This window comes from Cutibacterium nasicola, from assembly GCF_052654715.2.
On record NZ_CP199745.2, the window covers coordinates 460,004 to 517,674 of the forward strand.

47 protein-coding genes and 1 riboswitch (2 of these 48 running past the window's edge) are annotated in these 57,671 nt (G+C 63.5%); of the genes, 34 read left to right on the forward strand and 13 right to left on the reverse strand.

Annotation, left to right across the window (positions count from 1 at the left end; translation table 11 throughout):
• Positions 1–592: the 3' portion of a sugar phosphate isomerase/epimerase family protein gene (locus tag ACUCCZ_RS02140; RefSeq protein ID WP_435917823.1), read on the forward strand. Its footprint begins 278 nt before the window's first position; the window shows 592 of its 870 coding nt (coding positions 279–870); its start codon lies off the left edge, out of view; the stop codon is at positions 590–592.
• Positions 593–775: 183 nt separating this feature from the next.
• Here the strand turns inward: ACUCCZ_RS02140 and ACUCCZ_RS02145 are convergent, their stop codons facing one another.
• From ACUCCZ_RS02145 to ACUCCZ_RS02155, 3 genes are all read right to left on the reverse strand, one after another.
• Positions 776–1,504: a sulfite exporter TauE/SafE family protein gene (locus ACUCCZ_RS02145; RefSeq protein ID WP_435917822.1), complete on the reverse strand. Its 729-nt coding sequence runs from the start codon at positions 1,502–1,504 to the stop codon at positions 776–778.
• A 140-nt stretch (positions 1,505–1,644) separates the two neighbouring features.
• Complete coding sequence (locus ACUCCZ_RS02150; RefSeq protein WP_016665998.1) at positions 1,645–2,721, reverse strand: transaldolase family protein; 1,077 nt, start codon at positions 2,719–2,721, stop codon at positions 1,645–1,647.
• 102 nt (positions 2,722–2,823) lie between these two features.
• Positions 2,824–3,567 (reverse strand): GntR family transcriptional regulator, encoded by a 744-nt coding sequence (locus tag ACUCCZ_RS02155; RefSeq protein ID WP_016665997.1) that lies wholly within the window; start codon positions 3,565–3,567, stop codon positions 2,824–2,826.
• A gap of 220 nt (positions 3,568–3,787) precedes the next feature.
• On the opposite strand from ACUCCZ_RS02155, the gene iolC reads away from it, so the two are divergent.
• The 4 genes from iolC to iolD are packed head-to-tail and all read left to right on the forward strand — an operon-like array spanning position 3,788 to position 8,428.
• On the forward strand, positions 3,788–4,774 hold the full coding sequence (gene iolC / locus ACUCCZ_RS02160; RefSeq protein ID WP_435917821.1) for a 5-dehydro-2-deoxygluconokinase: 987 nt from the start codon (positions 3,788–3,790) through the stop codon (positions 4,772–4,774).
• On the forward strand, positions 4,771–5,658 hold the full coding sequence (locus tag ACUCCZ_RS02165) for a Cgl0159 family (beta/alpha)8-fold protein (protein WP_016665995.1): 888 nt from the start codon (positions 4,771–4,773) through the stop codon (positions 5,656–5,658). The genes iolC and ACUCCZ_RS02165 overlap by 4 nt, the downstream gene beginning before the upstream one ends.
• Positions 5,655–6,530: a 5-deoxy-glucuronate isomerase gene (gene iolB / locus ACUCCZ_RS02170; RefSeq protein WP_063279534.1), complete on the forward strand. Its 876-nt coding sequence runs from the start codon at positions 5,655–5,657 to the stop codon at positions 6,528–6,530. Before ACUCCZ_RS02165 ends, iolB begins: the two co-directional genes overlap by 4 nt.
• Positions 6,530–8,428, forward strand: coding sequence for a 3D-(3,5/4)-trihydroxycyclohexane-1,2-dione acylhydrolase (decyclizing) (gene iolD, locus ACUCCZ_RS02175; RefSeq protein ID WP_016665993.1), 1,899 nt, complete (start codon positions 6,530–6,532; stop codon positions 8,426–8,428). Before iolB ends, iolD begins: the two co-directional genes overlap by 1 nt.
• A 157-nt stretch (positions 8,429–8,585) precedes the next feature.
• Here the strand turns inward: iolD and ACUCCZ_RS02180 are convergent, their stop codons facing one another.
• Positions 8,586–8,822 carry a hypothetical protein gene (locus ACUCCZ_RS02180; protein WP_435917820.1) on the reverse strand — a complete coding sequence of 79 codons (237 nt, stop codon included), beginning with the start codon at positions 8,820–8,822 and terminating at the stop codon, positions 8,586–8,588.
• Between the two features lie 490 nt (positions 8,823–9,312).
• On the opposite strand from ACUCCZ_RS02180, the gene ACUCCZ_RS02185 reads away from it, so the two are divergent.
• The 4 genes from ACUCCZ_RS02185 (at position 9,313) to ACUCCZ_RS02200 (ending at position 15,508) form a co-directional block, all read left to right on the forward strand.
• Positions 9,313–10,806, forward strand: a complete 1,494-nt coding sequence (locus ACUCCZ_RS02185; RefSeq protein WP_435917819.1) for a CoA-acylating methylmalonate-semialdehyde dehydrogenase — start codon at positions 9,313–9,315, stop codon at positions 10,804–10,806.
• Between the two features lie 363 nt (positions 10,807–11,169).
• Complete coding sequence (locus ACUCCZ_RS02190) at positions 11,170–12,381, forward strand: Gfo/Idh/MocA family protein (RefSeq protein WP_065673822.1); 1,212 nt, start codon at positions 11,170–11,172, stop codon at positions 12,379–12,381.
• A 152-nt stretch (positions 12,382–12,533) separates the two neighbouring features.
• Positions 12,534–14,141, forward strand: a complete 1,608-nt coding sequence (locus ACUCCZ_RS02195; RefSeq protein WP_036975443.1) for an MFS transporter — start codon at positions 12,534–12,536, stop codon at positions 14,139–14,141.
• A 230-nt stretch (positions 14,142–14,371) separates the two neighbouring features.
• Entirely contained in the window at positions 14,372–15,508 is a 1,137-nt protein-coding gene (locus ACUCCZ_RS02200; protein ID WP_435917818.1) for a zinc-binding dehydrogenase, read from the forward strand.
• 127 nt (positions 15,509–15,635) lie between these two features.
• Here ACUCCZ_RS02200 and ACUCCZ_RS02205 read toward each other — a convergent pair whose 3' ends face one another.
• On the reverse strand, positions 15,636–16,499 hold the full coding sequence (locus tag ACUCCZ_RS02205; RefSeq protein WP_016665987.1) for a sugar phosphate isomerase/epimerase family protein: 864 nt from the start codon (positions 16,497–16,499) through the stop codon (positions 15,636–15,638).
• 198 nt (positions 16,500–16,697) lie between these two features.
• Here ACUCCZ_RS02205 and iolG point away from each other — a divergent pair, with 198 nt between their 5' ends.
• The 11 genes from iolG to purH all read left to right on the forward strand — a co-directional run bounded on the left by iolG (position 16,698) and on the right by purH (position 30,176).
• Positions 16,698–17,684 (forward strand): inositol 2-dehydrogenase, encoded by a 987-nt coding sequence (gene iolG, locus ACUCCZ_RS02210; protein ID WP_016665986.1) that lies wholly within the window; start codon positions 16,698–16,700, stop codon positions 17,682–17,684.
• 114 nt (positions 17,685–17,798) lie between these two features.
• The gene (gene pcrA, locus ACUCCZ_RS02215; RefSeq protein WP_435917817.1) at positions 17,799–20,288 is read left to right on the forward strand and encodes a DNA helicase PcrA; all 2,490 of its coding nucleotides are present in this window, start codon (positions 17,799–17,801) and stop codon (positions 20,286–20,288) included.
• Between the two features lie 247 nt (positions 20,289–20,535).
• Entirely contained in the window at positions 20,536–21,711 is a 1,176-nt protein-coding gene (gene sucC, locus ACUCCZ_RS02220; RefSeq protein WP_435917816.1) for an ADP-forming succinate--CoA ligase subunit beta, read from the forward strand.
• A 3-nt stretch (positions 21,712–21,714) separates the two neighbouring features.
• Positions 21,715–22,608 carry a succinate--CoA ligase subunit alpha gene (gene sucD, locus ACUCCZ_RS02225; RefSeq protein WP_435917815.1) on the forward strand — a complete coding sequence of 298 codons (894 nt, stop codon included), beginning with the start codon at positions 21,715–21,717 and terminating at the stop codon, positions 22,606–22,608.
• A gap of 153 nt (positions 22,609–22,761) precedes the next feature.
• Positions 22,762–24,276, forward strand: a complete 1,515-nt coding sequence (locus tag ACUCCZ_RS02230; RefSeq protein WP_435917814.1) for a cell division protein PerM — start codon at positions 22,762–22,764, stop codon at positions 24,274–24,276.
• A 105-nt stretch (positions 24,277–24,381) separates the two neighbouring features.
• A riboswitch (FMN riboswitch) is annotated at positions 24,382–24,515 on the forward strand.
• Between the two features lie 74 nt (positions 24,516–24,589).
• Positions 24,590–25,585: a bifunctional diaminohydroxyphosphoribosylaminopyrimidine deaminase/5-amino-6-(5-phosphoribosylamino)uracil reductase RibD gene (gene ribD / locus ACUCCZ_RS02235; protein WP_435917813.1), complete on the forward strand. Its 996-nt coding sequence runs from the start codon at positions 24,590–24,592 to the stop codon at positions 25,583–25,585.
• A gap of 8 nt (positions 25,586–25,593) precedes the next feature.
• Positions 25,594–26,193: a riboflavin synthase gene (locus tag ACUCCZ_RS02240; RefSeq protein WP_435917812.1), complete on the forward strand. Its 600-nt coding sequence runs from the start codon at positions 25,594–25,596 to the stop codon at positions 26,191–26,193.
• Positions 26,187–27,455 carry a 3,4-dihydroxy-2-butanone-4-phosphate synthase gene (gene ribB / locus ACUCCZ_RS02245; protein ID WP_435917811.1) on the forward strand — a complete coding sequence of 423 codons (1,269 nt, stop codon included), beginning with the start codon at positions 26,187–26,189 and terminating at the stop codon, positions 27,453–27,455. The genes ACUCCZ_RS02240 and ribB overlap by 7 nt, the downstream gene beginning before the upstream one ends.
• 19 nt (positions 27,456–27,474) lie before the next feature.
• A complete protein-coding gene (gene ribH / locus ACUCCZ_RS02250; RefSeq protein WP_435917810.1) occupies positions 27,475–27,990 on the forward strand; it encodes a 6,7-dimethyl-8-ribityllumazine synthase in 516 nt (171 codons plus the stop codon).
• Between the two features lie 9 nt (positions 27,991–27,999).
• The gene (gene purN / locus ACUCCZ_RS02255) at positions 28,000–28,629 is read left to right on the forward strand and encodes a phosphoribosylglycinamide formyltransferase (protein WP_435917809.1); all 630 of its coding nucleotides are present in this window, start codon (positions 28,000–28,002) and stop codon (positions 28,627–28,629) included.
• Entirely contained in the window at positions 28,626–30,176 is a 1,551-nt protein-coding gene (purH, locus tag ACUCCZ_RS02260) for a bifunctional phosphoribosylaminoimidazolecarboxamide formyltransferase/IMP cyclohydrolase (RefSeq protein WP_435917808.1), read from the forward strand. The genes purN and purH overlap by 4 nt, the downstream gene beginning before the upstream one ends.
• Before the next feature lie 110 nt (positions 30,177–30,286).
• Here the strand turns inward: purH and ACUCCZ_RS02265 are convergent, their stop codons facing one another.
• Together ACUCCZ_RS02265 and ACUCCZ_RS02270 are read right to left on the reverse strand one after the other, a co-directional pair.
• Positions 30,287–30,607, reverse strand: a complete 321-nt coding sequence (locus ACUCCZ_RS02265; RefSeq protein WP_435917970.1) for a hypothetical protein — start codon at positions 30,605–30,607, stop codon at positions 30,287–30,289.
• A gap of 307 nt (positions 30,608–30,914) precedes the next feature.
• Positions 30,915–33,416 (reverse strand): alkaline phosphatase family protein, encoded by a 2,502-nt coding sequence (locus tag ACUCCZ_RS02270; protein ID WP_435917807.1) that lies wholly within the window; start codon positions 33,414–33,416, stop codon positions 30,915–30,917.
• 85 nt (positions 33,417–33,501) lie between these two features.
• Between ACUCCZ_RS02270 and ACUCCZ_RS02275 the strand changes: the two genes are divergently transcribed.
• Genes ACUCCZ_RS02275 through ACUCCZ_RS02285 form a run of 3 tightly spaced genes read left to right on the forward strand, consistent with a single transcriptional unit; the run spans position 33,502 to position 35,715 of the window.
• Positions 33,502–34,464: a hypothetical protein gene (locus tag ACUCCZ_RS02275; protein WP_435917806.1), complete on the forward strand. Its 963-nt coding sequence runs from the start codon at positions 33,502–33,504 to the stop codon at positions 34,462–34,464.
• A gap of 58 nt (positions 34,465–34,522) precedes the next feature.
• Positions 34,523–35,386: a bifunctional methylenetetrahydrofolate dehydrogenase/methenyltetrahydrofolate cyclohydrolase gene (locus tag ACUCCZ_RS02280; protein WP_435917805.1), complete on the forward strand. Its 864-nt coding sequence runs from the start codon at positions 34,523–34,525 to the stop codon at positions 35,384–35,386.
• On the forward strand, positions 35,383–35,715 hold the full coding sequence (locus ACUCCZ_RS02285) for a DUF3017 domain-containing protein (protein WP_435917804.1): 333 nt from the start codon (positions 35,383–35,385) through the stop codon (positions 35,713–35,715). Before ACUCCZ_RS02280 ends, ACUCCZ_RS02285 begins: the two co-directional genes overlap by 4 nt.
• Before the next feature lie 49 nt (positions 35,716–35,764).
• Here ACUCCZ_RS02285 and ACUCCZ_RS02290 read toward each other — a convergent pair whose 3' ends face one another.
• The 3 genes from ACUCCZ_RS02290 to ACUCCZ_RS02300 all read right to left on the reverse strand — a co-directional run bounded on the left by ACUCCZ_RS02290 (position 35,765) and on the right by ACUCCZ_RS02300 (position 39,535).
• Positions 35,765–37,120 (reverse strand): aldehyde dehydrogenase family protein, encoded by a 1,356-nt coding sequence (locus ACUCCZ_RS02290; protein WP_435917803.1) that lies wholly within the window; start codon positions 37,118–37,120, stop codon positions 35,765–35,767.
• 428 nt (positions 37,121–37,548) lie between these two features.
• Positions 37,549–38,532, reverse strand: a complete 984-nt coding sequence (locus ACUCCZ_RS02295; RefSeq protein WP_435917802.1) for a malate dehydrogenase — start codon at positions 38,530–38,532, stop codon at positions 37,549–37,551.
• Between the two features lie 151 nt (positions 38,533–38,683).
• Positions 38,684–39,535 (reverse strand): formyltetrahydrofolate deformylase, encoded by an 852-nt coding sequence (locus ACUCCZ_RS02300; protein ID WP_435917801.1) that lies wholly within the window; start codon positions 39,533–39,535, stop codon positions 38,684–38,686.
• A 205-nt stretch (positions 39,536–39,740) separates the two neighbouring features.
• Between ACUCCZ_RS02300 and ACUCCZ_RS02305 the strand changes: the two genes are divergently transcribed.
• The 11 genes from ACUCCZ_RS02305 (at position 39,741) to metG (ending at position 53,614) form a co-directional block, all read left to right on the forward strand.
• Positions 39,741–41,951 (forward strand): NADP-dependent isocitrate dehydrogenase, encoded by a 2,211-nt coding sequence (locus tag ACUCCZ_RS02305; protein WP_435917800.1) that lies wholly within the window; start codon positions 39,741–39,743, stop codon positions 41,949–41,951.
• Positions 41,952–41,971: 20 nt separating this feature from the next.
• Positions 41,972–42,160: a hypothetical protein gene (locus tag ACUCCZ_RS02310; protein WP_435917799.1), complete on the forward strand. Its 189-nt coding sequence runs from the start codon at positions 41,972–41,974 to the stop codon at positions 42,158–42,160.
• On the forward strand, positions 42,153–43,556 hold the full coding sequence (locus tag ACUCCZ_RS02315; RefSeq protein WP_435917798.1) for a hemolysin family protein: 1,404 nt from the start codon (positions 42,153–42,155) through the stop codon (positions 43,554–43,556). The genes ACUCCZ_RS02310 and ACUCCZ_RS02315 overlap by 8 nt, the downstream gene beginning before the upstream one ends.
• Positions 43,553–44,791, forward strand: a complete 1,239-nt coding sequence (locus ACUCCZ_RS02320; RefSeq protein ID WP_435917797.1) for an aminoglycoside phosphotransferase family protein — start codon at positions 43,553–43,555, stop codon at positions 44,789–44,791. Before ACUCCZ_RS02315 ends, ACUCCZ_RS02320 begins: the two co-directional genes overlap by 4 nt.
• A 192-nt stretch (positions 44,792–44,983) precedes the next feature.
• Entirely contained in the window at positions 44,984–46,105 is a 1,122-nt protein-coding gene (locus tag ACUCCZ_RS02325; protein WP_435917796.1) for a BMP family lipoprotein, read from the forward strand.
• Between the two features lie 137 nt (positions 46,106–46,242).
• Positions 46,243–47,832, forward strand: coding sequence for an ABC transporter ATP-binding protein (locus ACUCCZ_RS02330; protein ID WP_435917795.1), 1,590 nt, complete (start codon positions 46,243–46,245; stop codon positions 47,830–47,832).
• Entirely contained in the window at positions 47,829–49,094 is a 1,266-nt protein-coding gene (locus ACUCCZ_RS02335; RefSeq protein ID WP_435917794.1) for an ABC transporter permease, read from the forward strand. Before ACUCCZ_RS02330 ends, ACUCCZ_RS02335 begins: the two co-directional genes overlap by 4 nt.
• A complete protein-coding gene (locus ACUCCZ_RS02340) occupies positions 49,091–50,449 on the forward strand; it encodes an ABC transporter permease (RefSeq protein ID WP_435917793.1) in 1,359 nt (452 codons plus the stop codon). Before ACUCCZ_RS02335 ends, ACUCCZ_RS02340 begins: the two co-directional genes overlap by 4 nt.
• A 1-nt stretch (position 50,450) precedes the next feature.
• On the forward strand, positions 50,451–50,864 hold the full coding sequence (locus tag ACUCCZ_RS02345) for a cytidine deaminase (protein WP_435917792.1): 414 nt from the start codon (positions 50,451–50,453) through the stop codon (positions 50,862–50,864).
• Complete coding sequence (locus tag ACUCCZ_RS02350) at positions 50,861–51,763, forward strand: RNase H family protein (RefSeq protein ID WP_435917791.1); 903 nt, start codon at positions 50,861–50,863, stop codon at positions 51,761–51,763. Before ACUCCZ_RS02345 ends, ACUCCZ_RS02350 begins: the two co-directional genes overlap by 4 nt.
• Positions 51,764–51,829: 66 nt before the next feature.
• Positions 51,830–53,614, forward strand: a complete 1,785-nt coding sequence (gene metG / locus ACUCCZ_RS02355; protein ID WP_435917790.1) for a methionine--tRNA ligase — start codon at positions 51,830–51,832, stop codon at positions 53,612–53,614.
• A gap of 128 nt (positions 53,615–53,742) precedes the next feature.
• Here the strand turns inward: metG and ACUCCZ_RS02360 are convergent, their stop codons facing one another.
• The 3 genes from ACUCCZ_RS02360 to ACUCCZ_RS02370 form a co-directional block, all read right to left on the reverse strand.
• Positions 53,743–54,264 (reverse strand): 3'-5' exonuclease, encoded by a 522-nt coding sequence (locus tag ACUCCZ_RS02360; protein ID WP_435917969.1) that lies wholly within the window; start codon positions 54,262–54,264, stop codon positions 53,743–53,745.
• A gap of 1,096 nt (positions 54,265–55,360) precedes the next feature.
• Positions 55,361–57,016, reverse strand: a complete 1,656-nt coding sequence (locus ACUCCZ_RS02365; protein WP_435917789.1) for an MFS transporter — start codon at positions 57,014–57,016, stop codon at positions 55,361–55,363.
• A 94-nt stretch (positions 57,017–57,110) separates the two neighbouring features.
• Positions 57,111–57,671: the 3' portion of a uridine kinase family protein gene (locus ACUCCZ_RS02370; RefSeq protein WP_435917787.1), read on the reverse strand. 90 nt of this gene lie beyond the right edge of the window; 561 of the gene's 651 nt are visible here — the last part of the coding sequence; its start codon lies beyond the right edge, outside the window; it ends in the stop codon at positions 57,111–57,113.

A 57,671-nucleotide genomic window follows, 5' to 3' on the forward strand; every position in this document is an offset into this window, starting at 1 on the left:
TCGTCTTCTCGAGATCGCCGACTATCTCGACGTGCGCGACATCGTCTCGGAGTTCTCTGGTGATCGCAATCGGGCCAGCCGATCGGAACAGCAGTGGTACCGATCGATGGAGGAGTTGATCCCTGATTTCGAGAAGTACGGTGTCCGACTGGCCATGGAGGCCCATCCGTACGATTTCGTCGAGCTCCATGACCGGGCGTTGGAACTCGTCCGGTCCATCGACAAGGACTGGGTCGGCTACGAGTACTGCTGCCCGCACACCTTCCACCTGTCGGATGGGGCCGGAGACGTGTCCCGGATGATTCGTACTGCTGCTCAGGCCGGAAAGCTGCGTGAGGTCCACGTCGCAGATGGTTTCAACCACCGCGCCAATGATGGCAACAGGTACATCATCAATCCCCCCGGTGCCGACGTCACCGTGCACCAGCACAATGTCATCGGGCAGGGCGAGGTGCCGTGGGAACAGGTTTTCTCGACGCTGCGCGAGGTGAAGTTCGATGGCGTGCTGAGTGTGTGCGTCTTTGGCTGGCATGAGTACGCAGACGACTACAACCGCGCGGTCCTGAAACGGTTGAAGGACGAACTTGGCTGAGGGAGTTCGACAACTCTGCTGATGTGGTGCTTGTGGGGGAGGGCAACCTTCCTGCAAGCACCACACCCTTGCGGGGCGGTACGGGGAACGACGTGGTCCGGGTGTCGATCCCGGGCGCGCCGTGACGCTGTTGTTGAGTGTGATCGGTTCTGCGTCGGTGCGTTGCCTCGAGAGCCGCATGTCTCACATCAGCAGGTAGAGGGCAGAGATGATCGTCAGAACCGTGACGATCGGCGTGAAGACTTTGTCGGTCATCCTCCTGGCAAGAGCGCGTCCTGCACACCCGGAGCCGATGACGACGGGGGCCAGAATGGCATCGATCATCAGCGTCCCGGGCTGAATGATTCCCAGGCCGATGGAGAACGGCACCTTGATGACGTTGACCAGGAAGAAGAACCATGCCGTGGTGCCCAGAAAGGTGGACACGGGGAAGCGAGATGCCAGGAAGTACATGCTGGTGACCGGCCCACCGGCATTGGCAGCCATGGTTGTGAACCCAGCGAGAGTGCCGTACGTGGCTCTGCCAATCCGGCCCTGCACCTTGGGCGGGTGGGGGAGTCGCATGAGGACGAGCGTGGCGGCGATGAGGACGAGCAACAGACTGCCGATGAACACCTTCGTCGTGGAGTCCGAGGCGAATCTCAGGAAGACGGCGCCGAGGACGATCCCCATCAGCACTCCGGGGACGAGCCGGCGCAAGGTGTCCCAGTCCGCATCGTGACGGTACGTCCAGACGGCAAGGACGTCGCCGACGAGCAGCAGCACGAGCATAGTTCCGGTGGATGCCTTTGCGGGAAGCACGGCAGCGAACAGTGCGACGGCAAGGGTCGCTGCGCCTGGAAGAGCCGTCTTCGAGACGCCGATGCAGATCGCGGCTGTCGTGAGGAGGAACCAGTCAAGGAGAGACATCATTGTCAGCACGAATAAGGTCCATCTCTTGGTGTCGCACGGCAAGGTGCGATTGTCGATCGTGTGAGGTCTCAGGGGAACACAGGTGGGCCTACCGTGGGAACGTCACGGTAGGCCCACCTGTGCTCTGGTGATCAGTGGGGTCAGGGAGCTGCAATGAGTACGTCACGTACCAAGGCGTCGAGGTCGGCGTCAGCCTGGAGGAACTGGCGGAGGGTCTTGCGGGTGGCGCCGAAGTCGTCGAACTCCTCGATCGTCATTCCATCCGGGTCATAGGCACGCACGAACTCCGGCATCTGCATGAGGGCGTCAAGACGCTCTGCAGCAACCGGCTCGTCAATGCGGGCAACGGCCTTGTAGTCGGAGTCGTTGATGCGCTTCTGCCACTTGAACGGAGGGGAGACGACGAGGTCGCCGCCGACCAGCTCGGACCACTGGAGGACGTTGCGGAACGCGGCGCACAGCACCCGGGAGTGGAATCCGCGCTCGGTGAAGATGCGGTGGGCGCGCTTGATCGCTGCGATACCGGCCCACTCCAGGTGCCCGGGGTCGATGAAGAGGCGGTCGCGTTCGGCAACTGTCTTGAGCCAGTCGTCGAGTCGCCCGGCCATGATCGTGACGACCGGCCCCATCTCGTCAATGGGCTTGCCCTCGTCCACGCGACGCTGCAGCCCGCGCTCGATGGCCTCGGCGGAACGCACTGCCTGGGCAACGGTGAACGACACCGTCACGTTGACCGAGACGCCACGGTAAGTGGCCTCTTCGATAGCCTTGATGCCCACCGAGGTGCAGGGGATCTTCACGATGATGTTCGGTGCAAGGTTGCTGAACTCCTCGGCCTGGTCCGCCAGTGCCTCGGCATCACGGTGCAGGCGCGGATCGGTCTGGATGGAGAGGCGGCCATTGCGGCCCTTGTGCTCGATGAAGATGGGTTCCAAGAGTTGTGCGGCCTCGACCGACATGTCCTTGATGGCCTGCCACCCAATGTGGGACTCTCCCCAGGTGGGATTGTTCTCGGCGATGACGCGGATGCGGTCCTCCCAGACATCTGGGTGTTTCCTGATCGTCGTGTAACCGATGACGGGGTTGCAGGTGGCGCCGACGCCGCCATACGCGATGGATTGACGAAGTTCATCCAGGTCGGCCGAGTCGTTCCACAGCGCAGTGGGCGTCGTGCGGGAAGCGTCAAGGAGTGGGCCGGGGGTGTACTCGATGCTCATGGCAGCTCCTGTGCGAGATCTTGTCGGCGCGTCGTCGTCGCCGAGTCCATGAGTACAGTGAACACCCCAGGCATTGTCCTGTCAAATGAGCGTGCCGGTGGATCAAGCGTACACCGTGTTCTCGTAGGAGTAGATGGATGCGCGGTACACGTGCTGGCCAAACTCGATGACACGGTTGGAGTCGTCGCATGCCGTGCGCTGCATCGTCAGCAGCGCGGCGCCAGGTGGTTCGTTGAGCAGGCGTGCCTCATCGGATGTGGCGAGTCGGGCGCTGAACTTCTGGTGTCCCACGGCAACGACGACACCCCTGTTGCGCAGATGGTCATACAGGCCAGTGTCCGCGAGCTCGTCTGCGCTGGGGGCGAGGTCCACCGGCATCCAGTTCGTCAGGATCGCGAGAGGCTCGTCGCGTGACATGCGCAGTCGACGGAAATGGGCCACCTGGGAGTCGTTGGGCAGTCCGAGCGCTGCGGCTATGGCAGGTGGAGCTGCTTCCACGTTCCAGTCGAGCACGCTGGTACGTGGAGTCTGACCAGAGGCCTGCAGGTCGTCGTAAAGGCTTGTGAGGTTCATGGAGCGGTGCACCCGAGTGGGGGTCACCTGGGTGCCTACGCCGCGTCGGCGGATGACGAGTCCTCGTTGGGTGAGGGTCTCGAAGGCCCGCCGTGCCGTGGGGCGCGACACGTGCAGACGGGCAGCCATAGACACTTCGTCCTCGATGCGGGTGCCGGGGGCGAGTTCCCCGGATTCGATGAGCCTTGCCAAGGGTTCGGCGATCTGGCTGTGGAGCGGCTCCGAGCTTGACCTGTCAATGATGATGTCAGCGATGTAGGTCTCGTTCTCCACTGCCGTTCCTCGTTCATGGGTGTGTCGGTATGCGTTCAACTGGGGTAATGCGCCGGGTGGTGCTGTGAACGTTCGTCCTGGGCGATTCTACGGATGTGATGGTCCATGTGCTGCCCATCCTGCTGATGGCGTATCGGACGCCGATCTTATTTGTATTGACATAGTGCCTTCGGCTGGTAGGATACGAGACGTCCGGCATCCTCGATGAAGTGGAGTGGTCATGGTATCCAGTCGGCGTGATCTCGATGTGCTCACGATGGGGCGTATCGGTGTCGACATCTATCCCCTGCAGTACGGAGTGGGGTTGGAGGACGTTACCTCGTTCGGCAAGTTCCTTGGTGGCAGCCCGACCAACGTCGCCGTTGCTGCAGCCAGGCTTCGTCATTCCGCAGCTGTGGTCACAGCAGTGGGCAACGATCCATTCGGTCGATTCTGCCGACGCGAGATGGCTCGGCTCGGCGTCTACGACGACTACGTGCTCGTCGATGACGACCTTCCCACCCCGGTGACATTTTGCGAGATCTTCCCGCCGGACGACTTCCCGCTGTACTTCTATCGACGCCCCACCGCTCCGGATCTGAGGATCACTCCAGATGACATACCCGAGGAGGCTGTGCAGAATGCTCGGGTCCTGTGGCTGTCGGTGACTGGTCTGTGCCAGCAGACTTCCCGGGATGCACATCGCCGTGCCCTGGAGATCAGGGGCAGGACGGAGCACACGATTCTCGACCTGGACTACCGTCCCATGTTCTGGGAGTCCAAGGAAGAGGCCCATGAAGCAGTCTCGGAGATCCTGCCGCAGGTGACGGTCGCGGTTGGCAATCGCGAGGAGTGCGAGGTGGCCGTGGGTGAGACGGACCCCGATCGAGCCGCCCGTGCACTGCTGGACGCTGGGGTTCAGCTCGCCGTCGTCAAGCAAGGGCCCAAGGGCACCTTGGCCATGACTCGTGATGAGCGGGTGGAGGTCGCCCCCACTCCGATCGATGTCACCAATGGGCTTGGAGCCGGGGATTCCTTCGGTGGCAGCCTGTGTCATGGTCTGCTGGAGGGATGGAGCCTGACCGAGACGATCCAGGCGGCGTCGGCTGCGGGTGCCTTGGTGGCCACTCGGTTGGAGTGCTCCACTGCCATGCCCTCGGAGCCGGAACTGTTTGCGATGATGGCGGACCATCCGGATGTCGCCGTCAAAGAGGAACATCTGTCATGACAGGTACACCACTCATCGACAAGCTGGTGGATCTTCGGCTCTCCGACGCGGTGGGATTTGCGGCTCGGATCAGGCAACGTCCGCGGGCCACGTGGTCTCCCACCGACCCGCTCATGATCGTCGCAGCTGATCATCCCGCCCGTGGTGCGCTCGCCGCCGGTGGTCAGCTTGATGCCATGGCAGATCGGGAGCAACTCCTCGAGCGGTGCGTCACCGCCCTGGGACGTCCCGGGGTCAATGGGTTCTTGGGAACCGCTGACATGGTCGCCGATCTGGCCAACCTTGGTGCGCTGGACGGCAAGGTCGTCTTTGGATCCATGAACCGAGGTGGATTCGCTGGTGCGTCCTTCGAACTCGATGACCGGATGACCGGCTACGACGTCAACGGCGTCGTCACTGATGACCTTGCCGGGGGCAAGATGTTGCTGAGGTTCGACCTGTCCGATCCGGGAACGGTCCAGACGGTGCAGACGTGCGCTGAGAACGTGACTGCCCTGGCCAGGGCGCGGCGAATCGCCATGGTGGAGCCATTCATCTGTCACCGTACTGCCGACGGTAGGGTCGTCAACGACCTCTCGACCGACGCAGTCGTCAAGTCGGTGGCCATGGCTTCAGGGCTTGGTGCAGATACGTCGTGGACCTGGCTCAAGCTGCCAGCGGTCGATGACATGGAGAAGGTGGCGTGTGCCACGTCGTTGCCCATCCTCCTGCTCGGGGGAGAGGTGAGTGAGGACCCCGAGTCGACTCGGCGTCGCTGGGCCAGGGCGCTCGCCCCACGCAACGTCCGCGGACTCGTCCTGGGACGTTCTGTCCTCTACCCGCCGGACTCAGACGTGGCAGCTGCCATTGACAACGCTGTTCAACTGTTGGGAGCACAAGCATGACTGAACTGGTTCTTCGATCTGGGAGCACGGGCTCGGGTTCCTGTGACGTTGACGTCACCCCTGAGCGAGCTGGATGGACATACTCCGGTCTCACCGTTGCGAAGCTCGCGGAGGGCGAGACCCTCGAGCTGGACACCAACGGCCATGAGTACCTGGTCCTGCCTCTGGAAGGGGCGTTCGCCGTGCAGGTCGGTGACGTGCACGCTGATCTTGCCGGGCGCAGCACCATCTGGGGTGAGGTGACTGACTACGTCTTCGTGCCCCGTCACAGCACAATCAGCATCACTGCGCTCGGCGATGGACGAGTGGCGCTGCCACATGCCCTTGCCGACGAGGACCTCGAGCCCAGGTACTGTCCGGCGGAAGAAGTACGTGTCGAGCTGCGTGGGGCAGGCAACTGCTCGCGACAGGTGGTGAACTATGCCGTTGCCAACCCGGTGCGCACGTCCCGGTTGCTGGCCTGTGAGGTTCTCACCCCAGGTGGCAACTGGTCGTCCTACCCTCCGCACAAACATGACGAGGAGTCGGAGGTCGAGCGCGAGCTCGAGGAGATCTACTATTTCGAGATCCGTGGCGACGAGCACGGTCCGGGAATGGCCTTCCATGGAACCTACGGGACGCCCGAGCGCCCGATCCATGTGGCAGAGATGATCGCCAATGGCGATGTGGCCCTGGTGCCGCACGGTTGGCACGGGCCGTGTGCGGCTGCTCCCGGGTACGACCTGTACTACCTCAACGTCATGGCTGGGCCCGGGAAGGCCGAGTGGAAGTCAGTCGACGACCCGCACTACGGGTGGATCCGCCAGACGTGGGAGAACCAGGGAATTGATCCCCGTCTGCCGATGGCAGTGGACGACACGAAGGAGCGATGATGATTGAACAGACTGTGAGGCTCAGCGTCGGGCAAGCCATCGTGCGGTACCTGACGCACCAGTACACGGAGCGTGACGGAGTCGAGCATCGCTTCATCCCTGGGGTCTTCGGGATCTTTGGTCATGGGAACGTCACTGGTCTGGGGCAGGCCCTCCTCCAGAACGAGGTGGATCCCGTTGATGAGGAAGGGCATCTTGACTACTGGATGGGCCGTAACGAACAAGGCATGGTTCACGCCTGCTCGGCCTTTGCCCGTGCCACCAACCGGTTGCAGGCATTGGCTGCCACGGCGTCCGTCGGTCCCGGCTCCCTCAACATGGTCACTGGTGCGGCCCTGGCCACCACCAACCGGGTGCCGGTTCTGCTCTTTCCGGCGGACATCTTCGCTAACCGTGCGCCCGATCCCGTGCTGCAACAGTTGGAGGACCCCACCAATCCCGACGTGTCATGCAATGATGCGTTCCGTTCCGTCTCGAAGTTCTGGGATCGGGTGAATCGCCCGGATCAGCTCATGGTGTCACTACCGCGCGCGATGCGGGTGCTCACCGACCCCGTGGACACCGGCGCCGCTGTCATCTGCCTGCCCGAGGACGTGCAGACCGAGGTCTACGACTGGCCGGTGTCCTTCTTCGCCAAGAAGGTCTGGCACATTGACCGGAGGGTCCCCGACCGTGCCGCCGTCGCCCGGGCGGTGGAGGCGATTCGTGGTGCACGACGTCCACTCATCATCTCTGGTGGAGGCACGATCTACTCCGAGGCATCCCAGGAACTGCGTGATTTCGCGTCGGCCACCGGTATTCCGGTCGCCGACACCCAGGCTGGAAAGGGTGCCATCAACTGGGATCATCCGTGTGCAGTGGGCGGTGTTGGGGCGACCGGTTCCGACTCGGCCAATGCGTTGGCTGCCCAGGCCGACCTCATCATCGGTATCGGCACCCGGTACTCCGATTTCACCACTGGTTCGCAGACAGCCTTCAGAAACCCGGACGTGAACTTCGTCAATGTCAATGTGGGATCCTTCGACGCAGCCAAACAAGGTGCCCAGATGCTGCTGGCAGACGCTCGAGAGGCTCTGATGGTGCTGTCGGATGAGCTCGCGGACTACCACGTTCCCCAGGAATGGAGCGATCTCGCCGTCAAGGAGGCCAATGCTTGGGCCAAGGTGACCGATCGGTGCTACCACCTGGACCACGGTCCATTGCCGGCGCAGACCGAGGTGTTCGGGGCTCTCAATGAACTCATGGGTGACGATGACGTGATCATCAATGCCGCAGGGTCGATGCCTGGTGACCTGCAGTGTCTGTGGCGCGCCAGCACTCCCGTGCAGTACCACGTCGAGTACGCGTTCTCATGTATGGGTTATGAGATTCCGGCGGCCTTGGGCGTCAAGATGGCACGGCCGGACTCCGAGGTCGTGGCCATCGTGGGTGACGGCACCTACCAGATGCTCCCGATGGAGTTGGCGACGATCGTCCAGGAGGGGGCGAAGGTCATCCTCGTGCTGCTCCAGAACCATGGTTTCGCATCGATCGGTGCGCTCTCCGAGTCCCACGGATCTCAGCGATTCGGCACGAAGTATCGGCAGCACGACGGTGGTCAGGGACACGTCGTCGGGGACGATGCCCTGCTGCCTCTCGACATTGCGGCCAATGCTCGTTCGTGGGGGGTGAACGTCTTGAAGGTCCACACCATTGACGAGTTCAAGGAGGCATATCGCCAGGCCGAGGCATCTGATCGTGCCACGATGATCCACATCGAGACCGACCTGTACGGACCCAACCCGCCTGCCTCGGGTTGGTGGGACGTCCCGGTGCCTGCGCAGTCGCGGTTGGAGTCGACGCAGCGAGCCCACGCCGAGTACGTCGAACAGGTTGCCGCACAGCGCAGGTTCTTCTGACTGGCTCGCAGGCCGGTGCCGCAACGACTGACGGCGTGAGACATGTGGAGGGGATCCCCGCTCAGGCGGGGGATCCCCTCAGTGTTGTGGTCCCTCACCGTCCGTGCACCACGTGTCACCTCGTGATCGTCACGACCTGGACTGGGGCCGAGTGCGTTCAGGCGTTGTCGAAGAAATGCATCAGGCTCAACGCGATTGACGCGGTGGCGGTCAAGAGGCCGGAGACGATGGTCAGGTATGGAGCATCGTTGACGAGCCCTGCGATTGCCAGGGCGAAGAGGACCAGTGCTGCCGGGATGAAACGGAGCAGAGTGACTGCGTGATGCTGCATGCCCGATCTCGCGCTGGCCAAGGGGTTCAGGGTGATTCCAGATTCGACATGGCTGTAGGTCATGTGCGGTGTCTTAACTTCCTCTCGGACGCCGAGACACGGCTGCACGGCCGCGCTCGGCACGGCCGTGTGCACGCCCGAAGAGTGCTTCGGGCGGGTGGGCTGGCACCCACCGGAGCCCATGTTAACACAATTGACCGTGAGCCTGCACCGATTGCGGTCGTGAGCTTGACGCAGTCCCATTGACTCCCGAGGGACTCCCTCGACGATGTGGAGCCAGCCGGAGGCCCCGGGTCGGGTCGAACTGTGGTCTCCCACCGGTCACACCTCCTGGTTTTGAAGGGTGCGTCAACGGCGACCTGTTGGAGGGTGTCGCAGGCCCAGCCCTTGTCCTGACTGGCGCACATGCCTCCGGACGGACAGCACAAGAGGTGAGATCTGTCTGAATGGTGATATTTGTTAGTACAAATAGCGCTTGATGGGCTATCCTGAAGATGTTGGTCACACAGCTGGCCAACATCGACGTCCATCGACAACGAAGGAGTTCTCGAGCATGAAGACCATCAAGCACTGGGTCGGCGGTGAATACTACGAGGGATCCCCGCTGGGTGTGATTCCCGTTGAGAACCCTGCGACTGGTGAGGTGACCGCAGAACTGCTGCAGGCGTCCAAGGAGGATCTGGGCCACACCGTCGAGGTGGCACGCGAGGCGCAGAAGGAGTGGGCGAGCTACTCGCTGGCGAAACGAGTGGCCATCATGTTCCGGATGCGTCAGCTCGTTCTCGATCATCAGGACGAGATGGCACGGCTCATCGTCAGGGAGCATGGCAAGAACTATTCCGACGCCATCGGTGAGATCCAGCGTGGCCGGGAAACCCTTGACTTCGCGACCGCCATCAACGTGGCTCTCAAGGGCGAGTACTCCCACGACGTGTCCACCGGGGTCGACATCCACACCACCCGCCAGCCGGTCGGTGTCGTCGCAGGTATCTGCCCGTTCAACTTTCCGGCCATGGTCCCGATGTGGATGCATCCGCTGGCCATTGCGACCGGAAACGCCTTCATCCTCAAGCCGGCCTCACCCACACCGTCGGCATCGCTTCTCACGGCAGAGCTGTACAAGGAGGCTGGACTTCCCGACGGTGTGTTCAACGTGCTCTCGGGCGATCGTCGCAGTGTCCAGGACATCTTGGTCCACCCGGGTATTGATGCCATCTCCTTCGTTGGTTCGACCCCAGTGGCTCACATCGTCCAAGACACCGGCGTGAGCCATGGCAAGCGCGTCCAGGCTCTCGGCGGTGCGAACAACCATGCCATCGTCATGCCCGACAGCGATCTTGACTTCGCTGCCCAGCACATCTCCGCATCTGCCTTCGGTGCCGCCGGTGAGCGTTGCATGGCTCTTCCCGTGGTCGTCGCCGTGGGAGGTTGTGGTCCGAAACTGGCTGAGAAGGTCAAGAAGCATGCCGAAGCCATCAAGGTCGGCGAAGGCATGGGTCACGGTGTTGAGATGGGGCCGGTCATCTCTGCCAAGGCCAAGAACCGTATCGTCGGCCTCATCGATGACGCGCAGGAGCGCGGCTCGAAGGTCGTCCTCGACGGTCGTGGCCTCACCGTCCCCGGTTACGAGAATGGTCACTTCCTTGGACCGACCATCCTTGACGATGTTCCCCTGGACGCCCCGGTCTACACCGAGGAGGTCTTCGGTCCGGTGCTCGCCATTGTTCACGCCGACACCTACGAAGAAGCCCTCAAGATCGTCAATGACCAGCCCTTCGGCAACGGTTCGGCAATCTTCACCAATGACGGAGGTGTGGCCCGTCGCTTCACCCTCGACGTGGAGGCGGGCATGGTCGGTGTCAATGTACCGATCCCGACCCCTGTCGCGTTCTACTCCTTCGGTGGGTGGAAGGAGTCGCTCCTGGGTGACACCCACATTCATGGTCCCGAGGGTGTCACCTTCTACACCCGTGCCAAGGCCATCACCGAGCGGTGGCCAACGGAGAAGACCTACGCGGCGACCATGTCGTTCCAACGTGACGAGTGAGGTCCGAGCACAACAGCCTCGGGCGCCGTTGATCGTGCAGTCGTGTCCGTGATGCTGATGGCAGTGGGGTGGAGTGCGCATGTCGTGCTCCACCCCACTGTGTTCACTCAGCTGTCGAGGTTCCCTGCTCATGGGTGTTTTCGAGGCAGTGGTCGTTCTTCGTGCGTGGCTGTCGGGAAGGGATGAATGGTGCGATGCAGGCCTGTTGCCGTATCGGAGTGATCATGACGGGAGCTTGCTCGAGATGAGTGACACTGAATGCCGGGGGCACTGGACATGTGTGTTCGGCGTGCTATCCTTTTGACAGGACATATGCACGGGGTGGTGCACATGTCATTCGGCTACCCAAGCCGATGGTGATTCATGGGGGTCATGATGAAACGTAACCGAACCCTTGGCGTGGGTCTTGTCTCGCTGGGTTGGATGGGCAGATTGCACACCCGCGCCTACAAGTCGCTCGCAGAGAAGTTCCCAGAAATCGATGCAGGCGTTCGACTCGTGTCATGTTGCGATCTGCTGGAGGAGAACAGACAACAGGCTGTGGATCGCCTGGGATTCTCCACCGCGGTCGATGACTATCATGACGTGATCGAGAACTCCGAGGTTGATGTCGTCTCGATCTGTGCACCGAATTTCCTGCACCGTGACATTGCTCTTGCGGCAGCAGAGGCGGGAAAACCATTCTGGATCGAGAAGCCGATGGGGATCAGCGCAGCACAGTCCCGACAGATCGCCGAGGCGGCTGAGGACAAGGAGCTGGTGACCTCGGTCGGGTTCAACTACCGCCACACCCCCGCGGTCGAGTTCGCGCGCCAGCTCATCGCCGACGGTCGACTCGGCACGGTGACGAACGCCAGGGTTTGGCTCATCGCCGACTATGCCTCGGACCCCCGCGGACCGCTCACATGGCGCTACGACAGGCAGAGAGCCGGTGCCGGTGTCATCCTCGACCTCATGGGTCACGGCGAGGACCTCGTCCAGTACCTGCTCAAGAAGCGGATCACCGAAGTCTCGGCCATCTCCGACACATTCATCCGGCAACGTCCCAAGCCACTCAAGGAAGGTGTCGGACATACCGGGTGGGTTGTCTCCGACGAACTCGGGCCGGTTGGCAACGAGGACTACTGCGCTGTCATGGCACGTATGGAGGATGGGGTGACGTGTACCTTGGAGTCCAGTCGAGTCAGTGTCGGACCGCGTGCGGAATACATCATTGAGGTCTACGGGACCGAGGGGTCGATCCGATGGAACTTCGAGGACCTCAATCACCTGCAGGTCTGTCTGGGACGCGACAATGGCGCTCTCCAGGGATACATCAACTGCATGGCAGGACCTGATTATCCTGAGTTCCTGCGCTTCCAGCCCGGAGCCGGGACATCCATGGGCTTTGACGACATGAAGGTCGTCGAAGCTGCGAAGTTCGTCCGAGGTGTTCTGGACGGACAGCAGTATGGTCCATCCGTTGCCGACGGTTGGGCCTCGGCGGAGATCAATGACGCGATCATCGCGTCCTGTGCCGACCGTGCCTGGCACGACGTGGAGCCGGTGTCGGGAAGAACCACATTCGACAAGTGACCGCGTCATCGCGTGTCTCCGAGAAGGCTTGGCATCGGAGCCGGGCCACCGGTGGGAATGGACCAACCGGTTGATATCGAGGGCCGAGAGCCGCCCCTGACCGAAAGGGTGACATGAGTACACCTTCACACATCAAAGAAGACATCAGTCAGATGGTTGAGGAAACCCCTCCATCTGGCAAGCATCGAGGAATCGGTGCGCTCGCTGCCGTGGCGACCTTGGGCTCGCTGCTCTTCGGCTACGACACGGGTGTCATTTCCGGAGCGCTCCCGTACATGTACATGCCCGACCTGGCCGGTGGTCTGGCACTCACCCCTGTCCAGGAGGGTGCCATTGGCGGCACGCTCCTCATAGGAGCCGCAATTGGAGCGGTGACCGGGGGCATCATGTCGGACCGATGGGGTCGCCGTCACAACATCACGATCCTTGCGATCATCTTCTTGCTGGGTGCCCTGGGAACGACATTCTCGCCAAACGTGGCAGTGATGTACATCTTCCGGTTCGTGCTGGGGTGTGCAGTGGGTGCTGCCTCGGCCACGGTTCCGGTGTACTTGGCCGAGACGGCGCCAAAACGGATTCGAGGGTCGATCGTGGCCATCGATCAGCTCATGATCGTCACCGGTCAGCTTCTGGCCTTCTCCATGAATGCCGCCATCAATGCCGCTCATGGTGGGCCGCAACTGACTGTCAAGGCCAACAACAACCCAGACAGTCTCGGGATCACGAACGGTAGCTACTCCTGGGATCAGATTCTCGCGCTCCAGGCGTCCAAGGGTGGTCCTCTGGACGAGTCCCAGTACCGCACATTCGTGGAGAACCTCGTCATCCAGTCCGGCAACGGTGCTGCGTGGCGTTGGATGCTCGTGCTGTGCTCCATTCCTGCCATCGCTCTGTGGATCGGTATCCGTCTCATGCCGGAGTCCGCTCGCTGGTACCTGGCCAAGGGACGTGTGGCTGACGCCATCGCGGCTCTCAAGCGAGTGCGGGATCCCGAGAAGGACGGGCCTCTGGACGCCGAGGTCGAGGAGATGTTGGTCTCCCAGCAGCGCGAGCTGGAGAACAAGTACCACGGCAATGCCTTCGCCCATGTGTGGAAGACGCCGTGGCTGCGAAAGCTCATGCTCGTGGGTATCTTCCTGGCGATTGTCAACCAGACGACGGGTGTGAACACCGTCATGTATTACGCGCCCAAGGTGTTGGAGTACGCGGGCATGACGACTTCGGCGTCGATCACGGCGCAGGTGGCCAATGGTGTCATGTCCGTCATTGGTTCGGCTGCTGGTCTGTGGCTCATCCTCAAGTTCAGTCGGCGCAGCCTGCTCATTTTCGACGTCACGGCCGTGGGCGTCACCCTTCTCGCCATTGCGGCAACATTCCAGTTCACCATTGCCCCACACATCGCCGACAAGACGGCTCCTCCAGCATGGGCCCCGTTCCTCATCCTCGGCCTCATGGCGGTGTTCATGCTCATCGTCCAGTCCACCAACGGCACGGTGGTGTGGACCATGATGGGTGAGATGTTCCCGGCAAATGTTCGTGGGATCATGAATGGCACGGCCATCTTCTTCATGTGGGTGGTCAATGCCATCATCACGTTCACCTTCCCGTCAATGATGGCTGGTCTGGGTGGCGGGTTGACCTACACCATCTACGGTGTTCTCAACCTCGTTATTGCCGTGGTCCTGTTCAAGGTCATGCCGGAGACCCACGATAAGTCCCTGGAACAGATCGAGACGTACATGGAGGAGCGCTACTCCTGATCGTTCCTCTCATTGAAATGGGGTGAGTGCATTCATGGATGCACTCACCCCATTCTTGTTTTCAGAATTGGGTGTGCCATCGCATCTCTTTTGGAGATGTGGGATTCATGTTCTTTCGCTCGTGAGATGTGGGATCCACTCATCGTCATGGGTTCGAGATTGTCGCGGGGGTCTTGTCGGGTCAGCAGGTTCGTGATTTAATGGAATTAAATGTAAGGACAAAGGAGTGTATGGTTATGGCCCCCCTACCAACAACCATGCGTGCCGCGGTGCTGCGGAAGCCCGGTGAGCCGCTCGTCATCGAAACCCTCAATGTTCCTCGACCCCGTCATGGCGAGGTTCTTCTCAAGGTCACTGCCTGTGGTCTGTGTCACTCGGACCTGCACGTCCTGGGTGGAGCGATCGATTTCCCGGTGCCAGCCGTCCTGGGGCATGAGGTCAGTGGTGTCATTGCCGAACTTGGTGATGGGTTGAGTCATTCCGGTCTCGACGTCGGACAGCCCGTCTCCGGCGGATTTCTCATGCCGTGCGGCGAGTGCGAGGCGTGTCGCCGGGGACGAGATGATCTGTGTGGCCCGTTCTTCGAGATGAATCGACTGCACGGCACCCTTTACGACGGGCAGACCCGTCTGTTCACTCCCGACGGTGAGCCGGTGTCGATGTACTCCATGGGTGCCCTGGCGCAGTACTGCGTCGTCCCGGCGACGGCTGTTGCGCCATTGGCCAGCGGCCTCGATCCTGTCAACTCCGCGATCCTCGGGTGTGCGGCCATGACTGCCTATGGTGCGGTCCGGCATGGCGCAGACCTGCGATACGGAGAGTCAGTGGCAGTCGTCGCCACAGGCGGAGTGGGATCGAACATCCTGCAGTTCGCCAGCGCGATGGGTGCCGATCCGGTCATCGCCATTGACGTCAAGGAGGAAAAGCTGGCGGAGGCCAGGGGGCTCGGCGCCACCCACACCGTCAATTCCACGACCGAAGACGTCAGGCAGAGAGTCCTCGAGATCACGGGTGGCCGAGGTGTCGAGGTGTCCTTCGAGGCACTGGGTATTCCTGCCACCTGGAAGACAGCTCTGGATGCCCTCGCAGATGGTGGACGTATGGTGCCAGTGGGGCTGGGCGCGGGTGTGCAGACTGCTGGTGTGGAGATCAATCGGACGGTGCGGCGTGGCCAGTCGATCCTGGGGTCTTATGGCGCACGTACCCGGGTGGATCTGCCAGCTGTTGTCTCCATGGCCGCTCGTGGCGTGATCGACGTCGACAGGGTGGTCCACAAGACATTCAGCCTTGATGAGGTGAATGAGGGTTACGCCATGCTCCATGACGGTTCGATGGTGGGCCGAGGGGTCATCGACATGGCGTTGTGAGATCTTGATCGTCCCAAGGCCGACACCTGCCTTGAGATGACGACAGCTTCGAGATGATGGTGGCCCGTCCCTGAAAGGGGCGGGCCACCATTCGGTAATTCAGGCTGAGCGAGCCAGCATCAGGAGCTCATCGTCCGAGCGATGCCAGAGCCTCGTGGGACTTCTTGGCATTGAGGACCGGACCACCGCCAGCAGGGGGTTCCCCGTCGATCATGATGTCCTGCTCCAGAACGTAGTAGCCGTCGAATCCGGCCTCGTCGAGAAGTGTCACGATCGCGGCGAAATCGATGTCTCCCTCGCCGATGGGGGCGAACATGCCGGCTCGGATGCCCTGGGACCAGGTGATCTCACCTGGCAAGAGCTTGTCGGTCATCTCCTTGTGGACATCCTTGGCGTGGACGATGTCGACACGATCTGCATACTTGCGAACCAACTCGACGACGTCGGTGCCACCGCAGGCCAGGTGGCCAGTGTCCAGGCACAGCCCGATCGAGGAGTTGTCGAGTACCCTGACCACCTCGTCGTAGTTCTGGACCATCGTCCCCCAGTGCGGGTGGAGGCAGGCGGTGACCTTGCGGCTGGCGCAGACCTCGCGGATGCGATCGAGATTGCTGAACAGGGTGTTCCAACCTGCTTCGTCAAGGACGGGGCGTGCGTCGTACCCGTCACGACCGGAATCGGCGGCGAGGATGAGATAGTCGCCGCCGGCGGCCTCGAAGGCGTCGAGCTCCTTGTTGACCATGGGGATCGGGTCGAAATCCGGATCGTGCATGATGGCGAGGAAGAAGGCTCCGACGGGTTTGAGGTTGTACTTCTTCACCTCTGCGGCGCGGGCTTCGGCCTCGATGGGCAGCCAGCCCTGGGGGCCGAACTCGGTGGCGGTGAGGCCGATCTGCCTCATCTCGGTGAGAACGCGCTCCGGTGTCATCTGATAGCCCCAGCCCGGGACCTCGCAGACACCCCAGCTGATGGGTGCTCCAGCAATCTTCATCGATGTGCTCCTTGTGTGTTGAGGGTCTGAGCTTCTGTGCGTCAGGCCAATGACAGTAGTATATGTCCGGTCAATAAGGGTGACAATGGCCTCTTTGCTCCGCGGGACATGCTGGTGTGATCGATATTTGTGCTAACATAGCAGTATCTTGTAGGTGCTGGCTGAGAGCCAGCTATGTCGAACACAGGGGTTCACAGCATGATCAGGATCGCCATCATTGGGGCTGGACGTATTGGCCACGTCCACGCTCGAGCCGTCGCCGGACGTACCGATGCCACTTTGGCACTTGTCTGCGACCCATTCGAGCAGAACGCACGTGCCCTCGCCGAGGAGTACGATGTGCGCTACTGCTTGGAGCCGGACGACGTGTTCTCGGACCCGATGATCGATGCAGTCGTCATCGGGTCGCCGACGAAGTTCCACGTCGACCACATCCTCAAGGCCGTCAGCGCTGGCAAGCGGGTGATGTGTGAGAAGCCGATTGCACTCGATCTCGAGTCGGCAAGGAGGTGCATCGAACAGCTGGGGGAGCGCGCCGATCAGGTGATGATGGGATTCAACCGTCGTTTCGACCCAACCTTCCACGCCTTGAAGAGTCGCCTTGATGAGGGGGAGATCGGTGACCTCCAGCAGCTCACCGTCATCTCACGAGATCCGGCTGCTCCGCCGGTCTCCTACATCGCCGGATCCGGGGGCATCTTCAAGGACATGACAATCCATGACTTCGACATGGTGCGGCACTTCCTCGGGGACATCGCTGAAGTCAATGCCGTGGGTACCAATGTGTCTGCACAGATCGCGGAACAGGGTGATCTCGACCAGGTGGTCATCACCCTCAAGTCCCGTGAGGGCAAGCTTGCCACCATCATCAACTCGCGGACCTGCGCTTTCGGCTACGACCAGCGAATCGAGGCATTCGGTGCCGATGGCATGCTCAGCGCAGACAATCTTACCGAGACCGCAGTACGCAAGGCCACCAGCACCCAGACCGATGCCAAGACCGCGATCATGGATTTCTTCTTGGAAAGGTACGAGGATGCCTACCGCATCGAGCTGGAGACCTTCCTTGACTCGATCGTCGATGGCGGTGTCATCTCGCCATCGGTACGCGATGGTTACGAGGCACTTGTCCTGGCCGATGCCGCGAGGCGCAGCGTGGAGGAGCATCGCGTCGTAACTCTCTGACGCGTCCTGGATGGGGACATGCGGCAGACGGTCCGCCCGATCCACGGTTGCGCTGCGGGAAGGTGTGGGGCATGAGGACAACGTCATGCCCCACACCAATTAGAGTTACTGACCATGACTGAGCCCGACCTGTCTGCCTTCTTCGCGTCTCGCCCGTCCCAGGGTTCAGCCGGGCCCGGGACGCTGCCAGCGGATGTGGCACGTACCGGGATGGGGCGGGCGGTCGACGTCCATGAGCTTCTGGACCATCTCAACCCGCCCCAGCGTGAGGCGGTGCTGCACACGGGGTCGCCGGTGCTCGTGGTGGCAGGAGCCGGGTCCGGCAAGACGAGGGTGCTCACCCGTCGGATCGCCCACCTGGTCACCCAGCGCGGGGTGCACCCGGGCTCGATCCTCGCCATCACCTTCACCAACAAGGCTGCGGCGGAGATGAAGGGGAGAGTGGTCGATCTCGTGGGGAATCGGGCTCGGTCGATGTGGGTGTCCACCTTCCATTCCAGCGCGGTGCGCATCCTGCGCTCGGATGCCGACAAGCTGGGATTGTCGAGGAACTTCTCCATCTACGACGACACCGATGCCAAACGTCTCATCTCCTTGGTGGCTCGGGACTCCAACGTTGATCCGAAGACATTCAAGCCGCGCGCCATCATGAACTGGATCTCACATCGGAAGAATGAGCTCATGGGTCCGTCCGAGGCGGCGCAGAAGGCGCAGACCGGAAATGACGAGCTCCATGTGTCGCTGTATGCGGAGTATCAGCGTCGTCTTCATGGCGCCAATGCCCTCGACTTCGACGACCTCATCATGAAGACAGTCGTTCTGCTTCGACAATTCCCTGAGGTTCGCGAGCAGTATCGTCGAAGGTTCCGACATGTTCTGGTTGACGAGTACCAGGACACCAACACTGCCCAGTACCAGATGATCCGAGCCCTGTGTGCCGACGAGTCCTCCCGTGTCGAGGAGGGAGTAGCGCTCCCGGGGCAGCGTCATGTCGATCCCCCTGAACTCATGGTGGTGGGAGACTCCGATCAGTCGATCTATGCCTTCCGGGGTGCCACGATCCGTAACATCCTTGATTTCGAGAAGGACTTCCCAGGGGCAAGGACGATCCTGCTGGAGCAGAACTACCGTTCCACCCAGAACATTCTCTCGGCTGCCAACTCCCTCATTCAGAAGAACACCGAGCGACCTGCGAAGAATTTGTGGACCGATCAGGGTGAGGGTGCCCCGATCACTGGTTACGTCGCCGACACCGAGCATGACGAGGCATCCTGGATCGTCGGCCGGATCGACGAGCTCGTCGACCAGGGGCGGACCACCTACGGTGAAGTTGCGGTGTTCTACCGCACCAATGCCCAGTCCCGAGCGTTGGAGGAGGTGTTCATCCGTACCGGCCTGCCCTACCGGGTGGTAGGCGGGGTGCGATTCTACGAGCGCAGGGAAGTGCGCGACGCCGTGTCGTACCTGCGCGCCATCGCCAACAAGGCCGATGACGTCTCGGTGCGTCGCATCCTCAACGTCCCCAAACGCGGTATCGGTGCTCGGGCCGAAGCGGCCCTGGAACTCTTCGCCACCGCCCGGCGCATCTCGTTCAGCGAGGCCATCGAACGAGTGGACGAGATTGACGGTCTGGCCACCAGATCCGCCAATCAGATCCGCGCTTTCGGTGAACTCATGGCCCAACATCGGGCAATGATGGAGCGAGGGGGCCGAGCCGACGAGATCACCGCGTCGATCCTCAAGGAGTCCGGCTACATCACCGAGTTGGAGAACTCCAAGGACCCCCAGGACGAGACCCGTCTGGAGAACCTCGTTGAGCTGGTCTCGGTGGCCGAGGAATTCGTGGCACGAGCGCACACTGCCGACGTACCCGACGACGAGACCGTTGTAGGTGAGGTGGACGACCTCGTCCTCGCCGGTGACGACTCCCTGCCTGCTTTCCTCGAGCAGATCGCCCTGGTCGCCGATGCGGACCAGATCCCGACCGAAGGGGACGGCGTCGTCACGCTCATGACCCTTCACACGGCCAAGGGGTTGGAGTTCGACACCGTGTTCCTCACCGGCTTCGAGGACGGTCTGTTCCCGCACGAGCAGTCCTTGGCCGATCCCGCGCAACTGCAGGAGGAACGACGGTTGGCCTACGTGGGCATCACCAGGGCCCGCAAACAGTTGTTCATCTCCCGCGCCGTGGTGCGCACCATGTGGGGGTCGCCACGGTACAACCCCGTAAGTCGATTCGTCGAGGAGATCCCGGACAGGCTCGTCGACTGGGAACGTGTGGTGGATTCCCTGGGCTGGCAGGCCCAGGCGCAGGAGACCACCAGAATTTCCCGAAACAGGGTCCTCAGCAGCCAGCGCCCGGGACGCTCGGGCCCGCACGGTGACGAGGGCCACGCGATTGGTTCGGGCAACGGATCGGTGCGTGGTCTGGGCACACCGGAGCTCTCACTGCAACCCGGCGACAAGGTGTTGCACACCACCTGGGGGCTCGGCACCGTGACGGCGACCTCGGGCCATGGCGCAGGGGCCAAGGCAGATGTCGACTTCGGTTCGGTGGGCGTCAAGCGATTGGCCCTGAGATTCGCCCCGATCGAGAAACTCTGAGTCTGCGACGGTGAGTTCAAGGCAGAGCACTGGTGCGATCGTCACCAGAGGCCTGCTGACGGCTGGGGAGTGGCGGTGGAGATGTGGACTACACGTCTGTCTGTGATTGGGTGAAAGGGAATGCACGTTTGTGCCTCATGGCTGTAAGCTACTCCTGAGGTCGGATGACGACCGTCCTGTACGGCGTCGGTCCTTCCGACAACGACCTGCCGGAGAGCGGTGGGCCACCTCGCAGAGTGGAGAGATTGTGGACCTGTACGAATACCAAGCCCGCGACCTGTTCGAGAAGCACGGTGTGCCAGTGCTTCGGGGCGTCGTCGCGGAGACTCCCGAGCAGGCGTCCGAGGCCGCAGCGAAGCTCGGCACCCCCGTCGTCGCCGTCAAGGCGCAGGTCAAGGTGGGTGGCCGTGGCAAGGCTGGCGGCGTCAAGATCGCCAAGTCCCCTCAGGAGGCGGCCGAGCGCGCCGATGCCATCCTGGGCATGGACATCAAGGGTCACACCGTTCACAAGGTGATGATCGCTGAGGGTGCTGACATTGCCGAGGAGTACTACTTCTCGATCCTGCTCGACCGCGGTGAGCGTCGCTACCTGGCGATGTGTTCTCGCGAGGGAGGCATGGACATCGAGACCCTTGCCAAGGAGCGTCCCGAGGCCCTGGCCAAGGTGCCGGTCGACCCGATCGACGGCATTGACGAGGCCAAGGCCCACGAGATCCTCACCGAGGCTGGCTTCCCCGAGGGTGAGCAGGACGCCATCGTCCCGGCCGTCATCAAGCTGTGGGAGACTTACCGTGACGAGGACGCCACCCTCGTTGAGGTCAACCCGATGATCAAGACCGGCGACGGGCGCATCCTCGCCATTGACGGCAAGATGACCGTCGACAACAACGCGTCGTTCCGTCAGCCCGAGCACGCGGCCTTGGTGGATCGCGCCACCACCGACCCGCTGGAGCTGCGCGCCGGTGAGCTCGGCCTCAACTACGTCAAGCTCGACGGCAACGTCGGCGTCATCGGAAACGGTGCCGGCCTCGTCATGAGCACCCTGGACTGCGTCGCCTACGCCGGCGAGGGATTCCCGGGCTCCCCGAGGCCCGCCAACTTCCTTGACATCGGCGGTGGCGCCTCGGCCGAGATCATGGCCAACGGCCTTGACCTCATCACGAGCGACGGGCAGGTTCGTTCCGTGTTCGTCAACGTTTTCGGCGGTATCACCGCCTGTGATCAGGTGGCGTTGGGAATCAAGGGTGCCCTCGAGAAGCTGGGCGAGAAGGCCTCCAAGCCGCTCGTCGTCCGTCTCGACGGTAACAACGTGGCCGAGGGCCGCAAGATTCTCGAGGAACTCAACCATCCGCTCGTGACCATGGTTGCGACCATGGACGAGGCCGCCAGCAAGGCCGCCGAGCTCGCATCCAAGGAGGCCTGAGACATGGCGATCATTCTTGACCAGAACTCCAAAATCATCGTCCAGGGCATGACCGGCTCGGAGGGCATGAAGCACACCCAGCGCATGCTCGACTCCGGCACCGCCGTCGTCGGCGGTGTCAACCCGCGCAAGGCTGGCACCACTGTGTCTTTCAATGGTGGCGCCACCGTCCCGGTCTACGGCAGCGTCAAGGAGGCCGTAGAGGCCACCGGTGCCAACGTGTCCGTGATCTTCGTCCCGGCCAAGTTCACCAAGTCGGCCGTCATGGAGGCCATCGACGCCGAGGTGCCGCTGGTTGTCTGCATCACCGAGGGTGTTGCCGTCAAGGACACCGCGGAGTTCTTCACCGCCGCCCAGCGCTCCGGCAAGACGCGCATCATCGGCCCGAACTGCCCCGGCATCATCAGCCCCGGGAAGTCCAACGCCGGTATCATCCCCGCCGACATCTCCGGTCCGGGGCGCGTCGGTCTGGTCTCCAAGTCGGGCACCCTGACCTACCAGCTCATGTACGAGGTGCGAGACCTGGGCATCTCGACGGCCATCGGCATCGGCGGTGACCCGATCATCGGCACCACCCACATTGATGCCCTGCAAGCCTTCGAGGACGACCCGGAGACCGACATCATCGTCATGATCGGTGAGATCGGTGGTGACGCCGAGGAGCGGGCCGCCAAGTACATCCGTGGGCACATCACCAAGCCGGTCGTGGCGTACGTGGCTGGTTTCACCGCTCCTGAGGGCAAGACGATGGGCCACGCCGGCGCCATCGTGTCCGGTTCCTCGGGTACTGCGGTCGCCAAGAAGGAGGCTCTCGAGGCTGTTGGCGTTCGCGTCGGCAAGACCCCGACCGAGACCGCCAAGCTGGCTCACGAGGCGATGGACTCGCTCAAGAAGTGACGCCCTGATCCTGCGTTCTCAAGGAACCCGGCCCCCTGTGGGGCCGGGTTCCTTGCGTTGTGCCGTGCTCACAGGTGTGGTGATTCAGCATCGTCGCTGGAGGACGGTAGGGTTCCGGATGACATCCTTCCCCGAACCGAACAGGATTTCCACATGGGCGCGACTGGCTCGACATCGACCTCGGCGAGGTTCGTCGTTGAGTCCTCCAAGGCCGACAAACCTCGTGAGCCTCGCGTCTCGTGGCCATGGCCGGTCGTCGTCGTGGTGGCCGCAGCCGTGGCCATCCTGGCCCAATGGCTCGCCTTGGCCGGGATCATCGTCGCGGAGTGGCTGGTCAGCAACGGTCAGTCGTTCCCGAGCATCCTCGCCGCGGCGTCGAGCTTCTGGCTGGGTGGCCACGGTGTGCCCATCGACATCGTCGGGATCCATGTCGGTCTCGTCCCGCTGGGGCTCACCTGCGTCAGTCTGCTGCTCGGTGAGGAGGCCTGTCGCTATGGCACCCGCGTCTTGTGGCATCGCCACGACGGACAGCCGCCACGCCGACATGTCGGTGAGGCGGTTGCCCTTCACACCACCATCGAGCTTCTCGCGGCAATCATCATGACGGCTGCCGCCGGTACGTCCCACTGGGTGACGGCCCTCGTTGGCGCCCTTCTCATCGGACTGTGCTCAGGCGTTGTCGGGGCCTGTCGCGGAGCACGCCTGAACCCCTTCAACGGTCTGCCCCACTGGGCGCGAGGGCTGCCGAAGGCCGTCGGATCAACCGTTGCCCTCTGCTTGGCAGGCGGATCAACCGCACTCGCGGTCACCCTGCTCGTGCACGCGAGCAACGTGGTCCATCTGCACCAGCAGATCGGGGCCACCGGGTGGGGAGGGATCTGCCTCATCCTGCTGCAACTGGCGTGGCTGCCCACCATGGCGCTGTGGGGAACCGCGTGGACAGTCGGTCCGGGGTTTGCCTTCGGAACTGAGACCTTCGTCTCACCGCTCGGAACACACCTCGGTATCGTTCCGGCGTTGCCAGTACTTGGCGCCCTGCCCTCCAGTGGTCCGTTGAGTCCGGCCGCCTGTGCCTGGTGCGCCGTCCCGGTGGCTTCCGGAATCATCGGCGGGATCCTGCTCATGAAGTCCTTGCCGGAGGCCGGGTTCGAGATCGGTGCGGGCATCGGTGCCCTTTCTGGTTTGTTGTCCGGGCTCGTGTTGGCCATCCTGGGCCTGCTGAGTCACGGCAGCCTCGGTGACGGACGCCTCAGTGAGGTCGGCACGATCATGCCGGCAACGGCAGGATGCGCGGTCGGCATCCTCACGCTGGTGACGATGCTGTGCGGATTCGCCATCGGGATCACTCGCCGTCTGCAATCCGAGGAGTCGCGGCGAAGGCGCGCAGAGCGTCGCGAGGCACGTAAGGAAAACCGCGCAGCCAAGTCCGAGCAGAGGGCTCAGGCTCGTGCCGTTCAGGCCGAGGACCTGGATGCGGATGAGGGTGCGACCTCGGTCGGGGACGAGTCGTCACGGAAGGACTCTGGGTCGAGGAGGATCACCCGCCCCGCGGCTGTGTCCAAGGACCCCAGACTGGTCAAGGAAGAGGCCATCGGTCACGACATCTACGACTCCATGTGCAACGATCGCGAGAGCCCCGAGAACGAGGACACCACTCACCATTCCTGAGCCGGTCGAGACCACCTTCAAGGGCGACATCGTGCCTCGAGACGACGAACCTCTGAGGGTGTCGCCACATGCCGTGGTAAAAAGGTGCATACTTGTCCGCAAGCACACGTGCTCCGGGGGTCGGTGAAAGTCCGAACCGGCGGTGACAGTCCGCGACCCGAACCGTCCTCGTGACGGTGAGGTTGAACCGGTGGAATTCCGGTGCCGACGGTGAAAGTCCGGATGGGAGGAGGCACGGTCGGTGGCTGGCGTCGTCGTCAGCCCCGTGCGACGTCCTTGCGCACCCCGGAGCCGCAACGGCCCGGGAGGACAGATGGACCAGCGGTGGGACGACGCCATGACGCTCGCCCTGAACTTGGCAGCCAACTCACCATGCCCCGACCCGAATCCGCGCGTCGGCTGCGTCATTGTCACCGACCGTCAGGTTGTCGGACAGGGATGGCATCACGGGGCAGGAACCCCACATGCCGAGGTGGAGGCACTGCGTCAGGCCGGCGACGCCGCCAGGGGAGCCACCGCCGTCGTCACCCTGGAACCGTGCAACCACACCGGACGTACCGGTCCGTGCAGCCGTGCCTTGTGTGAGGCCGGGGTTTCCCGCGTCGTCATCGCCCAGTCCGACCCCAACCCGGTGGCAACTGGGGGAGAACAGTTCCTGCGTGCCAACGGGGTCGAGGTCGTCACGGGTGTTCTTTCCGAGTCTGCCATGGCTCTCAACGCCGACTGGACCTTCAGCCAGACCCACCGACGCCCCCGGGTGTGCTGGAAGTACGCCGCCACCCTCGACGGACGAAGCGCCGCTCCTGACGGCACCAGCCAGTGGATCACCGGGGAGCAGGCGCGTCACCAGGTGCACATCGGTCGCTCCCGGTGCGGGGCCATCGTCGTCGGTGCCGGAACAGCTCTGGCGGATGATCCTCGGCTGACTGCCCGGCTACCCGAGGTCACCCGTCAGCCGCTGCGCGTCGTGGTGGGAATGAGAGATTTGCCCGCCGGTTGCCATCTCCACGACGATTCCGCCGAAACCTTGCAGATTCGAAGCCACGACCCCGCCGAGGTGCTTGACGTGTTGTGGCATCGCGGCATTCACCGGGTGTGGCTGGAGGGCGGCCCATGCCTGGCTGGAGCATTCCTGGCCGCCGATCTCGTTGATGAGGTCGTTGCCCACATCGCACCGACGGTATTGGGAGGCGGTCGGGCAGCCGTCACCGATCCCTCGGTCAACACCTTGGCCCTGGCCCACCACTTCGTCATCGACGACGTGTGTCGGCTGGGCCCGGACATCCAAATCAGCGCACATCACGAGTGAGGAGACCCATGTTCACCGGAATCATTGAGGAGATTGGCGAGGTCGTCGCCATTGACAAGGGACAGGAGTCGGCTCGACTGTCCATTCGCGGACCCTTGGTCTGCTCCGACGCCCGGATTGGATCGTCCATCGCCGTCAACGGCACCTGCCTGACAGTCACCGATCTCGACGAGGGGACCTTCGGTTGCGACGTCATGGCCGAAACCCTCAATCGCACTGCCCTGGGGCGGTTGGCCCCGGGGAACAGGGTCAATCTGGAGCGCCCGGTGGCCGTCGACGGACGCCTCGGCGGGCACGTCGTCCAGGGGCATGTCGATGGGGTTGCCGAACTCGTCTCTCGTACTCCCGGCGACCACTGGGAGGTCTTCCGATTCAGCCTTCCCACGACCCTGGCCAGGTACGTCGTCGAGAAAGGATCGATCGCCATCAGCGGCGCGTCCCTGACGGTCTGCGAGGTCAGTTCCCAGTGGTTCGAGGTGAGCCTCATCCCGACCACCCTCACTGACACGATTCTTGGGTCACTGGCACCTGGCGATCCCGTGAACATTGAGGTTGACGTCATCGCGAAGTACCTGGAGTCCCTCATGAACAAGGAGAGGCCATGCTGAACACCATCGAGGAGGCTCTGGCCGAGCTGCAGGCCGGACGTCCGGTGCTCGTCACCGACGACGCTGACCGGGAGAACGAGGGAGACGCCATCCTTGCCGCTGAACTGGCTGATCCACGTTGGGTCGGATGGATGGTCCGTCACACCTCCGGGTACCTGTGCGCACCCATGACCGACAAACACGCTGACCAACTCGGTCTGCCGCTGATGTGGCCCGCCAACCAGGACCCGCTGCGTACCCGCTACACCGTCGCCGTTGACGCGGCGTCCGGGATCACAACTGGTATTGATGCCGCTCAGCGAGCCCGGACCGCTCGAGTTCTCGCAAACGCCACGTCGACTCCCGCCGACCTGGTCCGCCCCGGCCATGTCCTGCCGCTGCGGTCCCGCGCCGGGGGAGTGCTGGAAAGGCGCGGTCACACCGAGGCTGCCGTCGACCTCGCCCGGCTGGCCGGCTTGGAACCCGTTGGTCTCATCGGTGAACTCGTCGGGGATGACGGTATGTGCCTGCGTGCTGACGCCATAGCTGAGTTGGCCCGCGCCGAGGGTCTCGTCTACATCACCATTGATCAGCTGGCGCAGTGGCGTCTCGTCCATGATTCGGCCGACACCGTCCCGGCCCCTCGCGTGACGGCCCTGGCCAGCGCGGAATTGCCAACCCGTCACGGCCGATTCACGATGACCGGCTATCGGGACAACCTCACCGGGGACGAGCACCTCCTACTCGCTTCTGACAAGGGGATTCACGCCGATGATGATGGTCCGGCCTGGGTGCGGGTGCACTCGGAGTGCCTCACCGGTGATGCTCTGGGATCCCTGCGATGCGACTGCGGTGACCAGCTGGCAGCCGCCCAGGCCCACGTTGACGAGCATGGTGGGGCCATCATCCTGCTGCGCGGCCACGAAGGCCGAGCAACTGGTCTGCTCAACAAGATCGCGGCCTACCGAGCCCAGGACGGAGGACTCGACACCGTCGACGCCCAGACCCACCTCGGTCTACCCATCGATGCTCGGGAGTACGGCGCGGCGGTGGCGATCCTGGCTGATGTCGGTGTGTCTGCCGTCCGTCTGTTGACGAACAACCCTGCCAAGGTGGATGCCCTGCGTGCAGGAGGACTCGAGGTGACGATGTCGCCCCTCGAGATCCCGGCCCGTCCTGAGGACGAGCGGTACCTACGTACGAAACGCGACCGGATGGGACATCTGTTGGCACTTGACCACGACATGTCCAAGATCACCACGCCCAACCCGACTCACCCCTGAGCACCCAAGGAGAATGATCATGAGCTCTTGTACCAATCTGGGGTCCGCTGCCCCTGACCTCAGCAATGTCGACGGCGGTGGCCTGCAGATCGCCATCGTCGCCTCGCAATGGCATGACAAGGTCATGACGGGTCTGCTCGACGGCGCCCTGCGTGGCCTGGCCGACGCCGGGGTGGTCGATCCTGTCGTCGTCAGGGTGCCAGGGTCCTTCGAACTCCCGGTGGCCTGTGCAGCCCTTGCAGACCACTTCGACGCCCTCGTCGCCCTGGGCGTGGTCATTCGGGGAGGAACCCCGCACTTTGACTACGTCTGCGACGCCGCCACCCAGGGCATCACCGACATCGCCGTGCGCACCAAGACCCCCATCGGTTTTGGCGTCCTGACCTGCGATGACGATGCCCAGGCCCTCGACCGTGCAGGTCTTGAAAGGTCCCACGAGGACAAGGGATATGAGGCCGCCCAAGCCGCCGTCGCCACCTTCACGACCCTGTCCGCGGTCATCGCCTCGCGCTCCACGCAGACTTTGAGGGCCTAGGGTGGAGTCGTGACCTTTCGTGTCGTCGTGCTCGTCTCGGGCACCGGAACCCTGTTGCAATCCCTCATAGACAACCTGCCCGAACAGGTGACCATTGTCGCCGTCGGCTCCGACCAGCCTGACGCCGTCGCCCTGCAACGAGCCGAGAAGGTCGGCATCCCCACTTTCGCCGAACCCCTTCCTCGGGCCGACGCCGACCAGCGGGCCTCCATGAGAGCGGTCTGGGACGCGCGGCTGACCGACGACGTGTCCCGGTTCGATCCTGATCTGGTCGTCTGTGCTGGCTTCATGAGGCTGCTCGGGGCGAGCTTCCTGGATCGTTTCGGGGGACGCACCATCAACTCTCATCCGGCCTTGCTGCCGTCCTTCCCCGGGATCCACGGCCCCCGCGACGCCCTCGACTACGGTGTCAAGATCACCGGTGCCACCGTCTTCATGGTCGACGCCGGGGTCGACACCGGCCGGATCCTCGCCCAGCGGGCCGTACCCGTCCTGACCGACGACACCGTCGGCTCCCTCCACGAACGTATCAAGGTGGAGGAGCGCGAGATGCTCGTCAAGGTCGTCACAGAACTTGCCGGGGCACGCCCCGGTACCCAAGAACTCGGCACCGAACCGTCCCGGAAGGATCCACAGTGAGCGAACGCCAACCCATCCGTCGCGCCCTCATCTCCGTCTACGACAAGTCCGGCCTTGACCAGCTGGCCGAGGCCCTCATCGACGCCAAGGTCGAGGTCGTCTCGACCGGCTCGACTGCCAAGGAGCTGGCCTCCCACGGGGTGAGGGTCATCGAGGTCAATGAGGTCACCGGGTTCCCGGAGTGCCTCGACGGTCGCGTCAAGACCCTCCACCCGAAGATCCACGCCGGCATCCTTGCCGATCGTCGCCTGGAGTCCCACCGCGACCAGCTGGCCGAGCTCGACGTCAAGCCGTTCGACCTCGTGGTGTGCAACCTCTACCCCTTCTCCGAGACCGTGGCCCGCGGGGGAGATTTCGACGAGTGCATCGAGAAGATCGACATCGGTGGCCCGGCGATGGTCCGCGCGGCTGCCAAGAATCACGCGAGTGTCGCCGTCGTCACCAACCCCGACCAGTACGGGGACCTCGCCGACGCCCTGTCCGAGGGCGGCTACACCGTCGAGGAGCGTCGGGTCCTGGCGGCCCGAGCCATCGCCCACACCGCTGCCTACGACGTCGCCGTGGCCACCTGGTTCTCCACCCGAAACGGGGTCGCCGTCGAAGGAGTGCCAGCCTTCGTCGGCATGACCGGTGAGCTCATTCGGCCGCTGCGCTACGGCGAGAACTCCCATCAGGCTGCTGCGGTCTACCAGAGCACCGGGGAACCCGGACTGGCCGGCGCCCGTCAGCTCCACGGCAAGGCCATGAGCTACAACAACTACGTCGACACCAACTCGGCCCGTCGCGCCGCCTTCGACTTCGAGGAGCCGTGCGTCGCCATCATCAAGCATTCCAATCCGTGCGGTATTGCCATCGGTTCCGACATTGCCGAGGCCCATCGCAAGGCCCACGCCTGTGACTCTCTGAGTGCTTTCGGCGGCGTCATCGCCACCAACCGCCCGGTCAGTGTCCAGATGGCCGAGCAGGTCGCCGAGATCTTCACCGAGGTCGTCGTCGCTCCCGGATACGAGGACGGGGCCGTGGAGATCCTGTCTCGTAAGAAGAACATCCGCCTGCTGGAGGCGCTCGCACCCAAGGTGGCCGGCTGGGAGTTGCGCCAGATCGACGGTGGCCTGCTGGCCATGGAGCCTGACGTCTTCCAGGCCGAGGGTGACGACCCGAGCCAGTGGACCCTCGCTGCTGGTGAGGCCGTTGACGATGCCACCCTGGCCGATCTGTTCTTCGCGTGGAAGGCCTGCCGCTCGGTGAAGTCCAATGCCATCCTGCTGGCCCATGACACAGCCTCGGTCGGCGTCGGCATGGGCCAGGTCAACCGCGTCGACTCCTGCCGTCTGGCCGTGGAGCGGGCCGGCGATCGCGCTGCCGGATCGGTGGCCGCATCCGACGCCTTCTTCCCCTTCGCCGACGGCCCCCAGGTGCTCCTCGATGCCAAGGTCGAGGCCATCGTCGAGCCGGGCGGATCGATTCGTGACGACGAGACCATCGAGGCCTGTCGCAAGGCTGGCGTCGCCCTCTACCTCACGGGAACGAGGCACTTCTTCCACTGATCTGGAACCTCGTGCCGAGACGGACATCTCGGCGTAAGGGTCAGCTCGAGACGACACGTGAAGGGGCCCGGACCATGATGGTCCGGGCCCCTCGTGGTTCTTCGGGGAGGTCAGTCGAGCTCAGCGATGTAATCCCACAGGGCGACGACGTGCTTGCCGTCAGGTGCCCAGCGAACCATCCCTTCGCCTGAGGAGGCGATGGTGTGGATCGTGAAGGTCACCTCCTGTCCCTTGTTGATCGTGGCGGGAATCGTCGATCCCTTGACCGGCTGTGCCCAGTGGTACTCGCCGGCTTCGTCCTGAACGTTGAACTGCTTGACCGACAGCGGAACTGTCCCGGTCGCTTCGCGGACTGTCACCGTCCACGTGAGGTCTGCTTCCTCCGCGCCAACCTTCGTTCCAGGTGGGGCGGTGGGACCGTTGACGTTCATGATCACCGAGTTGCCACAGTCAAGGTTCACCTTGACCTCAACTCCCTGGTAGGAGAGGGCCGGCTTCTGGGCGGTTCCGACGACGGTTCCCGGGGCGCTCTGCGAGGGCAACCAGGAAGGCATGGACTGGGCAGCCAGCTGCTCGGCGAGATCGTGAGCCTCGGCCGAGGTTGACGGCGCGGGCGAGGCGGCGTCGTGACCGGTCGCCGAGCATCCCGAGACAAGGGCGACACCTGTACACAGGCCGGCGACGACAGCCTTGCGAAGGCCCGTGGCGAGTGCGTGACGAGTACTCATCCCCCACCTCTCAGCGTCGTTTGCGACGGATGGTCCAGGCAGAGACGGCGGCACCGACGACGACCAGACCGGCAATTGCGGACTCCGCGGCAGCCGGGTCGGAAACCTCACTATTACCGGTGCGCGGCAGGCTGGGGTGCGAACCGTTGCCGTCGTCACCAGGAGCAGCGCCGGGGGCAGTGCTCCTGGTGGCGGTGGCAGTCGGGGTAGCGGAGGCGGTCGTGGATGCACTGGCTGAGGCGCTCGAGGTGGTGGTGGCCGACGGATTCGGGGTCACCGAGGTACTCGGAGTGGTCGAGGCGGACGGCTGTGGCTCAGCCGGCAGGTTGTTGAAGACGTCCTTGCCGAAGGTCCCCAGACCAGCCTGAGCAGCAAAACCGAGGTGGCCGGCTCCATCGAGCCCGGTGGAGACGGTGCCAGCTTCGAGCTCACGGGTGTCATTGCCTCGGGAGACCTCGAAGAGATCCTCCATGGTGCGCAACCATGAGAAATGGTTGTAGTAGGTGTTCGAGACGGTCCCCGGCTTGATGTACGGGGAGATGAGCACCGACCCGGTGGCACCGCCGCCAGGGGTGGCGTCCTGGGCGTTGAAGGTGGCCAGCGGGGACTGGTCGTCAGCCAGGTGTCCGGGGACACCAGTTGCCGACAGGGTCACCGAGGTGACGTCAGCGGTGGTCTTCAGAGGCTTGTCGTTGGCATCGACGATGACGAAGGAGGGGTTCGTCACCTCATCCTTGGGATCGGCGACCATGTTCGGGCCCTGGTTGGCGACCTTGCCGACGTAAGCACCGTCAGGGATGCCCTCGCCGGTGACCTTGCGACCCAGATCGGTGACGGTGACCTTGCCGGTCAACGTGGAGGTGCCAGCAGTGGTGGTGACGTCAATCGTCTTGGCCTTGGAGTAGCCCCAGTCGGCGCCGGTGTTCTTGGCGCCGTGCACGCAGTTGGACTTGTCGGCGTTCACCAGGTCGGTGTCCTGCTCACAGGACGGCGGCCGGGTGATGTAACCGTTGTCGCCCGGTCCTGGGAACAACTGGTTGCCGTGTTCGTCGGTCTCGAGGGTCGAATTCGGGCCGGTCGGCTCCCAGTCGACGTTCTCGCCGTTGATGTTCTGCCCGGCGAGGTCGGCCTTGACGTAGTTCTTCGACATCTTGGACGGTTTCGGGAAGGTGTTGGCCTCGTACTTCTTGTACCCCTCCGCGAGATCCTTGATGGTCTGAGGGGAGTAGGTGTACAGCTCTTCCTTGCGGGCGGTGTTCGCAATGGTGGTGTCATCGGTGGCGTTGTTGAACGACATGTTCGTGAAGGGTGGGTTGGCCTCGTCGAAGGTGATGTCGATGAGCCCACCGTCCTTGAAGGCATCCGACTTCTCGATGAGCGGGATGTAGTAGCGCAGCCACAGATCAGCGGCGTAGAGGCCACCGGTGTGGTTCTTCGGTGGGGTGGTCAGCGGCCTGGAGTAGTCCGGCTTGCCGTCGGCGTCGAAGAGGCCGGAAAGATTGTTGCCCTTACAGGTGGCGTCGTGGGCGTCCGAGCAGTTGTTCGGTGTGATCCAGCTGAAGGCCGGTACCTCGTCGGCGGGCTTCGCCAGGTCGGTGAGAAGTCCGTTGGACGGGTCGTCGGCGTTGGCAATGTGCTTGGAGTCCGACGGAATGCCACCGTCGGCGGGCTTGGTCAAGGAATCCTTGCCAGTGCCGTCATGACCGATGATGGAGTGGAACCACGGGAAGGGGAAGTGTTTTGCGACGTATTGGTCGTCGGGCTGAGCGCCGGTGAAAGACGTGATGCCCTTGGCCTTGTCCTCCTCGGTCGGCTTCATGGCCTTGGGGTTGTTGTCCGGGGTGTTCTCCAGGGTGCCGGGGGAGCCAGCCAGACCGTCCTCGCGGCCGGGATGGTTGCGCAGGTCCTGGGCGTATCCCTTCCAGGTGACGCCGGCAGCGTCGAACTGGTTGAAGAGGGTGGGGACGTCCTTGGGGTAGGTGCAGCCATTCTTGCCATCGGCTGCGTTCGGGCCGGCCAACGAGAGAACTTGGCCGTAGTTGTCGTCGCGCCCGAACTCCTTGCCGGTGTGACGGTCGATGATCGACGCGTTCGAGCCGAAACTGGTGTTGGCGACGTCGCAGTCGGACTGGAGGTCCATCTCGGCGGACTGTCCGGAGACCATCGAGGTGTAGTTGTCCTGCGAGTAGTGGCCGGTGCCGAAGTAGTGGGGGAGCAGCGCGCCCTGCTTCGGCAGGTCCTTCCACAGGTAGGAGTTCTGGTTGAGTCCGGAGAAGGTGGCGTCGTAGGACTTGTTCTCCAGGATAATGAGCCAGACGTGCTTGATCTTGCCGCTGGCAACGTTCGTCGAGGTGATGGCGGTGTGTTTCGTGGCGCTGCTGGATGCGCCGGGTGTGGGCTCGTTGCTGGGCTGGGCATGGCTTGCGATCGGCGCGACGAACCCGAAGGTAGCCATGCCGGCAGCGACGGAGGCGCTCACCAATCGGGTGAGGCGAGGATGCGATGTGTGCATGGCACCGGTCTACCCACGGCAGTCGGAAGGTGAGAGAGTAGCCGGTGAACAGCGAGGGAATTGCTGGTGAATGTGTGGTGGTGGCATGCAGGCGACGACGTGGGTGGCACTGGGGCGTCAAGCCTTTGCCGTGGTCGCCAGATGGCTTCGTGACGGGGTGTGTCGCGATCGCGCACCGTTCCGGTGTGTTCCTGCGAACACCCTTGTCGTGCCGTGGTTCTGCTGCCAGACGATGATCACTCCGTGGCAATTGGAGGGGTACCGGGTGCGACGGGTGGAGATCGGTGACGATTTCCTGGTGGACGCCGACTCCCTGGCCGCAACCATGACGTCATGTCGTCGACGAGGCGAACACCCGGTGGTGTTGAGCTGCGAGACCTTTGGGATCCAGCCTGGTTCGGCCCTGGCTGACGTCCTCGAAGAAACCCGACGACACCACATTCCCGTGGTCGTCGATCGGACCCACTCCTTCCTGGCGCCGTCGTCGTCACCGGCTGACGTCGAGGTCGTCAGTACCCGAAAGCTCCTGCCGGTGCCAGAGTTGGCGTGGGCCAGAGCCGCTCACGACCTGTCCGGTCTGCTGGGAGCACGCGACGAGGGGGACGAGCTTCTCACTGCGGCACGACGACGTTTCCTGGCTCGACGGGGACTGGCCACCTTCGAGGCGGCAGAGGATCTGGCTGACGAGTGCTGGGCGCCGGTGCCACCACATGACGACGCACGGCGTGAGTTCGAGGCGTGTGATCTGACTGGGTATGCCCGGCTCGTCGACCGGACGAGGGACGAGGTAGTGGCCGGGGTGTCCGGGGCAGGGGCGATCCGCGTGGTCAATCCGAGGGCCTCGTGCTCGGTCGTCCTTCAGCATCCGGATGCCGGGGAGATCGCTGACGGGTTGCGAAGGGTCGGTGTCGTCGGCCCGTTGTACTGGGACCGCCCGCGTCATCTGGACGTCGAGTGGCCGGACGATCTCGTCAGTCTGCCGCCGGTCATGGACGTGAACACCATTGATCGGGTCATTGACGTCGTCACCTCGGTCGTCGGTCGGTGAGGGACTGTGTCTCGTGACAAAATGGTGGCTTGTCGAGGCCGTGACACAAGGAGGATCCATGACAGCTCAGAAACTCGACGGCAAGGCCACCGCTGCCACCATCAAGTCCGAGCTTGCCGAACGTGTGGCAGTCCTACGCGACAAGGACGTTGTTCCGGGACTGGGAACGGTGCTCGTCGGGGATGATCCGGCGTCGCACCAGTACGTCGCGGGCAAGCATCGCGACTGCGCTCAGGTGGGAATCGAGTCGATCCGGGTCGACCTACCAGGTGACGTCACGGCGGAGGATCTTGCCCAGGAGATTCGTGGGCTCAATGCCAATCCGCGGTGCACGGGGTACATCGTCCAGCTGCCGCTGCCTCGCCACATCGACACCAACTGGGCCCTCAACCTCATTGATCCCGACAAGGACGCCGACGGCCTGACCCCCGCATCGCTGGGGCGTCTGGTGCTCAACGAGCCGGCGCCGCTGCCGTGCACCCCGCGCGGCATCGTCGAGCTGCTGACCCGTCACGGGATCGAGCTGCCGGGAGCCAACGTCTGTGTGGTGGGCCGTGGCACGACGGTTGGTCGGCCGCTGGGACTGCTACTGACTCGACGCAGTGAGAATTGCACTGTCACCTTGTGCCACACCGGTACTCGTAACCTCGCTGACCACACCCGTCAGGCCGACATCATCGTCGGCGCGGCTGGGGCCCTGGGGCTCATCGATGCGAGCATGATCCGCGAAGGAGCCGTGCTGGTCGACGTCGGTGTGTCGCGGTCGGCGGAGGGGAAGATCCAGGGTGACTTCGCTCCTGACGTGTGGGAGAAGGCCGCATGGGTCTCGCCCAACCCGGGCGGGGTCGGTCCGATGACCCGCGCCATGCTGCTGTCCAACGTCGTCGACAGGGCCGAGCGGCTCGCTGCGGATCCTTCATGAGTCGACAAACGGCTGAGGCACCCACCGGAGGTGCCACCCGGTCACCGCGACCTGATGACCGCCGTGTCGCCTCGACGGGGCACCTGGAGTCCTGGTGGGCGCTGACCGTGTGCCTGCTCGGAGTCGCCGCGTCCGCGATCGTCATGGCGACGGGGCACTGGCGGCGTGGGGCGATGGTCTTCGCTGCCTCGGCGCTGCTGGCAGGTGTGCTCAGAGCGGTGTTGCCTGACAATCTCGCCGGACTGTTGGCAGTAAGGGCACGGTGGGTGGATTCGGTGCTCTTGCTGGGGCTGGGAACCCTCATGGTCGTCGTCATCATGACGAGGTGACGGCCTCGACAACGTACATGCCACCAGAAAGACGCACGTGGCTGTTGGCTCAGTGTGCGTCCAAGACGCAACGACGCCGACGGGCGAAGCTACGGGCCGAGGTCAACCCCTCACCAGTCGGTCCGGCGATGGTGAAGGTCGCGAACCCCTCACCGTTGATGCCGATACCCGCGTAGGACGGTCCATTCTTGACGAAGATCGTCGTCTGGATGCGGCGGGCCATGAGGTCGAGTCGCGAGACATCCTTGGAGTGCATGATCGCGGTGTGGCGGTTGCCATGCTCCAACTCGACAGCCAGGTCAATGGCGGCGAGGTAATCGGCGGCAGGCACCACCGGGACGACCGGCATGAGCATCTCGACCTGGACGAAGGGGTCCAGCGGGTCGGTCACCATGGTGATGAGTCGGGTGTCCTGCTCGGGCTCGATACCGGCGGCACGTAGGATTTTCTGAGCGTCCTGGCCCACCCACTTGGTGTTGGGCTTGGCGCCTGAGGGATCGAGCAGCAAGGACCGCAGCCTGGCAAGGTCATCCTTGTCGCTGATGACCTGGGCGCCATTGGCCTGCAGCGCAGTCATGAACTCCGGCAGCACCGAGGCGACGACGATCATCTCCTTCTCGGCGGTGCACGGCAGGTTGTTGTCGAAGGCGGCACCCTGGACGATGTCCGTGGCGGCCTTGGCGATGTCGGCGGTCTCATCAACGACGACGGGCGGGTTGCCCGACCCTGCGCCGATGGCCTTCTTGCCACTCGAGAGCACCATGTTGACGATCTGCGGGCCTCCGGTGGCCACCAGCATCGTGATGTCCGGGTGGCCGATGAGCTGCTTGGTGGTGGACGGGGTCGGGTTCGCGATGAGGGTGATGAGGTTGGCGGGGGCGCCGGCCTCCATCATCGCGCGGTTGAGGATGTCGACCAGCCAGGCGCTGAGGTGACGGGCTCGCGGATGGGGGCTGAAGACGACGGTGTTACCTGCCGAGAGCATGCCGACGGTGTTGCAGATGATGGTCTCGGTGGGATTTGTCGTCGGGGTGATGGCGCCGATGACGCCGTAGGGGCTGTACTCGAGGGTGGTGAGCCCGTCGTCACCCTGATGGGCCTCAATGACGAGGTCCTCCACACCGGGGGTGCGAGTGGCAGCATAGAAGTTCTTGAGTACTTTGTGATGGGCGTTGCCCATCTTGGTTTCCTCGACGGCAGCGCTGGCCATGTACTCCAGACGGTCTTGCTGGGTCGCGGCCTCACGGACGGCATCAACGAAGGCGCGACGCTGGGCCAGGGAGCATTCCGAGAAGGCGACAAAGGCCCTACGAGCGGCGCCCACCGCAGAATTGACATCGTTGAAGACTCCGGCGAGGTCCTCGACGTTGGGTTCGGTGACGGGACGTTCGGCTGTGGTGGTCATGGCTGCTGGCTCCTTCGGATGTGGAGTCCTGGGAGATCCGCCTCCTTGCGGTGGACATCAGGACATCTGACGTTTCGACCATAAGAATGGCCACTCACGTTCGTCCAGAGCTAAGCCAAGAACAGGTCCGAGGTGCAGTTGAGGCAAACCTGGGCGTGCACTGATGTGCATTTTGGAGGAAGGGTCATTTGTGGCTTTTGCCACTGTGTATCGAGGGCTGAAGAACCGATGAAAACCCTGCAGCGACAGGGTGACAAGCATCATTGTGAGCGGACTTGGCGACCCGGACCCTTGCACGTTCGTGCAAGGGTGTGGTGCATCTCTCCAGACGGACGACAACCTGCTCAAAGTCCCGAAAATGGCGCCATGACGCGCAGAACGGGCCCGGGAACTGAAGTTCCCGGGCCCGTCCCTCAGTGATCGGTCGATCAGATGAGGCCGAGCTCCTTGACGGCGTCGCGCTCGTCGGCGAGCTCCTTGACGGAGGCGTCGATCTTGGCACGCGAGAAGTCATCGATCTCGAGACCCTGGACGATCTCGACCTTGCCGTCCTTGACGGTTACGGGGAAGGAGGAGATGAGTCCCTCAGGCACTCCGTAGGAGCCATCGGACGGGATGGCCATGGAGACCCAGTCACCCTCGGCGGTGGAACCCATCCAGTCGCGCATGCACTCGACGGTGGCGTTGGCGGCCGAAGCGGCCGAGGAAGCGCCACGGGCGTCAATGATGGCGGCGCCGCGCTTGGCGACGGTCGGGATGAACTCGTTCTCGATCCAGGCCTCGTCCACCAGATCGGTGGCCTTCTGGCCAGCGACCTCGGCGTGGAAGACGTCGGGGTACTGGGTGGAGGAGTGGTTGCCCCAGATGGTCATGTGACGCACGTCGTTGACGGTCTTGCCGGTCTTGCGGGCCAGCTGAGTCTTGGCGCGGTTGTGATCCAGACGGGTCAGGGCGGCGAAGTGATCGTTCGGGATGTCGGTGGCGTTGGTGGCGGCGATGAGGGCGTTGGTGTTGGCGGGATTGCCGGTGACGAGAACGCGGACGTCGTCGGCGGCGACCTCGCTCAGGGCCTTGCCCTGGGCGGTGAAGATGGCACCGTTCTTGGTGAGCAGGTCGGAACGCTCCATACCGGCCTTACGGGGCATGGCGCCGACAAGGAAGGCGGCGTTGACTCCGTCGAAGACCTTCTTCGGGTCGTCGCCGATCTCGATGTTTACGAGGTTGCCGAAGGCGCAGTCGTCAAGCTCCATGACGACACCTTCGAGGGCCTTGAGGGCCGGGGTGATCTCGAGAAGACGAAGCTCGATGGGAGTGTTGCCGAGCAGCGAACCGGAGGCGATGCGGAACAGCAGGCTGTAGCAAATCTGGCCGGCAGCACCGGTGACGGCAATCTTGACTGGGGTCTGGGTCATGGATCTCTCCTTGAAAGTCCTCGATGACACTTGGATACCTCCGAGCGTACTCGCGGCCCGAGCGTGAGGTGGGTCGGGGGAGAATACTCACCAGGACCAGCTCGACGCGGTGAGAAATCTCCCGTTGCACGCCCAGCGGCTGCATGGCCCCTCAGCTGAGGATGACGGTACGCATGCCGTCCAGGAAGGTGCGATGTTCGGCGAAGAGACGCACGGCCTCGTCAAGGGTCGCCGACTCGGTGTCCTGTCCAACGGCTGTCAGCTGGGCGACGCTCTGGGAATGATCCACGCGCTGGACCCGCTGTTCGATGATGGGTCCCTCGTCAAGGTCGACGGTGACGAAGTGGGCGGTCGCCCCGATGAGTTTGACCCCGCGGGAATGCGCCTGGCGGTAAGGGTTGGCCCCTTTGAACCCGGGCAGGAATGAATGGTGGATGTTGATGCAGCGGCCCGACAGCTGCTCACAGAGTTCGGGCGAGAGGATTTGCATGTAGCGGGCCAAGACCACCAACTCGACGTCGAGATCATCGACGGTGCGCAGCACGGCCCCCTCGAAGGCTGCCTTGGACTCCTTGTCGACCTTCTGCCACCGGAACGGCACCTTGTGGAACTGCGCCAGGTCCGCGAGGTCAGGGTGGTTGGCCATCACCTGCACGACGTCAATGGCCAGCCGACCGGTGTCGCGGTTGAACAACAGGTGAGACAGACAGTGGGGTGCCTTGGACGCAAGGATGAGGGTGCGGACCGGACGTCCCAGTTCGTCGATGTGGAATGTCGCGTTGTAGCGCTGTGCAAGTTCTGCCACGGCAGATTCCAGATCGGCCCGGCAGTTCACCGACTCGACCTGCAGTCGGATGAAGAAGTGTCCGGTGTCAGCGCTGGTGAACTGCTGGCATTCGGTGAGGTTGCCGCCAATCTGGGCGCATGCTCCGGTGACGGCATGGACGAGTCCGGGCTGATCGGGGCTGGTCCAGGTGACGACGAGCTCGTGGGGTTCCGACATGACCAGTACGGTAGTCGGCCCAGCGTCATGACGAGAGTGGTTTCGGGGAGCGGATTGACAGACGGCTGTGGCGTGAGGCGTGTCCCGCATGCTCCGTTTCTGCCCGGGCTGTGTTGTCCGCGTCCTCCACTATTGTGAGCAGCAGTGTCGCACCGGGCCTTCGACGGCCGCATCGCGGCGTTCCCTCGACCACAGGAGTTCGTGCATGCCCACCATCGTCTGGACCAAGATCGACGAGGCCCCCGCTCTCGCCTCGTCTTCCCTGCTGCCCATCGTGGAGGGATTCCTCAATGAGTCGGGCATCGACATCACGACCTCGGACATCTCCCTTGCCGGGCGTATCCTGGCTCAGTTCCCGGATCGTCTGGGCGAGGACCAGAAGGTGGCCGATCACCTCGCCGAGCTCGGTGAGCTCACCGGATCCCCGGATGCCAACATCATCAAGCTGCCGAACATCTCGGCATCAATCCCACAGCTGAAGGCCGCCATCGCCGAGTTGCAGTCCCAGGGCTATGACCTGCCGGACTTCCCGGACAAGCCTTCGACCGACGAGGAGAAGGAGATCGCTGCTCGCTACGCCACCGTGCTCGGCTCGGCTGTCAACCCGGTGCTGCGTCAGGGCAACTCCGACCGACGTGCCCCCTCAGCCGTCAAGGCTTACGCCAAGGCTCATCCGCACCGCATGGGCACGTGGTCCGATCAGGTCAAGGCTCGCGTCGCCCACATGGACCACGGCGACTTCTTCGACCATGAGGAGTCCTTCGTCTCCAAGGGCCAGGATCTCGACATCGTTCTCGTCGGGGGTGACGGCTCTGAGACCCCCCTCGCTGGTGGCATCAAGACTCTCGAGGGAGAGATCGTCGACGCCACCTACATGTCCGTCAATGCCCTTGACGAGTTCTACGCCGCCACCCTGGCCAAGGCCAAGGAGGAGGACCTGCTGTGGTCGGTTCACCTCAAGGCGACGATGATGAAGGTCTCCGACCCGGTCATCTTCGGACACGCGGTGCGTACCTTTCTGGCAGACGTCTTCGACAAGTATGGTGACGACTTCGACTCCGTCGGCGTCAACCCGGCTCTCGGTCTGGGGGATCTCTACGCGCGTGTGGACAAGCTCCCGGCAGACCGCGCTGCCAAGATCAAGGCCGCCATCGATTCTGCGTTCCGGGCTCGTCCGGCCCTGGCCATGGTCGATTCCGACAACGGCATCACCAACCTGCACGCCGGCAATCTCGTCATCATCGACGCCTCGATGCCGACCGTCGTCCGTGACTCCGGATGCATGTGGAACGCCGAGGGCAAGCGCCAGGAGACCCTGGCCTGCATCCCGGATCGCAGCTACGCGACGATGTACGCCGCGATCATGAACGACTGCCGTCAGAACGGTGCCCTCGATCCCGCCACCATGGGCGATGTCCCGAACGTCGGCCTGATGGCCCAGAAGGCCGAGGAGTACGGCTCCCACCCGACCACCTTCACCATCGCCCACGACGGCCGTGTCGAGGTGCGATCCGGTGACGAGGTGTTGACGAGCCAGCAGGTTGAGACTGGCGACATCTGGCGCATGAGCCGGGTGCGTGACATCGCGGTGCGTGACTGGGTGCGTCTGGCCGTCGACCGGGCTCGCATCACCCACACCCCGGCCATCTTCTGGCTGGACGAGAACCGTGCCCATGACGCCCGCGTCATCGAGAAGGTCAAGACCTACCTGGCCGAGCACGACACCGAGGGTCTGGACATCCACATCCTCGCCCCGGCCGAGGCCATGAAGTTCACCCTGGAGCGCATCCGTCGCGGTGAGGACACCATCTCGGTGACGGGCAACGTGCTGCGTGACTACCTGACCGACCTCTTCCCGATCCTTGAGATCGGCACCAGCGCCAAGATGCTCTCGGTCGTCCCACTGCTGGCCGGTGGTGGTCTTTTCGAGACCGGTGCCGGTGGCTCGGCCCCCAAGCACGTGGCCCAGTTCGTCGCCGAGGACTACCTGCGCTGGGACTCCCTGGGTGAGTTCTGCGCTCTGGGCGCCTGCCTGGAGCACATCGACCAGACCACCGAGGGTACCACGGCGGGAGTCCTCGCAGCCACCTTGGACAAGGCCATCGGCGCCTTCCTGGAGAACGACCGTTCACCGGCCCGCAAGCTCGGCCAGATCGACAACCGTGGTTCCCATTACTGGCTGGCCCGCTACTGGGCTGCAGAGCTGGCTGACCAGAAGGACGATCCCGAACTCGCTGACCGGTTCTGCGACGTCGCCACCGAGCTGGCTGCCCGCGAGGCCCAAATCCTCGAGGAACTCAACGGCGTCCAGGGCCATCCGGTCGACATGGGCGGTTACTACCACCCTGACGAGGAGCTCGTTGAGGACGCCATGCGTCCCAGCTCGACCCTCAATGCCATCATTGAATCCCTGTGAGTGTCGGCCGGACTTCGGTCGTGCCTGGTGACGTCGACCGACGTCGGTGGTTCATCGCCCTCGTCGGTCAGGTGGTGTTCGTCCTTGGAGTCGTGTTGGACCAAACCCGTATTCTTGGCCCCATGCACAATGACGACCGGGAGGGCGACAGTCCCGACACCTTCATCCTTGCCCCCATGGCCACAGGAATGGTGAAGGCCCGTGGCTGACGCCCTTGAGAACGCCGCCCTCATCCTTCTGTTTGTCCTCCTGGGAGGAGTGTTCTCAGCTGCCGAGATGGCGTTGGTGAGCCTTCGTGATTCTCAGGTCAAGCACTTGGCGGCCACCCGTGGATCGCGTGGCCGTTCGATCCAGAAGCTGCACTCAAATCCCAACCGCTTCCTGTCTGCGGTCCAGATTGGCGTCACCCTGTCGGGCTTCCTGGCCTCGGCATTCGGCGGTGCCACGCTGGCGAATCAACTTGCGCCGGTTCTTGAGTCCTGGGGAATGTCGGCTTCCGTTGCCCGCACCGTAGCCCTCGTCATCATCACGATCATCATTTCCTACTTCTCGATCGTGTTGGGAGAGCTGGTCGCCAAACGACTGGCCATGCAGCGAGCCGAAGGTTTCTCCTTGGCGCTGGGCCCGATGGTCAACGGCATCGCGACCCTGTTCCGCCCGATCATCTGGTTCTTGGGTGTCTCAACCAACTTCGTCGTCAAGATCCTCGGTGGTGACCCTGCTGCCGCTCGCGAGGAAGTCACCGACGAGGAACTCCGCTCGATGGTCGTCTCGTCGGCCACCTTGGGCGACGAGGAGCGCACCATTCTCGACGAGGTTTTCGCCGTGGGGGAGAAGTCTCTGCGTGAGGTCATGGTGCCGCGAACCGAGGTGGACTTCCTGCAAGGGTCGATGAAGGCTGTTCAGGCAGCCCAGGTGGTCCGGGAAGGATCTCACTCCCGTTACCCGGTCATTGACGGCTCTGCGGACCGAGTGCTCGGATTCGTTCACGTACGTGACCTGCTCGAGCTCGATCCCCAGATCCGTAACAGCCGGGTGTCACAGCTCGTGCGTACTGTCGTCTCCCTGCCCGACACTGTGAAGGTGCTCAAGGCCCTCACGGAGATGCGTCGCACCCATGCCCACCTGGCCATCGTCCTTGACGAGTACGGCGGCACGGCTGGCATCGTCACCCTGGAGGACCTCGTCGAGGAGATCGTCGGCGATATCACCGACGAGTACGACACTGTCGAGCCCTCGGACCTGGCCCACGTCCGGCAGCGTGACGTTGATGGCTTGACGACCATCGAGGAGTTCTCCGAGAAGGTCGGTCTGGTGCTGCCCGAAGGGCCTTACGACACCGTCGCCGGATATTTCATGGCCCAGACCGGACAGGTTCCTGTCAAGGGGGCCCAGGTTGACGTCCATCTCTACCCGGTCGGTGTCGTTGCCGAGGAGGATGAGGACGAGGACCCCGCTCCCAACATCGAGCTGACGGTGACCGAGGTGGACGGCCTTCGTGCTGCATGGCTGAGGATTCGCAGGCTCGACGCGCCTACGACTTCAAGTGTGCCAGCTGAAGCCGCTGCTGCCCCGCGGCCTGAGCGGGAGGCGGCGAGCACGTGAGACGACCAGCGTGGCTCGGTGGTCCTGGTAAGGACCCTGACGGGGCGGTTCTGCTCACCGGCCCGGAAGCCGGAGAACTGCTGAAGACAGCCGTCGAGCACGCCGACGGAACCCTGCTGGAATGGCATCTCGACCACGTCGACGCCAACCCCGGCCAGTCGACCACAGCGACCTACCAGGCGCGGGTGCACTGGCCGGCGGGGGAACGACAGGAGCTCTTCGGCATGAGCGCTCGTGCCAGTGGTCCGGCAATGACGGATTCTCGCGCGGACATCTACGTTGACGGGTCTCGGGAGGTCGCCGTGTGGCGATACCCCGAAGATCCCGACCTGCCGGGGTTGTCGCGGGCTGCCTACCCCGAGAAGATGGCGGACATCATCTCGGACCTGGGGCTGGTCAATGGCCGCGTCAGTGCCGACCAGATCAGTCTCCGAATGATCGGGTACCGGCCCAGACGTCGCGCGGTGTTGTGCGTGGAGGTTGCCAATCGACGCTTCTACGTCAAGGTGCTGCGCGACGGCATCTTCCAGGCGACCCTGGCCCGTCACGACCTCCTCACGCGTGCGTGCGTGCCAAGTCCTCGCGTCGCCGGGGCCACCGACGACAATCTGCTCTTCCTGACCGAATTGCCGGGGCGTCCCCTCAGCAATGCCCTCTTCGAGCCGGGAAACCCGTGTACCGCCGAGAGTCTTGTCGGGCTGCTCGACCAGCTCCCTCCGCAGGTGTGCGACCTGCCCCGACGCTCCCCGTGGAGTGACACGGTGGACCATTACTGCCGCATGGTCGCTGCCGCAATGCCCGATCAGCAGGCTCGCCTGGACCGGATGTCGCGCATCATCTGCCAGGGGTTGGCGGGTCTGCCACAAGGAGACGAACCCACCCACGGTGACTTCCACGAAGGCCAGATCCATGTCTGGAATGGTCAGGTGTGCGGGATTCTTGACGTCGACACCATCGGACCGGGCCGACGAGCCGACGATCTGGCATGCCTAGTTGCCCATCTGTCAACGGTGCGGCACATGACTTCCTCGCAGGCGGATCGGATGCGACAGATCCTGACGGCATGGGTACCAGTCTTCGATGCGCGAGTCGATCCGGTCGAGCTGAGGTTGCGCTCCGCGGCAGTCGTGATATCCCTTGCGACCGGGCCCTATCGCAGTCAGGAAACCAACTGGGGTGCTGAGACGATGTCGATCATCGACGCGGCTGAGGCCCTGGTCAATCAGGTCGCCTGAGGGCCAGATGCGATCCACGAAGTGGACGTGTCGGTGAAAGTCGTTGAGGGATCTTCCCCCTTGGTGGGCTGAGTTTGACCATCGAGGTGTCGATTCCGCCACGGAGGGGTTACAGTTTGATGGCCCGATCGGCGAAACCTGCCAAGTGGGCTCCCTGTTCGTTGGATCATCGTCTGCTCCAGGAGGCAGTCCGTGAAGAAGTCACACCTCGCTATTCCCGCTGTTTTTGCAGCCGCAGCACTGTCGCTGTCGGCATGCGCGCAGGCTCCGGATGCGTCCTCGGGATCCTCGTCAACGTCCACTGCCACCTCAGATGCCGACAAGGACAACTCGAACTCCGGTGAGTTCAAGGCCTGCATGGTCTCTGACTCCGCTGGCTTCAACGACAAGTCCTTCAACGAGACCTCTCTGCGAGGCCTCAACAAGGCTGCCAGCGATCTCGGCGTCAAGACCGCCAAGGTGGAGTCGAAGGACGACAAGGACTACGCCACCAACCTGCAGTCCATGGTCGACGCCAAGTGTTCGGTCGTGGTCTCCGTCGGGTTCCTGCTCGAGAAGCCCACCATGGCCGCTGCCAAGGTGAACCCGAACGTCAAGTTCGCCATCGTTGACGACAACCCCAAGGGTGCCCCGTCGAACCTCAAGCCGCTGATCTTCAATACCGCGCAGTCCTCCTTCGAGGCTGGCTACCTGGCCGCCTCGTTGACCAAGACCGGCAAGGTCGCCACCTTCGGCGGCATGAAGATCCCGACCGTGACCATCTTCATGGATGGCTTCGCCCAGGGCGTCGACTACTACAACAAGCAGAAGAACAAGTCGGTGCAGGTCATCGGCTGGAATGCCGAGAAGCAGGACGGGCAGTTCGTGCCGCAGCCGAACCCGTTCCAGAACGTCTCCGGTGGCAAGACGACTGCCCAGGCCCTGCTCAACCAGGGTGCGGACATCATCCTCCCTGTTGCCGGTAATGCCGGAAACGGCGCTCTGCAGGTCGTGAAGTCCTCCGGTGGCAAGGCCAACGCCATCTGGGTTGACGGCGATGGCTGCAAGACCCAGCCCTCCTACTGTTCCAACATCATCACCTCGGTGTACAAGGGCATGGATGTCGCCGTGTTCGACGCCATCAAGGCTGCCAAGGATGGTTCCTTCGACAACAAGCCGTACATCGGCTCTCTCGAAGATGGCGGCACCGGCCTGTCCCCGTACCACGAGTTCGACTCCAAGATCCCTGCTGAGGTCAAGGACGAGCTGAAGACGATCAAGGAGGACATCACCTCCGGCAAGATCAAGATCACCTCGAAGGCTCAGCCCAAGTGAGTGTGAGGCGCGAACTCGGTTCGCCCAGCTTGTGAGCCGCCAACCGTGTGAGCCGACGACGCGCCGACCTCCCCGGGGAGGTCGGCGCGTCGTCGGCTCACACGACATCAGGGATCAGACGTGGAAGGATCAGCCCCGTGATCACCAACACCGCCGCTGCCCCACCCGCAGACCGCGCTCCCGTCAAGGATGGACTGAGTCTGCGCGGAGTCACGAAGAGGTTCGGGACGCTTACGGCCAACGACCACATCGACCTCGACATCGTCCCCGGGCGCATCCATTGCCTGCTCGGCGAGAATGGTGCCGGCAAGTCGACCCTCATGAACATCCTGTACGGGTTACTGCCCTCGGATGAGGGGTCGGTTTACATCGACGGCGTGGAGCAGCACTTCGACAATCCCAAACAGGCCATGGCAGCCGGCATAGGGATGGTCCACCAGCACTTCATGCTCGTCAACGTCTTCACGGTGGCCGAGAACATCGTGCTGGGACGTGAGGAATCGACTGCCGGTGTGTTGTCGATGGGACGAGCCCGCGCGAAGGTGCGAGAGCTGTCCGATCGTTACCATTTCGACGTCAACCCGGACTCGGTCATCGAGAATCTACCAGTCGGTGTCCAGCAACGTGTCGAGATCCTCAAATCCTTGGCCAATGACGCCAAGTACCTCATCTTCGACGAGCCCACCGCCGTGCTCACCCCGCAGGAGATCGACGAGCTCATGGCTGTCATGAAGACCCTGCGAGATGAGGGACGAGCCATCGTCTTCATCACGCACAAGCTGCGCGAGGTCCGCGCCATTGCTGACGACATCACCGTGGTTCGCCGCGGCAGGATCGTCGGTGAGGCTTCCGCCGACCAGTCCGAGGCCGAGCTGGCGGAGATGATGGTGGGACGAGCCGTCAAGTTGATCGTCGACAAGGACGACGCCAGGCCGACCGGGCCGCGTCTCGAGGTCGAGAACCTCACCGTGGCCGATGACCTCGGATCGGTCGTTGTCGACGACGTCTCCCTGACCGTCGAGGGAGGAGAGATCCTTGGTGTTGCCGGTGTGCAGGGAAATGGCCAGACCGAGTTGGCGTCCTCCCTGCTCGGGCTCATCAAGCCGACCTCGGGATCCATCCGTGTTGACGGCAAGGACACCAGCGGCGCAGCCCCGATCAAGACGATCGAGGCGGGTCTGGGATTCGTGCCCGAGGATCGTCAGCGTGACGGTTTCGTCGGTGAGTTCTCCATTGCCGAGAACCTCATCCTCAACCAGGGCGGTGCCTACTCCAAGCACGGCAACCTACAGCTCAAGCGCATCGCCGACAACGCCCGCGACCGCGTCGCTGAGTTCGACATCCGTACCCCCTCGGCCTGCCTGCCGGTATCCTCCCTGTCGGGCGGCAACCAGCAGAAGGTCGTCCTGGCTCGCGAACTGTCGCGCCCGTTGAGCGTGCTCGTGGCATCCCAACCCACTCGTGGTGTGGACGTCGGTGCCATTGAGTTCCTGCACCAGCGCATCGTCGAGGAGCGGGACAACGGCACCGCTGTGCTCATCGTCTCCACCGAGCTCGACGAGATCGAGGCACTGTCGGATCGCATCGCAGTGATGTATCGCGGGCGCGTCGTCGGCATCGCCCCGGCCGGAACTCCCCGCGACGTCCTCGGCCTCATGATGGCCGGACTCAGTTATGACGAGGCGTGTGACAGCGTCGCCACGGGACACAAGGAGGTCTCGGAATGAGCACCGAATCCCCGAAGCCCACCCATTCGAAGGAGACCACTGCGTCGACGGTATCCGCTTCGACCAAGGCCAAGCCGCGTCGTTCCTTCCCGTGGAATGACCTGTGGGTGACTATCGCCGCCTTCGTGCTGGCCTTCATCGTCTCGGCCATCGTCATGGTCGCTGCTGATCCGAAGATCAACAAGGAGTGGAGCTACCTCTTCTCCCGTCCTGACGCCCTGTCCGACTCCTGGGCCCAGATCTCCTCGGCCTATGCCGCCCTGTTCCAGGGAGCATTTGGGTCCTGGCAAGCCCTCACTGCGACGACGGCCCAGTCCGCCCCGCTCATTTGCGGTGGTCTTGCCATCGGCCTGGGCTTCAAGGCTGGCCTGTTCAACATTGGTGGTCAGGGTCAGGCCATCGCCGGCGCGACGCTGGCCGTCTGGGTGGGATTCAGCTTTCACAGCCTGCCGCTGTCAGTTCACCTGCTCCTCGCCGTGATCGCCGGATTCGTCGGCGGAGCCATCTGGGGTGCCATCGCCGGCGTCCTCAAGGCCCGCGCTGGCGCCAACGAGGTCATCGTGACGATCATGCTCAACTACATCGCCAGCGGCCTGTTGGCGTGGTTGCTGACGACGAAGGCCTTCCAGATGCCCGGTCGCACCGACCCGATCGCCCCGATCGTCGACTGGAACGCCACCTTCCCGCGCCTGGCAGGGTCCCAGTTGCACCTGGGCTTCTTCCTGGCGTTGCTGTTGGCCGTGGGCACCTGGTGGTTGTTGGACCGCACCCATCTGGGCTTCCAGATCCGTGCTGTAGGCGCCAATCCGAATGCCTCGGCGACTGCCGGTATGAACACCAACTCGATCATCGCCTGGACCATGGTCATCTCAGGTGGCCTTGCCGGTATGGCCGGGGTCGAGGTTGCCCTGGGCCCGATCTCGGGCGCCACCCCGACCCAGCTGTCCATCGGCCTGGTCGGAACCATCGGCTTCGACGCCATCACGGTGGCCCTGTTGGGCCGCTCCAAGCCACTCGGCATCGTGCTGGCCGGTCTGTTCTGGGGAGCCATGAACCAGGGCGGTCTGCGCATGCAAGCCATGACCCAGACGTCTCTGGACCTCGTCCGAGTGATCCAGGCCGTCATCGTCATGTTCGTGGCCGCTCCGATACTGGTCAAGACCATCCTGCCCTTCCTCAAGACCCGCAAGGACAAGCGAAACAACAAACGCGACCGCGGTCCGGTCCCAGCCGACACCACCACGAAGGGAGCCCTGGCATGAGCCCGGCATCGCGCTTTCCTCGTCCCACCACGTCCGACATCACCAAGACCGGTGCTGAGTTGCCCACCGAGGCCAGTCAGGCCCTTGACAAGGAACTGGAGTTCGAGCGGGTTGAGTCCCGCGAGGCTCGTACCCACCGTCTGTCGACGGGTGCGCTCATCGCCATCATGGCCGTGATTCTGTTCTTCCTGCTGACCAGGACCTCCGGCAGGGCTCATTTCGCCTTCACCGATGCGTTGGCAGGCAAGGATCTGGGCACCCTGACCGTCCCCGGATTCCCGATCGTCCTCGTCAGTGCCATCGCATGTCTGCTCGCGGCTGCTGCCTTCTTCATGGGGCGTAGCCGTCACACCCTGACCGTCACCGCTGGCGTGGTGGCCGGTATCGCCATCATCATCGGTTTCCTGGGCTGGGCGGCTGCCGGACGCGAACTGCCCTTCCAAGTGGCTGGCCAGCTGCAGGGCACCCTGTCGGTGGCCACCCCGCTGGTCCTCGGCGCTCTCTGCGGTGTCATGTGCGAACGTGCCGGTGTCGTCAACGTCGCCATCGAGGGCCAGATGCTGACGGCGGCCTTCGCGGCGGCCCTGGTTGGCTCGATGACTCATTCGGTTGTCGCGGCCATCGTCGCGGCGATCATCGCCTCGGTGCTGACGGCCGCCCTGCTGGGTGTGTTCACCATCAAGTACTTCGTCGACCAGGTCGTCATGGGCGTGGTGGTGAACCTCTTCGCGTCCGGTCTGACAGGCTTCCTCTACACCCAGCTGCTCTCTCTCGAGGCCGAGAAGTACAACACCGCCCCGATCATGGAGGCGGTGGCGATCCCTGGGCTGTCCAGGATCCCGTTCTTCGGCCCGATCTTTTTCTACCAGACGATCCTGGTGTACATCGGCTTCCTCTGCATCCCGCTGGTGTGGTTCTTGCTGTGGCGTACCAAGTGGGGTCTGCGGGTGCGCTCCGTGGGTGAACACCCCGAGGCTGCCGACACCGTCGGTATCTCCGTTGCCGGTGTCCGGTGGTCGGCGGTGCTCGTCGGTGGCATCTTCGCCGGTCTGGGTGGAGCCTACTTCACCATCGGTACCGTCGGTTCCTTCTCGAAGGACATCACGGTCGGCAACGGCTTCATCGCCCTGGCAGCCCTCATCATGGGCCGTTGGCGCCCCGGCCTGGCTGCCGTCATGGCACTGTTCTTCAGCTTCGTGACTCAGTTGTCCACCGAGCTGTCGACGATCAGCGCCCCGATGCCCTCCCAGTTCCTGCTCATCCTGCCGTACATCGCGACCATCGTCGCCGTGGCTGGTCTGGTGGGCAAGGTGAGGTCGCCAGCTGCAGACGGCATCCCGTATATCAAGGAGTGACGTGGACGTCAACTGGGGAGCACTGCGCCGTCGTGCCCGTGAACTGACCACACGTGCTTATGCGCCGTACTCCCACTTCCCGGTGGGAGCGGCTGGGCTCGCCGAGGATGGTCGCGTCGTCGTCGGGTGCAATGTGGAGAACGCCGGATACGGCGTCACCCTGTGTGCCGAGTGCGGGCTGATCAGTGACCTGGTGGCCGGGGGAGGGGGACATCTCCTCGCCCTCTGTTGCGTGGATACGACCGGTACGACGATCATGCCGTGTGGGCGTTGTCGTCAGTTGCTGTGGGAACATGGCGGTCCGACGATGCTCATTGACACCCCAGCCGGGGTGCAGACGATGGCCGAGGTGCTGCCGCAAGCCTTCGGCATCGACGACCTTGATCGCGTAGCCAACCAGCAGGAGAAGTCATGATCGTGGCCGCAGCCGACGGGTCCTCCCTCGACAATCCAGGACCAGCCGGTTGGGCCTGGTACATTGATGACGACACGTGGGCTGCAGGCGGCTGGCCGCGCGGCACGAACAACATGGGCGAGCTCAAGGCCGTCCTCGACCTGCTGCGCGCCACCCGCGACGCCGACGAGCCGCTGACGATCCTGTGCGACTCCCAGTACGCCATCAACTGCTGCACCAAGTGGATGCCCGGCTGGAAGCGCAAGGGGTGGCGCAAGCGCGACGGCAAGCCGGTCCTCAACCGAGACCTGCTGGAGTGTCTTGACGAGGAGCTGGAAGGCCGTGACGTCACCTTCGAGTGGGTCAAGGGTCATGCCGGTCATGTCATGAACGAGGCGGCCGATCAGCGTGCCCGCGCTGCTGCCACCGCATTCCGGGACGGCACTCCGGTGAATCACGGCCCAGGATTCGGTGGGGTCGCTCGCGAGCCCGAGCCGCAGGAGGACGTCCCGACCCCTGGACGCAGCGTCGAGCAGGAGGAACTGTTCGACCTGCCCGAGCGTCCGGCCTCCCCAGACCAGGAGCTCATCGGTGTTCTGACGGACATGGAGCGTCGCCTCCTGCAGACCGACGCCGTCGCCCATCGGCGCGCCCTCGAGGAGCTCGCAGCCCCCGATTTCGTCGAGCACGATGCGAATGGTCGGCTCTGGACGAGGGGTCGTGCCCTGGCCGACATGCCTGCTCCGCAGGTGAGGGCAAGCGTCGAGATCCTCGGAATGGTGCGTACCGGTCCGCAGGACGTCCTGCTGCGCTGGCGAGCTCGGGCCGGATCTCGGGTGAGTCTGCGAGTGTCCTTGTGGCACCGCGACCCCGAGCGTGGTTGGCAGCTGAGATTCCACCAGGTCACTCCGGTGCGCTGACCTCCGGGATGGTCACAGTCGCTGGAGAGGCGACCGAAACCGGGTCATACCGATAGAGTTGGCCCCATGTGTGCCAACATTCTTGCCGCTGTCGCGTGGCCCTACGCCAATGGGCCTCGACATATCGGCCATGTGTCCGGATTCGGTGTCCCCTCTGACGTCTTTGCTCGGTACATGCGAATGTTGGGCCACCGAGTTCTCATGGTCTCCGGCTCGGACTGTCACGGCACCGCCATCTCGGTCAAGGCTGACCAGGAGGATCTGACGGCCCAGGAGTGTGCCGAGAAGTACCACCGCATCATCGCCTCTGACCTGCAGGGCCTTGGTCTGTCCTACGATCTGTACACCTCGACGATGACGGACAATCACGCTCACGTCACCCAGGAGATCTTCACCCGGCTCTACGAGAACGGCTACGTCGTCAAGAAGGCCGAGATGGGTGCTTTCGAGCCGTCGACTGGCCGCACCCTGCCAGACCGCTACATCGAGGGCACCTGCCCGATCTGTGGGTACGACGACGCCCGCGGTGATCAGTGTGACAATTGCGGTCGTCAGCTCGACCCGGCTGACCTGCTGAACCCACGCTCCAAGAACACGGGGGCCACTCCGCAGTTCCGCGAGACCGAGCACTTCTTCCTCGACCTTCCTGCCCTCGCCGAGTCCCTGACGGCGTGGATCGACACCCGCACCGATTGGCGTCCCAACGTCCTCAAGTTCTCCCACAACCTCCTCGAAGAGCTGCGCCCGCGCGCCATCACCCGCGACCTCGACTGGGGCGTCAAGATACCGGTCGAGGGCTGGGAGAACGAGCCCATGAAGCGCATCTACGTGTGGTTCGACGCCGTCATCGGTTACCTGTCGGCCTCCATCGAGTGGGCCCGGCGCATCGGCAAGCCGGATGCCTGGCGCGAGTTCTGGAACGACGAGGGCGCCCGCTCCTACTACTTCATGGGCAAGGACAACATCGTCTTCCACTCCGTCATCTGGCCCGGCATCCTGCTGGGTACCAATGGCCGTGGTGACAAGGGCGGAGAACCCTCCGAGGAGCTCGGCATCCTCGACCTGCCGACTGAGATCGTCTCCAGCGAGTTCCTCACCATGAGTGGCTCGAAGGTGTCGAACTCGCGTGGCGCAACCATCTTCGTCGGGGACTTCCTGCATGAGTTCGGACCCGACGCCCTGCGTTACTTCATCGCGGTGGCGGGCCCGGAGAATCAGGACACCGACTTCACCTGGGAGGAGTTCGTCCGCCGGGTGAACTTCGAGCTGGCCAACGAGTGGGGCAACCTCGTCAACCGTTCCATCTCGATGGCCTTCAAGAACTGTGGCGATATCCCGGCCGCCGGTGAGCTGACCGACGCTGATCGCGAGCTGCTGGACGCCTCGGCCGGCGGATTCGACACCGTGGGGGACTTGCTGGGCCACGCCAAGTTCAAGGCCGCCATCACCGAGGCGATGAGAATTGTCGGACTGACCAATGCGTACCTCTCCACCCAGGAGCCGTGGAAACTCAAGGACAACCCGGAGCGCCGCGACACTGTGCTGCACGTGGCCCTCCAGGTCGTCAGCGACGTCAACACCATGCTCACCCCGTTCATGCCGCACTCGGCGCAGAGGATCTACGAGGCCCTGGGCGGCGAGGGCGTGTGGGCTGCTCAGCCCGAACTCGTCGAGACCGATGGTGCTGCCCCCATCCTCATGGGTGACTACGCCTCCGAGAAGGCCTCGTGGGGACGTCGTGAGATTGCGGTGGGAACCCCGTTGGCCAAGCCCAGCCCGATCTTCCGCAAGTTGGACGCCAAGCTGGCGGAGACCGGCCCGCAGTGGGCCCCGGTCAATCCGCAGCCCTGACGCGCATTCGGAGTATGTAGGCTTCCGGGGAGCTGTCAAGAACTGCTCTGAACCGACGATGGCGACGTTGCCATCGTCGGTTCTGGCAGCTGCGTGTCGTGCCCGGCAGGTACAAGCCGGACGAGAGGTCAGAGTTGGCTGGCCAGTCGCTGCAACTGGCAGACGATGAGGGCGCACGCCTCCGCGTCGGAATCCGCCCGGTGGTGAGTGAGGTGGTAATTGGGCGCGCAGGCCTCAAGCACCGTCGGAAGCTTGTAATTGGGTAGGCCAGGGATGAGGCGCTGGGCGGTCCGGTAGGAGCAGAAGAACGGAGACGGCAGGGTGACGGTGCCGAAGTACTCGTCGAGCTGTCGCCACACCCGCGAGTCAAACATGGCGTTGTGGGCGTAGACGGGGGAGTTGGCGACGAACGTCGAGATGTCGTCGGCCAGCTCGGGCCACATGGGTGAGTTCTGGACATCTGCCGCGGAGATGCCGTGCAAATAGGTGAACTGAAAACTGTCCCATCCCCGGGGCGGACGGATGAGGGTGTTGAACCTGTCGACGACCTGACCGTCAAGTACCTTCACCATGGCCAACTGGCAGGCCGAGACGCCACCCATCCGATTCGCCGTCTCGAAGTCGACCGCCACGAACTCGCGACTGGTCATGTGGACGGGAGTAGGTATCAGGGCCGAGCGACTTCCGGAAGCCAGGGCATTCGACGCCGACCTGCCGGAGGACACCGTCCGGGAACCACCGACGCCGTGCACACCACGGGACGCGGCCTGAGCTGCCTTCTGTTTCTTGGCTACCTCGACGAGCCGTTTCCACTGCTCATGGTGAGCGGAGGGATCTCGTCCCTCCACCTTGGCCCATATCTCATTGGCCTTGGCCAGACGCTTCTGCAGGTCGAGGCGGTGGTCCTGGCGAGTTGGCTCCAGACCAAGGTTCAGCCACGACTCGATCGTGTGCACCTCGGCGGCATAGGCCTTGACCTTGTGTTGGATCTTTGCCACCTCGATGACGTAGAACTCCATGACGTTGGCCGGACGGTTTTTCGCCGTCTCGACCATGGCATCCATGCATCCGGTGGCTATGACGAGGGCTTGCTCGTAGTCACCATCACGCTTGAGGGCAGCGATCGTCGGCGTCCAGTCACAGATGGCGCGGCCACGGTACCTCGGCATCACCCAGTCATCAGTGGCGTCCGTGGAAGCCGCCGCCGGCGCAGTGTGCGCGATGTCATTGGACGACCTGTCGCCGAGAGCCAGGTCGAGCCACGTGCGTAACCCCATGCGGAGCCTCCTGTCCCGGAACGTCGGGGGTGGGCCGCCCCCCAAGATGCTCAGCCAGGATATTCCGGACCTCCGACAGCACTGGTGGCATGGGCCGGAGTACCAGAGGCACATTCCAGAGATCGCAGAAATCCTCGCGACTGTGCGGCACGTCACCGTTGTCGTGCGGGGACACGTCATGATGTGCAGATCATGACTGTGTCACGATTCCTCGGAACGTGACCAGGAGGACGATGCCGTGAACCCGACCGTCGTCAACAGCGTAAAGCCAGAACTCCTCCTTGACCAACGAGAGCGGCTTGACTGCATGGCATGACGCAAGGGGCAATCAACCAGGCGGAGACTGGAAAGGCCGCTGATACGTCCGTCGTGCTGGATGCTGCGTTTTTTTGGGGGGGAAAAAAGAACCGGAAGGATGACAGTTGACGGGTTGGGGGCCGATGTCGACCCCCAACCCCTCAGTGCTTCATCACTGCGGTGCCTGTTTGCGGGCCTGACGCATGACCATGAGCGATCCGAGCAGACCGAGCACCAGGAAGAGCGCAGAGAACCCGATCGACCATGCCGCCGCGTGTGCAAAGCCAGTCTCGAGGCCGTGGATGACGGCGTCGCGGGAATCACCCAAGGGGCGAATCAACGGACTGTCAGGGGAGGCATTGCGCAACCCCGAAATGGCGGATCCGGCAGAGTCCTCGGTGGCCTGGACCACCTTGTCGAGCACCTTGGCCGGGACACCGCTGATTGAGGACACCGCATCAGGAATGGAGTGGTTCATCGCAGAGCCAAGGGTGGACCCGGCAATCGCGGCACCGAAGGCCGAGCCGAGCTGACGCACCGTCGACTGGGTGGCCGACCCCGCTCCCGAGTGCTCCTTGGGGATGTCATGCAACACCGTTGAGGTGAGCTGAGCCGAGGCCAGGCCCAGACCAATGCCGTAGACCACCAGGGTCAGCACGACGAACCACGTCGATGCCTGGACGCCGACCACCCATGCCAGCAGTCCGACCCCGACAGCCTCCAGAGCCAGTCCGAGAACCACGACCCCAGGGGCACCCATGCGGGCAGCCAGGTGACGGGCAGAGGCCCCGGAGAAGAAAGCCCCCAGCGCCATTGCGGCCAGTACGACGCCGGTGCGCACCGTCGACAGACCGACCGAGTTCACCAGGAACAAGGGCAGCACAAACATCAGCGAGAACTCGCCAATGGCCACCGTTGCGGCGGTGAGGTTACCCCAGGAGAAGGTGCCGACACTGAACAGTTTCAGATCGAGCAGAGCGTCACGGCCGACCTTGGCACGGTGGTTCTCCCACACGATGAACAGCACGATGAAGACCAGACCGATGGCAATCGTCCACGGCACCGGGGACATCGACCAGCTCTCCGGCCATGACCAGCCAAAGACCTTGAGGGTCTCCTTCTTGGTCCACCAGCCGAGGGAGGTGGCCTCGATGAGGCCGAAGACCAGCAGGCCGAAGCCGATGGCCGAGGTGAGCAGGCCGTCGACGTCAACGCCTTTCTCGGCCTGTTTGCCACGAGTTTGCGGCACCCATGCGGCGATTCCCGCCAGGACGAGCAGACCCAACGGCAGGTTGACCCAGAAGATCCAGCGCCAGGAGACGTACTCAGTCAGGACACCGCCCAGAAGTGGGCCCAGAGCGGCCATACCACTCATGACGGCACCCCAGATGCCGAAAGCCGCGGCGCGGTCCTTTCCCTGGAACAGCGAGTTCACCGAGGACAGGGTGGAAGGCAGTACCAGCGCGCCACCAACACCCTGGACAGCGCGCGAGGCGATGAGTGAACCAGAACCTGACGCCGTCGCTGCGAGTAACGAGCCTCCGACGAAGAGCAGCACACCTGCGGCGAAGGTGGTACGACGGCCGACCCGGTCACCCAGACGCCCGGAACCCAGCAGCAGTGCGGCGAAGATCACGTTGTAGATGGCGTTGACCCACTGCGCGTCGGTGAGGCTCAGGTTGAGCGCCGAGATCATCGTCGGCAGGGCGACACCAACAATTGTCCCGTCCAGAATGATGAGTGAGAGCCCGGCGGCGAGGACGGCGAGGGCTTTCCAGCGCCCGGGGAACGGTTGGGCCGGGGTGGCGGTGGAGGCGGCGTCTGTCACGACATTCCTTTCGACCCCACCGACACTACGGAGCATGTGGCCTCGCAGCATCGGCCAAAAGGTTGAAAAACCCTCCGGCACTCAGTCATGGTGACTAGTTCATGAGGCCCGCGACGGTGGCACGTGCTCGTCTCATGCTCATTGGCTGGAATCCCATGACGATGGCCCGCGATCGCATCGCCGGTTCGCTCTGGCACAGGGCCAGGCCGCGGCGAATCAACACCTGTGGTGACTTGCGGTGCTGTCGTAGATCGCGGATGAGACGGCGGGCGAAGTTGAACCAGCGGGGACGGTCCAACCAGATGGGCAGCACCTCCATACCGGCTCGCAGACACGGGTCGAGCAGGTCGAGGGCGAAGATCCCCTCGGCGACGACAGCTGGCGCGTCTCCCACGTTGACGAGGTGAGTGCCGTCAGCCTCGGACTTCGAGATGTCATAGCACGGGGCCTCGACACGCCCCATGGCGGCGAGTTCACCGAGGGCTTCCACAGCCGCTGGAAGGTTCCAGGAGGCGACGTCGTCCCAGTCGACCATGCCGTGCACCCGGGGGAGACCGAGCTCATCATGATCGCGGTAGAAGTCATCAAGGCGCAGTTCGGGCAGCTCCGCCACATGGGTCAGACGGGACTTCCCGGATCCAGAGGGCCCTGCCAG

Excerpts from the sequence above, each read along its gene's own strand:
- ACUCCZ_RS02305 (WP_435917800.1), top strand. The coding sequence starts at position 39,741 with ATGCCCACCATCGTCTGGACCAAGATCGACGAGGCCCCCGCTCTCGCC.
- ACUCCZ_RS02300 (WP_435917801.1), bottom strand. The coding sequence starts at position 39,535 with ATGTCGGAACCCCACGAGCTCGTCGTCACCTGGACCAGCCCCGATCAG.
- ACUCCZ_RS02275 (WP_435917806.1), top strand. The coding sequence starts at position 33,502 with ATGCAGGCGACGACGTGGGTGGCACTGGGGCGTCAAGCCTTTGCCGTG.
- ACUCCZ_RS02230 (WP_435917814.1), top strand. The coding sequence starts at position 22,762 with ATGGGCGCGACTGGCTCGACATCGACCTCGGCGAGGTTCGTCGTTGAG.
- sucD (WP_435917815.1), top strand. The coding sequence starts at position 21,715 with ATGGCGATCATTCTTGACCAGAACTCCAAAATCATCGTCCAGGGCATG.
- ribD (WP_435917813.1), top strand. The coding sequence starts at position 24,590 with ATGGACCAGCGGTGGGACGACGCCATGACGCTCGCCCTGAACTTGGCA.
- ACUCCZ_RS02165 (WP_016665995.1), top strand. The coding sequence starts at position 4,771 with ATGACAGGTACACCACTCATCGACAAGCTGGTGGATCTTCGGCTCTCC.
- ACUCCZ_RS02350 (WP_435917791.1), top strand. The coding sequence starts at position 50,861 with ATGATCGTGGCCGCAGCCGACGGGTCCTCCCTCGACAATCCAGGACCA.
- ACUCCZ_RS02285 (WP_435917804.1), top strand. The coding sequence starts at position 35,383 with ATGAGTCGACAAACGGCTGAGGCACCCACCGGAGGTGCCACCCGGTCA.
- ACUCCZ_RS02145 (WP_435917822.1), bottom strand. The coding sequence starts at position 1,504 with ATGATGTCTCTCCTTGACTGGTTCCTCCTCACGACAGCCGCGATCTGC.
- ACUCCZ_RS02200 (WP_435917818.1), top strand. The coding sequence starts at position 14,372 with ATGGTTATGGCCCCCCTACCAACAACCATGCGTGCCGCGGTGCTGCGG.
- ACUCCZ_RS02295 (WP_435917802.1), bottom strand. The coding sequence starts at position 38,532 with ATGACCCAGACCCCAGTCAAGATTGCCGTCACCGGTGCTGCCGGCCAG.
- ribB (WP_435917811.1), top strand. The coding sequence starts at position 26,187 with ATGCTGAACACCATCGAGGAGGCTCTGGCCGAGCTGCAGGCCGGACGT.
- ACUCCZ_RS02290 (WP_435917803.1), bottom strand. The coding sequence starts at position 37,120 with ATGACCACCACAGCCGAACGTCCCGTCACCGAACCCAACGTCGAGGAC.
- ACUCCZ_RS02265 (WP_435917970.1), bottom strand. The coding sequence starts at position 30,607 with ATGAACGTCAACGGTCCCACCGCCCCACCTGGAACGAAGGTTGGCGCG.
- ACUCCZ_RS02335 (WP_435917794.1), top strand. The coding sequence starts at position 47,829 with ATGAGCACCGAATCCCCGAAGCCCACCCATTCGAAGGAGACCACTGCG.
- ACUCCZ_RS02360 (WP_435917969.1), bottom strand. The coding sequence starts at position 54,264 with ATGACCAGTCGCGAGTTCGTGGCGGTCGACTTCGAGACGGCGAATCGG.
- pcrA (WP_435917817.1), top strand. The coding sequence starts at position 17,799 with ATGACTGAGCCCGACCTGTCTGCCTTCTTCGCGTCTCGCCCGTCCCAG.
- iolD (WP_016665993.1), top strand. The coding sequence starts at position 6,530 with ATGATTGAACAGACTGTGAGGCTCAGCGTCGGGCAAGCCATCGTGCGG.
- ACUCCZ_RS02185 (WP_435917819.1), top strand. The coding sequence starts at position 9,313 with ATGAAGACCATCAAGCACTGGGTCGGCGGTGAATACTACGAGGGATCC.
- iolC (WP_435917821.1), top strand. The coding sequence starts at position 3,788 with ATGGTATCCAGTCGGCGTGATCTCGATGTGCTCACGATGGGGCGTATC.
- ribH (WP_435917810.1), top strand. The coding sequence starts at position 27,475 with ATGAGCTCTTGTACCAATCTGGGGTCCGCTGCCCCTGACCTCAGCAAT.
- ACUCCZ_RS02340 (WP_435917793.1), top strand. The coding sequence starts at position 49,091 with ATGAGCCCGGCATCGCGCTTTCCTCGTCCCACCACGTCCGACATCACC.
- ACUCCZ_RS02205 (WP_016665987.1), bottom strand. The coding sequence starts at position 16,499 with ATGAAGATTGCTGGAGCACCCATCAGCTGGGGTGTCTGCGAGGTCCCG.
- ACUCCZ_RS02240 (WP_435917812.1), top strand. The coding sequence starts at position 25,594 with ATGTTCACCGGAATCATTGAGGAGATTGGCGAGGTCGTCGCCATTGAC.
- ACUCCZ_RS02180 (WP_435917820.1), bottom strand. The coding sequence starts at position 8,822 with ATGACCTACAGCCATGTCGAATCTGGAATCACCCTGAACCCCTTGGCC.
- iolB (WP_063279534.1), top strand. The coding sequence starts at position 5,655 with ATGACTGAACTGGTTCTTCGATCTGGGAGCACGGGCTCGGGTTCCTGT.
- ACUCCZ_RS02150 (WP_016665998.1), bottom strand. The coding sequence starts at position 2,721 with ATGAGCATCGAGTACACCCCCGGCCCACTCCTTGACGCTTCCCGCACG.
- iolG (WP_016665986.1), top strand. The coding sequence starts at position 16,698 with ATGATCAGGATCGCCATCATTGGGGCTGGACGTATTGGCCACGTCCAC.
- ACUCCZ_RS02190 (WP_065673822.1), top strand. The coding sequence starts at position 11,170 with ATGGGGGTCATGATGAAACGTAACCGAACCCTTGGCGTGGGTCTTGTC.
- ACUCCZ_RS02270 (WP_435917807.1), bottom strand. The coding sequence starts at position 33,416 with ATGCACACATCGCATCCTCGCCTCACCCGATTGGTGAGCGCCTCCGTC.
- metG (WP_435917790.1), top strand. The coding sequence starts at position 51,830 with ATGTGTGCCAACATTCTTGCCGCTGTCGCGTGGCCCTACGCCAATGGG.
- ACUCCZ_RS02280 (WP_435917805.1), top strand. The coding sequence starts at position 34,523 with ATGACAGCTCAGAAACTCGACGGCAAGGCCACCGCTGCCACCATCAAG.
- ACUCCZ_RS02195 (WP_036975443.1), top strand. The coding sequence starts at position 12,534 with ATGGTTGAGGAAACCCCTCCATCTGGCAAGCATCGAGGAATCGGTGCG.